The sequence below is a fragment of the Buchnera aphidicola str. APS (Acyrthosiphon pisum) genome (assembly GCF_000009605.1).
Taxonomy (GTDB): Bacteria; Pseudomonadota; Gammaproteobacteria; order Enterobacterales; family Enterobacteriaceae; genus Buchnera; species Buchnera aphidicola_I.
The window spans coordinates 346,028-403,698 of the sequence record NC_002528.1 but is presented as its reverse complement, the minus strand read 5'-3'; the positions used below and the strand labels follow the sequence as shown (position 1 = coordinate 403,698).

The 57,671-nt window shown below is 25.2% G+C and carries 52 protein-coding genes, 2 tRNA genes and 2 pseudogenes (2 of these 56 running past the window's edge); 19 read left to right on the top strand and 37 right to left on the bottom strand.

What is annotated here, in order from left to right:
* Both BU_RS01930 and BU_RS01925 read left to right on the top strand, forming a co-directional pair.
* A protein-coding gene (locus tag BU_RS01930; RefSeq protein ID WP_010896088.1) for a valine--tRNA ligase crosses the window boundary here: on the top strand, positions 1-2,098 show its 3' portion. It extends 770 nt beyond the left edge of the window; only the last 2,098 of its 2,868 coding nucleotides appear in the window; its start codon lies beyond the left edge, outside the window; the stop codon is at positions 2,096-2,098.
* Positions 2,099-2,154: 56 nt separating this feature from the next.
* Positions 2,155-3,129, top strand: a complete 975-nt coding sequence (locus tag BU_RS01925) for a rhodanese-related sulfurtransferase (RefSeq protein ID WP_010896087.1) — start codon at positions 2,155-2,157, stop codon at positions 3,127-3,129.
* A 3-nt stretch (positions 3,130-3,132) separates the two neighbouring features.
* Here the strand turns inward: BU_RS01925 and BU_RS01920 are convergent, their stop codons facing one another.
* From BU_RS01920 to pyrD, 3 genes and pseudogenes are all read right to left on the bottom strand, one after another.
* Positions 3,133-4,923, bottom strand: coding sequence for an ATP-binding cassette domain-containing protein (locus BU_RS01920; protein ID WP_010896086.1), 1,791 nt, complete (start codon positions 4,921-4,923; stop codon positions 3,133-3,135).
* 19 nt (positions 4,924-4,942) lie between these two features.
* Positions 4,943-7,048: a bifunctional 23S rRNA (guanine(2069)-N(7))-methyltransferase RlmK/23S rRNA (guanine(2445)-N(2))-methyltransferase RlmL gene (rlmKL, locus tag BU_RS01915; RefSeq protein ID WP_009874320.1), complete on the bottom strand. Its 2,106-nt coding sequence runs from the start codon at positions 7,046-7,048 to the stop codon at positions 4,943-4,945.
* Positions 7,049-7,223: 175 nt separating this feature from the next.
* Positions 7,224-8,236, bottom strand: a pseudogene (gene pyrD, locus BU_RS01910) (quinone-dependent dihydroorotate dehydrogenase).
* Between the two features lie 272 nt (positions 8,237-8,508).
* Between pyrD and pncB the strand changes: the two are divergent.
* The 3 genes from pncB to BU_RS01890 all read left to right on the top strand — a co-directional run bounded on the left by pncB (position 8,509) and on the right by BU_RS01890 (position 12,544).
* Entirely contained in the window at positions 8,509-9,708 is a 1,200-nt protein-coding gene (gene pncB / locus BU_RS01900; RefSeq protein ID WP_009874317.1) for a nicotinate phosphoribosyltransferase, read from the top strand.
* 147 nt (positions 9,709-9,855) lie between these two features.
* A complete protein-coding gene (gene asnS, locus BU_RS01895) occupies positions 9,856-11,256 on the top strand; it encodes an asparagine--tRNA ligase (RefSeq protein WP_010896085.1) in 1,401 nt (466 codons plus the stop codon).
* 139 nt (positions 11,257-11,395) lie between these two features.
* Positions 11,396-12,544 carry a porin gene (locus BU_RS01890; RefSeq protein ID WP_010896084.1) on the top strand — a complete coding sequence of 383 codons (1,149 nt, stop codon included), beginning with the start codon at positions 11,396-11,398 and terminating at the stop codon, positions 12,542-12,544.
* 248 nt (positions 12,545-12,792) lie between these two features.
* Here BU_RS01890 and BU_RS01885 read toward each other — a convergent pair whose 3' ends face one another.
* From BU_RS01885 to rluC, 12 genes are all read right to left on the bottom strand, one after another.
* Positions 12,793-13,320 (bottom strand): hypothetical protein, encoded by a 528-nt coding sequence (locus BU_RS01885; RefSeq protein WP_164927336.1) that lies wholly within the window; start codon positions 13,318-13,320, stop codon positions 12,793-12,795.
* A gap of 58 nt (positions 13,321-13,378) precedes the next feature.
* Complete coding sequence (locus tag BU_RS01880) at positions 13,379-13,723, bottom strand: histidine triad nucleotide-binding protein (protein WP_009874313.1); 345 nt, start codon at positions 13,721-13,723, stop codon at positions 13,379-13,381.
* A 19-nt stretch (positions 13,724-13,742) separates the two neighbouring features.
* The gene (gene ptsG / locus BU_RS01875) at positions 13,743-15,176 is read right to left on the bottom strand and encodes a PTS glucose transporter subunit IIBC (RefSeq protein WP_009874312.1); all 1,434 of its coding nucleotides are present in this window, start codon (positions 15,174-15,176) and stop codon (positions 13,743-13,745) included.
* A 96-nt stretch (positions 15,177-15,272) separates the two neighbouring features.
* Positions 15,273-16,067, bottom strand: a complete 795-nt coding sequence (locus BU_RS01870) for a TatD family hydrolase (protein WP_009874311.1) — start codon at positions 16,065-16,067, stop codon at positions 15,273-15,275.
* 33 nt (positions 16,068-16,100) lie between these two features.
* Positions 16,101-17,081 carry a DNA polymerase III subunit delta' C-terminal domain-containing protein gene (locus tag BU_RS01865; RefSeq protein WP_010896082.1) on the bottom strand — a complete coding sequence of 327 codons (981 nt, stop codon included), beginning with the start codon at positions 17,079-17,081 and terminating at the stop codon, positions 16,101-16,103.
* Positions 17,078-17,716 (bottom strand): dTMP kinase, encoded by a 639-nt coding sequence (gene tmk / locus BU_RS01860; RefSeq protein ID WP_010896081.1) that lies wholly within the window; start codon positions 17,714-17,716, stop codon positions 17,078-17,080. The genes BU_RS01865 and tmk overlap by 4 nt, the downstream gene beginning before the upstream one ends.
* Positions 17,717-17,786: 70 nt before the next feature.
* Positions 17,787-18,029, bottom strand: coding sequence for an acyl carrier protein (acpP, locus tag BU_RS01855; protein ID WP_010896080.1), 243 nt, complete (start codon positions 18,027-18,029; stop codon positions 17,787-17,789).
* 76 nt (positions 18,030-18,105) lie between these two features.
* Positions 18,106-18,840, bottom strand: coding sequence for a 3-oxoacyl-[acyl-carrier-protein] reductase (fabG, locus tag BU_RS01850; protein WP_009874307.1), 735 nt, complete (start codon positions 18,838-18,840; stop codon positions 18,106-18,108).
* Entirely contained in the window at positions 18,827-19,345 is a 519-nt protein-coding gene (locus tag BU_RS03240) for an ACP S-malonyltransferase (protein WP_264370732.1), read from the bottom strand. Before BU_RS03240 ends, fabG begins: the two co-directional genes overlap by 14 nt.
* On the bottom strand, positions 19,306-19,785 hold the full coding sequence (locus BU_RS03235) for an ACP S-malonyltransferase (protein WP_009874305.1): 480 nt from the start codon (positions 19,783-19,785) through the stop codon (positions 19,306-19,308). Before BU_RS03235 ends, BU_RS03240 begins: the two co-directional genes overlap by 40 nt.
* Before the next feature lie 420 nt (positions 19,786-20,205).
* Positions 20,206-20,370, bottom strand: coding sequence for a 50S ribosomal protein L32 (gene rpmF / locus BU_RS01835; RefSeq protein WP_009874304.1), 165 nt, complete (start codon positions 20,368-20,370; stop codon positions 20,206-20,208).
* A 45-nt stretch (positions 20,371-20,415) separates the two neighbouring features.
* The gene (gene rluC / locus BU_RS01830; protein WP_009874303.1) at positions 20,416-21,360 is read right to left on the bottom strand and encodes a 23S rRNA pseudouridine(955/2504/2580) synthase RluC; all 945 of its coding nucleotides are present in this window, start codon (positions 21,358-21,360) and stop codon (positions 20,416-20,418) included.
* Between the two features lie 334 nt (positions 21,361-21,694).
* Between rluC and rne the strand changes: the two genes are divergently transcribed.
* The gene (rne, locus tag BU_RS01825; RefSeq protein ID WP_010896079.1) at positions 21,695-24,403 is read left to right on the top strand and encodes a ribonuclease E; all 2,709 of its coding nucleotides are present in this window, start codon (positions 21,695-21,697) and stop codon (positions 24,401-24,403) included.
* Positions 24,404-24,567: 164 nt separating this feature from the next.
* Here rne and BU_RS01820 read toward each other — a convergent pair whose 3' ends face one another.
* The 10 genes and pseudogenes from BU_RS01820 to flgB form a co-directional block, all read right to left on the bottom strand.
* The gene (locus BU_RS01820; protein ID WP_010896078.1) at positions 24,568-26,199 is read right to left on the bottom strand and encodes a flagellar hook-associated protein FlgK; all 1,632 of its coding nucleotides are present in this window, start codon (positions 26,197-26,199) and stop codon (positions 24,568-24,570) included.
* A 101-nt stretch (positions 26,200-26,300) separates the two neighbouring features.
* Positions 26,301-26,600: a rod-binding protein gene (locus BU_RS01815; protein WP_009874300.1), complete on the bottom strand. Its 300-nt coding sequence runs from the start codon at positions 26,598-26,600 to the stop codon at positions 26,301-26,303.
* Entirely contained in the window at positions 26,600-27,757 is a 1,158-nt protein-coding gene (locus tag BU_RS01810) for a flagellar basal body P-ring protein FlgI (RefSeq protein WP_009874299.1), read from the bottom strand. Before BU_RS01810 ends, BU_RS01815 begins: the two co-directional genes overlap by 1 nt.
* Before the next feature lie 180 nt (positions 27,758-27,937).
* The gene (locus BU_RS01805; protein ID WP_009874298.1) at positions 27,938-28,654 is read right to left on the bottom strand and encodes a flagellar basal body L-ring protein FlgH; all 717 of its coding nucleotides are present in this window, start codon (positions 28,652-28,654) and stop codon (positions 27,938-27,940) included.
* An 83-nt stretch (positions 28,655-28,737) separates the two neighbouring features.
* Positions 28,738-29,520, bottom strand: a complete 783-nt coding sequence (flgG, locus tag BU_RS01800; protein ID WP_009874297.1) for a flagellar basal-body rod protein FlgG — start codon at positions 29,518-29,520, stop codon at positions 28,738-28,740.
* A gap of 17 nt (positions 29,521-29,537) precedes the next feature.
* Positions 29,538-30,296 (bottom strand): flagellar basal-body rod protein FlgF, encoded by a 759-nt coding sequence (flgF, locus tag BU_RS01795; RefSeq protein ID WP_009874296.1) that lies wholly within the window; start codon positions 30,294-30,296, stop codon positions 29,538-29,540.
* 26 nt (positions 30,297-30,322) lie between these two features.
* Complete coding sequence (locus BU_RS01790; RefSeq protein WP_009874295.1) at positions 30,323-31,549, bottom strand: flagellar hook protein FlgE; 1,227 nt, start codon at positions 31,547-31,549, stop codon at positions 30,323-30,325.
* 40 nt (positions 31,550-31,589) lie between these two features.
* On the bottom strand, positions 31,590-32,300 hold the full coding sequence (locus BU_RS01785) for a flagellar hook assembly protein FlgD (protein WP_009874294.1): 711 nt from the start codon (positions 32,298-32,300) through the stop codon (positions 31,590-31,592).
* 11 nt (positions 32,301-32,311) lie between these two features.
* A complete protein-coding gene (gene flgC, locus BU_RS01780) occupies positions 32,312-32,722 on the bottom strand; it encodes a flagellar basal body rod protein FlgC (RefSeq protein ID WP_010896077.1) in 411 nt (136 codons plus the stop codon).
* 8 nt (positions 32,723-32,730) lie between these two features.
* Positions 32,731-33,131 (bottom strand): annotated as a pseudogene (flgB, locus tag BU_RS01775) (flagellar basal body rod protein FlgB).
* Between the two features lie 283 nt (positions 33,132-33,414).
* Between flgB and flgA the strand changes: the two are divergent.
* Together flgA and BU_RS01765 are read left to right on the top strand one after the other, a co-directional pair.
* Entirely contained in the window at positions 33,415-34,095 is a 681-nt protein-coding gene (gene flgA, locus BU_RS01770) for a flagellar basal body P-ring formation chaperone FlgA (RefSeq protein ID WP_010896075.1), read from the top strand.
* Between the two features lie 51 nt (positions 34,096-34,146).
* A complete protein-coding gene (locus BU_RS01765; protein ID WP_164927335.1) occupies positions 34,147-34,575 on the top strand; it encodes a flagellar protein FlgN in 429 nt (142 codons plus the stop codon).
* Positions 34,576-34,594: 19 nt separating this feature from the next.
* On the opposite strand, the gene pyrC is transcribed toward BU_RS01765, so the two are convergent.
* Positions 34,595-35,647, bottom strand: a complete 1,053-nt coding sequence (pyrC, locus tag BU_RS01760) for a dihydroorotase (RefSeq protein WP_010896073.1) — start codon at positions 35,645-35,647, stop codon at positions 34,595-34,597.
* A 274-nt stretch (positions 35,648-35,921) separates the two neighbouring features.
* Between pyrC and murJ the strand changes: the two genes are divergently transcribed.
* Together murJ and BU_RS01750 are read left to right on the top strand one after the other, a co-directional pair.
* Positions 35,922-37,457: a murein biosynthesis integral membrane protein MurJ gene (gene murJ / locus BU_RS01755; protein WP_010896072.1), complete on the top strand. Its 1,536-nt coding sequence runs from the start codon at positions 35,922-35,924 to the stop codon at positions 37,455-37,457.
* 136 nt (positions 37,458-37,593) lie between these two features.
* Entirely contained in the window at positions 37,594-38,643 is a 1,050-nt protein-coding gene (locus BU_RS01750; RefSeq protein WP_010896071.1) for an OmpA family protein, read from the top strand.
* A gap of 105 nt (positions 38,644-38,748) precedes the next feature.
* Here BU_RS01750 and BU_RS01745 read toward each other — a convergent pair.
* Positions 38,749-38,833 (bottom strand) — tRNA-Ser (locus BU_RS01745).
* Positions 38,834-39,088: 255 nt separating this feature from the next.
* On the opposite strand from BU_RS01745, the gene BU_RS01740 reads away from it, so the two are divergent.
* A tRNA-Leu gene (locus BU_RS01740) sits at positions 39,089-39,172 on the top strand.
* A 21-nt stretch (positions 39,173-39,193) separates the two neighbouring features.
* Here the strand turns inward: BU_RS01740 and rsmC are convergent.
* A complete protein-coding gene (gene rsmC / locus BU_RS01735; protein WP_010896070.1) occupies positions 39,194-40,036 on the bottom strand; it encodes a 16S rRNA (guanine(1207)-N(2))-methyltransferase RsmC in 843 nt (280 codons plus the stop codon).
* Positions 40,033-40,209, bottom strand: coding sequence for a hypothetical protein (locus tag BU_RS03230; RefSeq protein WP_009874283.1), 177 nt, complete (start codon positions 40,207-40,209; stop codon positions 40,033-40,035). Before BU_RS03230 ends, rsmC begins: the two co-directional genes overlap by 4 nt.
* A gap of 227 nt (positions 40,210-40,436) precedes the next feature.
* On the opposite strand from BU_RS03230, the gene minC reads away from it, so the two are divergent.
* From minC to minE, 3 genes are read left to right on the top strand one after another with little or no spacing between them, the layout of a single operon-like run.
* Positions 40,437-41,150 (top strand): septum site-determining protein MinC, encoded by a 714-nt coding sequence (gene minC / locus BU_RS01730; RefSeq protein WP_009874282.1) that lies wholly within the window; start codon positions 40,437-40,439, stop codon positions 41,148-41,150.
* 26 nt (positions 41,151-41,176) lie between these two features.
* A complete protein-coding gene (gene minD, locus BU_RS01725) occupies positions 41,177-41,989 on the top strand; it encodes a septum site-determining protein MinD (protein ID WP_010896069.1) in 813 nt (270 codons plus the stop codon).
* A gap of 3 nt (positions 41,990-41,992) precedes the next feature.
* Positions 41,993-42,244, top strand: coding sequence for a cell division topological specificity factor MinE (gene minE / locus BU_RS01720; protein WP_010896068.1), 252 nt, complete (start codon positions 41,993-41,995; stop codon positions 42,242-42,244).
* A 145-nt stretch (positions 42,245-42,389) separates the two neighbouring features.
* Here minE and tsaB read toward each other — a convergent pair whose 3' ends face one another.
* The 5 genes from tsaB to zwf form a co-directional block, all read right to left on the bottom strand.
* Positions 42,390-43,055 carry a tRNA (adenosine(37)-N6)-threonylcarbamoyltransferase complex dimerization subunit type 1 TsaB gene (gene tsaB, locus BU_RS01715; RefSeq protein ID WP_010896067.1) on the bottom strand — a complete coding sequence of 222 codons (666 nt, stop codon included), beginning with the start codon at positions 43,053-43,055 and terminating at the stop codon, positions 42,390-42,392.
* Positions 43,056-43,084: 29 nt separating this feature from the next.
* Complete coding sequence (locus tag BU_RS01710; protein WP_010896066.1) at positions 43,085-44,650, bottom strand: TerC family protein; 1,566 nt, start codon at positions 44,648-44,650, stop codon at positions 43,085-43,087.
* 302 nt (positions 44,651-44,952) lie between these two features.
* Positions 44,953-45,162, bottom strand: coding sequence for a transcription antiterminator/RNA stability regulator CspE (gene cspC / locus BU_RS01705; RefSeq protein ID WP_009874276.1), 210 nt, complete (start codon positions 45,160-45,162; stop codon positions 44,953-44,955).
* Between the two features lie 348 nt (positions 45,163-45,510).
* Complete coding sequence (gene htpX, locus BU_RS01700; RefSeq protein WP_009874275.1) at positions 45,511-46,389, bottom strand: protease HtpX; 879 nt, start codon at positions 46,387-46,389, stop codon at positions 45,511-45,513.
* 184 nt (positions 46,390-46,573) lie between these two features.
* Positions 46,574-48,049 carry a glucose-6-phosphate dehydrogenase gene (gene zwf, locus BU_RS01695; RefSeq protein WP_010896065.1) on the bottom strand — a complete coding sequence of 492 codons (1,476 nt, stop codon included), beginning with the start codon at positions 48,047-48,049 and terminating at the stop codon, positions 46,574-46,576.
* Positions 48,050-48,331: 282 nt separating this feature from the next.
* Between zwf and pyk the strand changes: the two genes are divergently transcribed.
* The 3 genes from pyk to znuB all read left to right on the top strand — a co-directional run bounded on the left by pyk (position 48,332) and on the right by znuB (position 52,654).
* Positions 48,332-49,774 carry a pyruvate kinase gene (gene pyk / locus BU_RS01690; RefSeq protein WP_010896064.1) on the top strand — a complete coding sequence of 481 codons (1,443 nt, stop codon included), beginning with the start codon at positions 48,332-48,334 and terminating at the stop codon, positions 49,772-49,774.
* A gap of 1,317 nt (positions 49,775-51,091) precedes the next feature.
* Positions 51,092-51,808, top strand: coding sequence for a zinc ABC transporter ATP-binding protein ZnuC (gene znuC, locus BU_RS01685; protein ID WP_009874272.1), 717 nt, complete (start codon positions 51,092-51,094; stop codon positions 51,806-51,808).
* Positions 51,809-51,865: 57 nt separating this feature from the next.
* Positions 51,866-52,654: a zinc ABC transporter permease subunit ZnuB gene (gene znuB / locus BU_RS01680; RefSeq protein ID WP_010896063.1), complete on the top strand. Its 789-nt coding sequence runs from the start codon at positions 51,866-51,868 to the stop codon at positions 52,652-52,654.
* A 10-nt stretch (positions 52,655-52,664) separates the two neighbouring features.
* On the opposite strand, the gene aspS is transcribed toward znuB, so the two are convergent.
* The 3 genes from aspS to trxB form a co-directional block, all read right to left on the bottom strand.
* Positions 52,665-54,425 (bottom strand): aspartate--tRNA ligase, encoded by a 1,761-nt coding sequence (gene aspS / locus BU_RS01675; RefSeq protein WP_010896062.1) that lies wholly within the window; start codon positions 54,423-54,425, stop codon positions 52,665-52,667.
* Between the two features lie 168 nt (positions 54,426-54,593).
* Entirely contained in the window at positions 54,594-54,812 is a 219-nt protein-coding gene (infA, locus tag BU_RS01670) for a translation initiation factor IF-1 (protein ID WP_009874269.1), read from the bottom strand.
* 106 nt (positions 54,813-54,918) lie between these two features.
* Positions 54,919-55,878, bottom strand: coding sequence for a thioredoxin-disulfide reductase (gene trxB, locus BU_RS01665; protein ID WP_010896061.1), 960 nt, complete (start codon positions 55,876-55,878; stop codon positions 54,919-54,921).
* Between the two features lie 347 nt (positions 55,879-56,225).
* Between trxB and serS the strand changes: the two genes are divergently transcribed.
* Positions 56,226-57,509, top strand: a complete 1,284-nt coding sequence (gene serS / locus BU_RS01660; RefSeq protein ID WP_009874267.1) for a serine--tRNA ligase — start codon at positions 56,226-56,228, stop codon at positions 57,507-57,509.
* Positions 57,510-57,547: 38 nt separating this feature from the next.
* Positions 57,548-57,671 carry the 5' portion of a 3-phosphoserine/phosphohydroxythreonine transaminase gene (gene serC / locus BU_RS01655; RefSeq protein ID WP_009874266.1) on the top strand. 962 nt of this gene lie beyond the right edge of the window, so the window shows 124 of its 1,086 coding nt (coding positions 1-124); the start codon lies at positions 57,548-57,550; its stop codon lies beyond the right edge, outside the window.

Below are 57,671 nucleotides of genomic sequence, written 5' to 3'. Positions count from 1 at the left end.
AATTATTCCTATAATTAAAGATAGATATGCTGATTTAGAAAAAGGAACTGGTTGTGTAAAAATTACTCCTGCACATGATTTTAATGATTATAAAGTCGGATTACATCATAAATTACCAATGATTAATATTTTTACTTTTGATGGGCGTATCAAATCTACGGCCGAAGTTTATAACTATAAAGGTGAAAAATCTAATCAATATAGTACATGCATTCCAATGCAATTTCAACATTTAGATATTTTGTCTGCACGAATTGAAATTATTAAAGAAATTACAAAATTAGGATTTTTGGAAAAAATTGAAGAATGTAATGTTACTGTCCCTTATAGCGAGAGAAGCGGTGTTATTATAGAACCGATGCTTACAAATCAATGGTATTTAAAAACATCAACTTTAGCTAAAGTAGCTTTAAATGCCGTAAAAGATAAAAAAATTAAATTTATACCACAACAATATGAAAGTATGTATTCATCTTGGATGAATAATATTGAAGATTGGTGTATTTCTCGACAGTTATGGTGGGGTCACCGTATTCCAGTATGGTATGATGATCAGAAAAATATTTATATTGGTCAAAATGAAAAAGAAATACGTCAAGCTTATTCGATATCAGAGAATGTCTTATTAAAACAAGAAAATGATGTATTAGATACTTGGTTTTCTTCTGGATTATGGACTTTTTCTTCATTAGGATGGCCAAAGAAAACTACATTTTTAAAGACTTTTCATCCTACTAATGTTTTAGTAAGTGGTTTCGATATTATTTTCTTTTGGATTGCTAGAATGATTATGTTGACAATGTATTTTATGAAAGATAAACATAATAATCCTGAAGTTCCTTTTAAAAATATTTATATAACAGGATTAATTCGAGATGAATTTGGAAAAAAAATGTCCAAATCAAAAGGAAATGTAATTGACCCCTTAGATATGATAGATGGAATTTCTTTAAGTGAATTAATTAAAAAAAGAACGAATAATTTATTACAACCAAATTTGTCTGATAAAATAATTCAACGTACTATTAAACAATTTCCAGAAGGCATTAAATCTACTGGCACAGATGCATTACGGTTTACTTTCTCTGCATTGGCATCTAGTACACGCGATATACAATGGGATATGAATCGATTAAAAGGATATCGTAACTTTTGTAATAAACTTTGGAATGCTAGTCGATTTGTTTTAATTAATACACAAGATCATAATTTTTCAAAATTTGATGTTAAAAGAAAGATGTTATTAATAAATAAATGGATTTTAATAGAATTTAATAACACAGTAAAATTGTATCGTGAATCATTAGATACTTATCGTTTTGATATTGCTGCTAATATTTTATATGATTTTATTTGGAATATATTTTGTGATTGGTATTTAGAATTTGTTAAAATAGTCATTAAATTAGGCTCTTCTAAAGAAGTATATTGTACTAAAAATGTTTTAGTGTATGTTTTAGAGTTGCTCTTAAAATTAGCTCATCCTATCATGCCTTTTATAACTGAAACAATTTGGCAACGCATAAAATTAATTCAAAATATTTCAGAAAAGACTATTATGTTGCAAGATTTTCCAGAGTATAATCATAAATTATTTGATAAAAAAATATTAGTTCAAATGAATTGGATGAAAAAAATAATTGTATTTCTGAGAAATATTAGAACTAATATGAATGTTAGTTCAACAAAATTATTACCATTATTTTTATATAATATCAATTCTGAACAAGAAAAAGTTATCAAAGAAAATATTTCATTAATAAAAAATATATCGTTTTTAGATAAGATTACAATACTTTCTGAAAAATATGATAAAGACTTATGTATAAAAGAAATAATAGATGGTGCCGAAATTATAATACCTATATTAAAATTAGTAGATACTAAAGTGGAATTAAAAAGATTAGTAAAAGAGCAAAAAAAAACAGAACTTAACATATTTAAAATTAAAACTAAAATTTTAAATAAAGATTTTTTATCTTATGCTCCTACAAAAATAGTAACACAGGAAAAAAATAAATTATTAAAATTAAATGAAATAAATCTAAAATTATCTGAACAAATAAAAATATTTAGAAATATGTCTTATAAAAAGTAACTGTATGATATTTTTTCTATATTCTTCTGATAATATAATAATTATAGGATTTTTAAATGTCAATTTTACATAATATTGTTTCTAAAAAAGAACTAAAAAGACGTATGTTTTTTGAAACAGAACCTCGTTTAACACTATCTTTCTATAAATATTTTTTTATTAAAAACACTCAAGAATATCGTGATAGACTTTATAAAACTTTTTATAAATATAATGTTTTAGGCCGAATTTATGTAGCATCTGAAGGTATCAACGCTCAAATTAGTGTTCCTAAAAAATATTATTCTATTTTAAAAAAATTTTTATATAATTTCGATATAGAGCTAAATAATTTACGTATTAATAAATCATTAGATAATGAGAAATCTTTTTGGGTTCTTTGTGTTAAAATTAAAAAAAAAATTGTACAAGATGGAATTAAAGAACATTTTTTTAACCCTAATAATGTGGGTATTTACATTCAATCAGAACAAGTTAATTCGATGTTAAATGATAAAAAGACAATATTCATTGATATGCGAAATTCTTATGAATATGCTATTGGTCATTTTGAGAATGCGATAGAAATTAAAAGCATTACTTTTCGAGAACAATTAAAAAAAGTAATACAATTAATGGCATATGCTAAAAATAAAAAAATTGTTATGTATTGTACAGGTGGCATTCGTTGTGAAAAAGCAACTTCTTGGATGCTTTTTAATGGTTTTAAACATGTTTATCATTTAGAAGGAGGTATTATTGGTTATGTACACGATGCTCGAAAAAATGGGTTACCCGTTTTGTTTAAAGGGAAAAGTTTTGTTTTTGATAATCGAATGAGTGAGAAAATTTCAGATGAAGTAATATCATATTGTAAGCAATGTGGGAAATCCTCTGATGTTTATATTAACTGTAAGTACAGCTCGTGTCATCTTCTTTTTATTCAATGTGAAAACTGTTCTGTTAAATTTCACAGTTGCTGCTCTTTAGAATGTATGAAAAAATACAAATTTTATATGTTAAATAATGATCTTAAAAAAATTTCTTATTAAATTCTATATTTTAGTATTTATAATATTTTTTTCTAATTTTTCCCAAAAAAGTATTTTTTTTCCTAATTTTCTTTCTTTTTGAGCTAGCATTTTAAGTGTTGGTAATTTTTCTTCTAACGTTTTTTTGAAAAAATCAGGTTCATTTACTTTTTTTTGTAATGTCTTAATGTCAAGTTCAATTGTTTCTATTTCATATAAAATAGCATTGAGTTCTTTTTTGAAATTATTTTTTATTTTAATAGCAAGATTTATTTTAGATTTATTTTTTTGTATTTTTTCTTTATGAAAATTATTTTTTTCTTTTTTTAAAGAATCATATTGACTGAAATGAGTATTGATAAATCCATTTTTCTCAAAAAACCAACATTTTTTTGCGGTATTTTTAATGAATGTTTTATCATGGCTAACAATAATAACAGTACCTTTATAGGCAATAATAATTTTTTCTAGCAATTGCAGAGTGTCTAAGTCTAAATCGTTTGTAGGCTCATCAAGAATTAAAACATTACTTGGTTTTAAAAACAATTGAGCTAAAAGTAACCTATTACATTCACCACCTGATAATGTTTTTACTAAAGATTTTAATTGATTGGGTTTGAAAAGAAAATTTTTTAAGTATCTTATTATATGTTGTTCTCTGCTATTTAACAAAATTTTTTCTTTTCCATAATCTATATTTTCTATAATAGATTTATTTGGATTTAAAAAAGATCTATTTTGATCAAAATATGATATTTTTAATCCTTTACCTATATAAATTTTTCCTTTTTGAGGTTTATTTTCCCCTATAATGATTTTAATTAATGTACTTTTCCCACATCCATTATCACCAATTAATGCTAATTTATCACCATGTTGAATAATTGATGAAAAATTTTTAATAATAATTTTATTATTTACTAAAAAGTCTATATTATCTAACTTAAAAATTATTTTTCCTAAATAATTTTTTGATTGATTAATTTCGATATTATTTATTTTTTCTATTTTTTTGTAATCTTTTTGTTCTTTTTGCAATATTTTTAATTTTTTAACTCTGCCTTCGTTTCGAGTAGAACGTGCTTTGATACCTTTTCTAATCCATTGTTCTTCCTTTTCTAAATTTTTATCAAATAATTGTTTTTGTATTTTTTCAATACGATAACTTTCATTTTTTAATTTTATAAAATTTTCATAATCACCTGGCCAAGAAACTAATTTTCCACGATCAAGATCTATAATTCGTGTAGATACATTTTGAATAAAATTTCTATCGTGTGATACAAATAGTATACTACCAGAAAATTTTTTTAAAAATGTTTCAAGCCATTTAATTGTTTTCATATCCAAGTGATTTGTAGGTTCATCAAGTAGTAGTATATCAGGTTCCCTTACCAATACACGACCTAATGCGACTTTTCTTAATAAACCTCCAGATAGATGGGATAATAAAGTGTTTTTATTTAATTTAATCAATTCAATTATTTTTTCTATTTTTACAATTTCGTTTGTGTGTTTTTTTTTATTTTTTTCGTGTTCTTTCAATCCTAAAGCGATAAAATCATATATAGAAATATTAAGATTTTTAGGGTTATTCTGTTCTAAATAAGCTGTTGTTGTATTTTTTTTATAAATAATCTGACCTTCATCTAAATCTTGTTTTTTATTAATAATTTTTAATAAAGTAGATTTTCCAGCTCCATTTTTGCCAATTAAACAGACTCGTTCATTTTTGTTGATATGAAAGGTGCTTTTTTCTAATATTTGCAAATTACTAAATGATAAAGAGGCATTATGAATATTAATTAAAGACATAAAATTACTATCCTTGAATTTACTTTATATGTTTTATTAACCACGAATGGTAAATATTTGAATTTTTTAAATGATCTTTCGATTGTATTTTGTTAGTAATTTTTTTTGCATGTAATTGCATTTTTTTAATGCAATTAAAGTTAATTTCAAAATTTCGTGTAGAACTGGAAAAAATAATTGTGCCATCATGACGTAAAATTTTTTTTAAGTGTATCATTACGTCAAGATAGTCTCTTTTTAAATCAAAAGATTGTTGCATTTTTTTAGAATTTGAAAAAGTTGGCGGATTGATGAATATAAGATCAAATTTCTGATTAGTTTTTTTAATCCATTTTAAGCAATCATATTGAATAAAATTATGCTGAGAACTAGTTAGATTATTAAGAGACATATTACGTGCTGACCATTTTATATAAGTATTAGAAATATCTACGCTTGTTGTACTATTTGCGTGTCCTAATCCAGCATAAACAGTAGCGGTTCCAGTATATGAAAATAAATTAAGAAAATCTTTTCCTTTAGCTAATACTCCTAATAGCTTTCTTACCAGTCGTTTGTCTGAAAATAATCCAGTATCTACATAATCTGTTAAATTCACTAAAAATTTTGCATGATATTCTTTAATAGTGATAAAATCATTACTATTAAATAATTTTTTATACTGTGTTTTATTTTTGTTTTTTATTCTAGTTTTTAATACGATATTATTTATAGAAATAGATAATACCTCTTTTGTATAGTAAATAGCATCACACAATCTTTTAAATGCTTTATTATGATCTATTGATTTTGGAGCTTGATATTCTTGAATTACCACCCATTTATCATAAACATCTACTATTATATTATAATTCGGTAAATCTGCATGATAAACTCGAAAGGATTCTAGTTTTTCCGAATTAATCCATTTTTTTAATTTTTTAAAATTTTTGTTTAATCTATCTTTAAATTCATTTGTTGTAATACTAGAATTTTTAAAAAAAATTAAAAAATTTTTTTGGATACAATTTAACGGACCGTTTTTAAAAAAATATTTTTCATGTGATTGCATTTGCAAAAAATCCAATAAAAATGTTGATGCACTAAATATTGATAATTTCCAATTTTTAAAGTATTTTTTTGCTGTTATTCCTAATTGTACATATAAACCTACTAATTTATTTTCAGTTTGATATCTTTCTCCATATGGGGGGTTACTTAGTATTATTCCTTCTTGTTCTTTATGATAAACATTTTTTAAGTTATTCACATCTTTTGTTAAAAATTGAATTATTTTTAAAACACCTGCATTTGATGCATTTTTTTTAGCTTTTTTTATGATTTCAGGATCATAATCGTATCCTATAAAATAATTTTGAAAACATTTTTTTATTCCTATTTTAAATTTTTCTTCCGCTTCCTCTAAAACTTTTTTCCATAAATTTTTATTATATTTTTTCCAAAATTGAAACCCCCATTTTAATCTTTTTAATCCAGGTGCTCTATCAGAAGATATCATCGCTGCTTCGATGAGAAATGTTCCTGAACCACACATAGGATCTATCATAGGAGTATTCTCATTCCATCCTGAACTTAATACAATTGCAGTTGCTAGATTTTCTTTAATAGGAGTAGTGTTATAGAATTGACGATATCCTCTTTTATTTAAAGGTTCGCCACTCAAATCTAGCATAATATGCAAGATATTGTTATTTAACAGTACAAGTTTTATTCGGATATCGGGTTCAATAAGATTTACATTTGGACGAGAAGCGTATTTATTTTGGAATTGGTCAATAATTGCATCTTTGGTTACAAGAGCTCCAAATAAACTATTACGAATAAAATTATTAGTTCCTTTAAAATTAACTAAAAAAGTATTGTGGATATGAAAAATTTCAGTCCAATTAATACTGTACACGTGATCATAAAGATCATCGATGTTATTAATAGTAAAAATTTTTATGCATAAATAAATACGCGAAGCAATTCGACTCCACATTAAACTTTTATATAATAATAAGTCATTAGATTTATAATATATTCCTCCCTTGATTATTTTTATATCTGATACTCCTAAAGATAAGAGTTCTTTTTCTAGTAATTTTTCAGTACCAAAATTTGTACTTGCAAATAAATCATTCATTTTTTATTTTTTATCATTAGTATTTTAATAATTAAAAATTATTTTTATAATATATTGAGTATATTATATATATAATATAAATAGTTTAAATAATTATATTTATTTAAAATTTTTAATAATATTTAGTAAATATTCTGTACTAGAAAGTCAATGTGAAAATATGCAAATAAAAATATTATATATGATTAATAATTTTTTTAATTAATTTTGGCCCATGATATACCAATCCAGAATAAATTTGTATTAAAGTCGCTCCTGATTCTATTTTTTCTTTAGCTGAATTTATAGAATTAATTCCACCGACTCCAATAATAGGAATTTTTTTTTGTAAACTTTTTGATAAGATTGAGATAGTGTTGGTACTTTTCTTTTGTAAAGGTAATCCGCTTAAACCGCCTTGTTCTGAACTATTCTTTAATCCAAATAATGATGAGTGATCTAGCGTCGTATTAGTTGCAATTACCGCATCTATTTTATATCTAATTAATTGTTTTGAAATATCAACTAATTCCTTTATCGAAAGATCCGGTGAGATTTTAATTGCTATAGGAACGTATTTTAAATATTTTTTATGAAGTTCTTTTTGTTTTTTTTTTATTTTATATAATAGTTTCTTAAAAAGTATTCCATATTGTAAATTTCTTAAATTTGTAGTATTAGGTGATGAAATATTAATTGCAATATAGCCAGCATAACAATAAATTTTTTCTATACATATTAAATAATCGTCAACTGAATTTTCTAAACTAGTACTTTTATTTTTTCCAATATTAACACCTATTATGCCTTTAAAATTAGATTTTTTTATATTACGAATTAGATTGTCTATTCCTAAATTATTAAATCCCATTCTATTAATAATTCCTTCCATAGAAACTATTCGAAACATTCTAGGTTTTGGATTTCCAACTTGAGGTAAAGGAGTAACAGTACCTACTTCAATAAAACCAAATCCTAGTTTGGATAAAGCATCTATATATTCTCCGTTTTTATCTATTCCTGCTGCCGTTCCTAGTTTGTTATCGAAGATTAAACCCATACATTTAATTTTTTTTGATAATATGATAGTTTTATAAAAAAAAAATCAAAAAACTGGATATTTTTAATATTTAGATATTTTAAGGTTAGAAAATGAGCTTTTTCAGGCTCTAATAAAAATAATAGCTTACGAATGAAATAATAAAACATTGTTATTCCTTTTTGATATAGAATAAAATCATATACAATAATATTGTAAAAAACTCTATACATGTAAAATGAGAATAATTTTATTTTACGTGCTATCTTTTTTTAAAGATATTATTTTTTTTTGAAAAATTGATAACTTTTCTATTTATGTTATATTTTTATAAAAGATTTTATAATAGTATTATTATATTCTATAACGTCACTAGGATGATATAGTATGTTATATAGTTTTTTTATATTAAAAAAGTAGATTAAAAAAGATAAAGAATACTATGAAACGATATGATTATCCAATAGTAAAAACACTGCTTGATACTGATGCATATAAACTGCATATGCAACAAGCTGTTTTTTATCATTATAAAAATGTAAATGTAGTTGCTGAATTTCTTTGCAGAGGAGATAACTTTTTAGGTTGCTATGCAAATATTTTATTAGATCAGATTAGTATGATGAGATCTTTATCTTTAAGTCATGAAGAATATGTTTATATGACCTCTTTTCCCTTTTTTAAAAAAGAATATTTACATTGGTTAAAAAAATTTCGTTATAATGTTTCGCAAGTAAAGATCAATAGCTATCAAGGTCGATTACATATTCGTATAAGTGGATTATGGAAAGAAGTAATATTGTGGGAAGTACCTATTTTAGCTTTAATTAGCGAAGTTTTTCATGGAAATTTTTCTCCAGAAATTACTTCTCAATCTGCTTTGCAATATTTGGATATTAAATTAAAAAAATTCTTTAATCGTACTAAATATATAGATTTATCTCATTTAAAAATTGTAGATTTCGGAACAAGAAGAAGATTTTCTTATGATGTGCAATATTCTATTGTTAAAAGATTAAAAGAAAGTTTTCCCTTTTTAATTGGTTCTAGCAATTACCATATAGCTCGTATATTAAAAATAAAACCAGTAGGAACACAAGCTCATGAGTGGTTTCAAGCACATCAACAAATTGGATCAAATTTAAAAAATAGTCAGATTTTAGCATTACAAAAATGGTTATATCAATACAAGAATCATCTAGGTATTGCTCTTACAGATTCAATCACTATGGATGCATTTTTAGATGATTTTAATTTACATTTTGCTTCTTTTTACCAAGGTATTAGACATGATTCAGGAGATCCTGTGAAATGGGGTGAAAAAGCTCTTAAACATTATGAAAAATTAGGTATAGATCCATGCACAAAAACATTATTGTTTTCTGACAACTTAGATTTTAAAAAAATTATATCTTTATATAAAAAATTTCATAAAAAAATTAATGTTATTTTTGGAATAGGTACCAAATTAACTTGTGATATTCCTTATGTAAAACCGCTAAATATTGTCATTAAATTAGTAGAATGCAATGGTAAACCTGTTGCTAAAATATCTGATAGTCCAGGAAAAACCTTTTGTTTAGATCGAATTTTTTTAAAAAATTTATGTCAAGTATTTAATGTATCATTAAAAAATAGATAAACTAAAAATTTTTTATATTATTTTTAATAATTAAATAACCTTTTCAAGCTCAAATAATTTTTTTTAAAATAAAAAACTTTTACTTTTTTAAAAAAATTATTTTTATAACAATCTATTTTTTAAAATAAGTATAAAAGGAACGGTTTTATGAATAGAGTATCAATATCAGATATATATAAAGATGATATAATAGTAAATAGTTTAATTACTGTATGTGGATGGGTTCGGAACCGTAGAAGTTCAAAATCTGGTTTTTCTTTTATTACAATTTATGATGGTTCATGTTTTAATTCTATACAAGTGATTGCAAATAATACTTTGCCTAATTATTATAAAGAAATACTACACCTAACAACTGGGTGTTCTGTGATGCTTAGTGGAAAATTAATACTATCAATTGGAGATAAACAAAAATATGAAATTCAATTGAAAAAAATTAAAGTTTTGGGTTGGGTTGAAAACCCAGAGACTTATCCAATATCTTCTAAAAAACATAGCACAGAATATCTGAGAGAAGTAGCACATTTACGATCTCGAACAAATTTAATAGGCGCGATAGCTCGAATAAGAAATTATATATTACACTCATTACATCATTTTTTTTATAAAGAAAAATATTACTGGGTTCCAACTCCTATTATAACTAGTTTGAATACTGAAGGTGCTGGAGAAATGTTTCGTGTTTCAACATTAGATATGGAAAACATTCCTAAAAATTTAGATAGTTCCGTTGATTTTAAAAAAGATTTTTTTGGAAAAGAATCTTTTTTAACTGTTTCGGGACAGTTAAATTTAGAAACATATGCCTGTTCTTTATCTAAAGTATATACTTTTGGCCCTACATTTCGTGCTGAAAATTCTAATACGGGTCGTCATTTAGCGGAATTTTGGATGCTAGAAGTAGAATCAGCTTTTACAGACTTAAATGATATATCAGATTTTGCTGAGTGTATGTTAAAATATGTTTGCAAATCTCTTTTAAAAAAATGTATAACAGATATTAATTTTCTTGAAAACTATACTAATAGTAATATAGTTGATCGTTTAGAAAAATTTTTATTAGTAGATTTTGTACGTATAGATTATGTAGAAGTCATAAATATTTTGCTTGATTCCAAGATTAAATTTAATAACTCTGTTTTTTTAGGTATAGATCTATCTTCTGAACATGAACGTTTTCTTGTAGAAAATTATTTTAAAATTCCGGTAATAGTAAAAAACTATCCAAAAGAATTAAAAGCATTTTATATGAGACTGAATAACGATAAAAAAACTGTTGCAGCAATAGATATATTAGTGCCTAATGTCGGAGAACTAATTGGTGGTTCTCAGAGAGAGGAACGTATTGCAATTTTAGATGAACGTTTATTAGAATTAGGGCTAAAAAAAGAGGATTATTGGTGGTATCGCGATTTGCGTCGATACGGAACAGTTCCACACTCAGGTTTTGGAATGGGTTTTGAACGACTGATTTCTTATTTTACTGGTATAACAAATATACGAGATCTCATTCCATTTCCACGTACCGTTAATAACGCTTATTTTTAATGAAAAAATTTAACATTTACTAAATAATTATTTGTATTTTCGTATTTAGATATAAATACAAAATATAAAAAAATAATATTTATTTTAATAAACTGATATTAATTTAAATTATTTTTACTAAAAGGTAGTATAAAAAATTATGACAAATCGTAAATCTTTAGCAATGGTAATCCCAATGTTATTAGCTGCTAGTAATGGAGTTAATGCTTTAGAAGTTTTTCACAAACATGGTAATAAACTTGAGTTATATGGTAGCATTAATCCTAATCATAAATTAAATCATAGTTTTTTAGCAAATAAAATTACATCTCATAAAGACGATACAAATGCTATTTTAGGTTTATCGGGGGAGGTAAATATTGCTGATGAACTATTTAGTTATGCGACTATTGAATATGGAATTGATCTTTCTGTACCAGAACAATTGTTAGATAAACAGCAACCTAACAATTTACGTCTAGGATATGCTGGTTTCAAGTATGGCAATTGGGGATCAATAGATTATGGTCGTAATTATGGTGTTTTACATGACGTGCAAGCGTTGACTAATCGTTCTCCATATATTAATAAAGATAGTATATTTTCGTATAACGATAACTATATGACGGGTAGAAGCAATAGTTTACTTACTTATAAAAATGATGATATTTTTGGTTTAATTGACGGAATGAGTTTTATATTACAGTATCAAGATCAATCTGAAAATAGAGCGCAAAATCAGACAAATGGTCCTGGTTGGGGTATTTCTATAAAATATGAAACTGATGTGGGACTTACTGCCATTGGTTCTTGTTTTTCTTCTCAAAGATTTCAATCTGACAAAAGTAATCAAGACAACAAGCTAACTCCTTCTGTAGGTGCATATGGTTTAGGTTTTAAATATGATGCTAATGATATATATATAGCAGCATTTTATGGTGAAGGACGTAATTTAACACCATCATTAAATATTCTTAGCGATAATAATGCTTCTAAGGATCAACCATATATCAATAAAACTCAAAATATTGAAGCGATTGCAGAATATAATTTTCATTCTGGATTTCATCCTTCCTTGAGTTATTTAGATTCTAAGGGGCAAAATTTAAATATAAAAGATGCTACTACTGTTCCTAAAAATTTAGAATTAGCAAAACAAATTAATATTTCTACTCGTTATGAATTTAACAAAAATATTTCTACATATATGAATTATACAATTAATTTATTAAAGAGTGATAATGTTATTAAAGAGCAAAACATTCCTACAGATAACACCATTGGTGCTGGAATAGTTTATCATTTCTAATTTCATGAAAATATATATTTTTTAAAATTAATTTAGCTTTTTTTCTAAAACAACTAAGAGTTAGAACTTTCTACTGACATATAATAGAGAAATCTATTTATTATATTTCAGAATAATTAATTATTTAATTATACGAACGTCGGTAGAAAGAACTACTCTTAGACACATCAAAAAGTCTTTTTTTATTTTCAAAATTAGTCTTAATATTTTTTATATATAAAATATAATTTTTTTACATACCGTTTTTATCAATAGCATCTCTCTTCTTTCATAAATACTATTTCTCCTGTTTTAACAAGTATCAATTCAATTTTTAATAAAAAAGGTTCATTTTTACCAGAAATACAGCTGTGTATATAATATTCTACATTGTTATTGCGAGAGAAAAAAATTGCAGTACTGGTATCTAGTGATTTTTTTATTTCTAAAATACCTATTTTTTTTTTATTTTTTTTAATCATATTTTTTTCAAGAAAATGAATGTCATTATTTTTTATGGAAATTTTGTGTTTTATTAAATCTGTAATTTTTTCCCTGTCTATAAAAATATTAGTTTGATTTTCTAGTAAATCAATAAAAAATAATTTTTTATTAAAGATTAATATATGATTAGGTTTTAACATTTCCGAAATGATCTTTTCTATAGCAGAATCAAATTTTAAAAGAATAAAATTTGTTTTTTTTACCTTCGAAAAAGTATTCTCTATATTTTTAGAATAAGAACAACTATTTATAAAAAATATAATAAATAATATCAATAACAAATTTCTTCTCAAATCTTATCCTTATAATGTAAAAAAAGAAATTTTCATAAAAATTTTTTCTATAAAAAAATTAGGAGAAAGATTTTAATTTTTTGCCGCCTAATAAATGCATGTGTAGATAATTGATTTCCTGACCTCCATATTCATTACAATTAATAATAATTCTATATCCTTCTTGATTTATTTTTTTTTGTTTTGCAATTTTCACGGCAATATAAAACATATGTGACATAATCCATTTGTTTTTTTTATTGATATCATTTGATGATGAAATAAAAAAATTAGGTATAATTAATATATGTACAGGTGCTTTTGGTTTTATATCTTCAAAAGCAGTGATTTTTTTATCTTGATAAACAATATTTGCTGGTATTTTTCTTTGAATAATATTTTTAAAAATTGAATTATCTTGCATAATTTAAATTCCTGTTTTTTCATATATTTTTTATACACTCATCCATTGCGGTTTTAATATTTTCAGATCGTGTTCCAAAAACTACTTGTATTCCTGATCCTGAAATTATTATTCCTGCAGCCCCGATATTTTTTAAATCCTTTTGTTTAACTTTTGAAATATCTGAAACTGTAATACGCAATCTAGTAATACATGCATCTAGATTCTTAATATTATTTTTTCCACCTAATGCTGTAATAATATATGGTGCGATTTCATTATTATCTTTTTCCAATATATTGTTTTTTATATTTTCTCGTCCTGGTGTATCTAAATTAAAATTAATAATGAATAAATAAAATAAAATATAATATAATAATCCATAAAGTATACCAATAATTGGAAAAAGCAATATATGATGACTGTTTCCACTTAATACTATAAAATCTATAAAACCATGAGAAAAACTAGTTCCTGCGCGCATATCCAAAAAAATACATAATGGGAAAGATAATCCTGCTAAAATAGCATGAATAACATATAATACTGGTGCAACAATGATAAATGAAAACTCGATTGGCTCTGTTATTCCTGTTAAAAAAGCTGTTAATGCCGCTGAAATCATAATACTACCTATTTTAGTTTTATTTTCTTTTTTAGACGTATGCCAAATTGCTAGCGCAGCACCCGGAAGACCATACATTTTAAAAATAAAACCTCCTGATAGATTCCCAGCAGTAGAATCACCTGCCATATATCTTGCAATATCTCCATGAAATACTTGTCCTATAGAGTTAGTATATTCTCCAATTTGCATTTGAAATGGAACATTCCATATATGATGTAATCCAAATGGAACCAGTGCTCTTTCGACTAGTCCATATAGAGCAAAAGCAAGAATAGGATTTTGATAAGCAGCCCATTTTGAAAAAATTTGAATTCCATGACCAATTGGAGGCCAAATTAAAGATAATATCACACCTATTAATATTGCAGATAATCCTGAAATAATAGGTACAAATCTTTTCCCAGCAAAAAAACCTAGGTATTCAGGTAATTGAATACGATAAAATTTATTAAACATATACGCTGAAATTGCGCCGGCAATAATTCCTCCTAATATACCGGTATCAGAAAGATGTTTATTTTTTATGACTTCAATAGTTGTATGTAAAACAATCGGTTCTACTGCAGTTAATGTTTGAATTAAAATCCCATAAGATACAACTGCTGCTAATGCGGCCACTCCATCATTATTAGTAAAGCCAAGAGCTACACCAATTGCAAAAATTAATGGCATATTACTAAAAACAGAACCTCCTGTTTGAGCCATAATTTGAGAAAGAATATCTGGTAAAAAATTAAAATGAGCAGATCCTATTCCTAACAGTATACCTGCAATAGGTAATACTGAAACGGGCAACATGAGTGATTTACCAACTTTTTGAAGGTTTGCAAATACGTTTTTAAACATACAAAAAACACTCCTAAGTATATATAAAAATTTTAAATGAATGGTATGTAATATATATTATTTTTTCATTTGATATAGGATGAAAGACTAAATGAGCTAAATATTAAATAATGTACGAAAATTACTTGTTGTAATGTGCCCAAGTGCATGTATATCTATTTCTTTTAATATCGAAAGATATTCTGCTATATAAAATAAATATGCAGGTTGATTTCCTTTTCCTCGGTAGGGAGCTGGTGATAAATATGGTGAATCTGTTTCTATTAATAAACGGTTTAGTGGTATTTTTCTTATGGTTTTGCAAAGTTCTAAAGAATTCTTAAAAGTAATAATTCCAGAACAGGAAATATAAAAACCTAGATCTAATAATTTACATGCAGTATTATAATCACCAGTAAAAGAATGTAGTACTCCTTTGCATTTTTCCGCATTTTCTTCTTGCAGTATTTTAATAGTATCCTCTGAAGCATTGCGTGAATGTACGATAATTGGTTTTTTTAACTTAATGGCGACTCTGATATGTTCTCTGAAAAAATCTTGTTGTATTTTTTTAGTATCAGATGAATAATAATAATCTAAACCAGTTTCACCTAATGCTATTACATCTTTAATACAAGATAATTTTTTTATTTCATTAGATAAATTTTCTATTGTATGAAAAAGATTAAGCTCTTTTTTGCAATTTAAGGGATGTACACCACAAGAATAAAAAATTGTATTATATTTTTTAAACAATTTTTTTATATTGTAAAAATTGCTGATACAGGTTGAAACTGTTAAAAAGTTTTTTACATGATTCTGATAAGATTTTTTTAGTACATCTTCTATATTTTCTAGCGGTAAATTATAATTTAATCTATCAAGATGACAATGTGAATCAATTAAAAACATAATTTTATCTCTTTTTTTATAAATATTAAATTTTTATGAAAAATTTAATATTTTTTCCCATATAAGCAATTGTTCTGATAATAGTAATTCACAATTGATACCAGATATGTTAGACAATCTATATTTACAATGTAACCAAGTACGAATACTTGTATCTAAAATAGTGTTCTTATAATTATAAGAAAAAAATTGGATGAGTTCTATTTGATCAGAATTAGTTAAATTGTCATTTTCATTAAAATAAAATTTAATAGAATCAAATAGTAAAAAACATATCCAATCGATTTTTACTTGGCTATCTTTTTCTGTTATTAACGGTAATATTTTTAATAAATTATTTTTTTTGAAAGAATCATGCAAACATTCATAAAAATTTATCCTATCTATCCATAAGTTGCTATTAATAAATTTTTTTGCATATAGAGGAGAGCCTTGATTAATACGCAGTGCTGTTAAGCATGATCTATTTTTTTTAACAGTTTCTTTTTTTAACCAGTACAAACTTTTTTTTTCTTCTGGGATAAATAATTTATATATAAGGCAGCGACTATTGAGTGTAGAGTGTGAATTTAAATTTTTGTAATTTACAAGAAAAAACCAAGTTTTTCTAGGTGGTTCTTCTAATGTTTTTAAAAAAGCATTAATTGCAGATTCTGTTAATTTTCCAGTATCTGATAAAAAAATAATTTTGGATCCGCCCTGTCGAGAGCATGTAAATATTTTTTCATTAATTATTCGTACGCTTTCAATACTAAATAGGTTGTTTTTTTCCGGCGTAAAATTGTGCCAATCTGGATGATTATTTGCTGACATTAATTTGCATCCATGACATTTATCACAAGAATTTAATCCTATAGGTTTTAAGCACAAAAGCCACTTACTAATAAACCAAATTAATAATGATACCCCTATGCCTCTTGGAGTTTTTATTAATATCGCATGATGAGCTTTCTTTTTTTGATATTGTTGTACAATATTATTGTATGGTTTTATTAACCAAGGATATAGTTTCATATAACTTGTTTATTTAGCCAATTTAACATTTTTTTTGTAATATTTTGAGTTACTTTTTTAATATTTAAATTAGCATTGATTATTATAGTTTTTTTATCTAATTTTGACTTTTCTAGATAACATCGTCTAGTTTTTTTAAAAAAAAACAAAGATCTACTTTCAATTAAATCCAATGGATTTCTTTTTAATGCTCTTGCCAAACCAATTTCTGGAGACACGTCTAAATAAATAGTTAAATCTGGAATGAAGTTATTTAAAAATAAAGATTGCAATTGATAGATTATTTTTTTTGGAATACCTAAACCTCCACCTTGATAAGCTAAAGAAGATAAATCATGACGATCTGAAATAACCCATATTCCATTTTTTAATGCAGGTTTTATTTTTTTTTCAACTAATTGTATTCTTGCTGCATACATTAATAATAACTCAGTTTCTTTGATAAGATTATCATCATTAAATTTTTTTTTTATTAATCTTCTTATATCTTCAGCAATAGGTGTGCTACCAGGTTGACGAACTAATAGTACATTTTTAATACTATTTTTTTTTAATAGATTTTTAATACATATACATGCGTTTGTTTTACCCGCACCCTCTAAACCTTCAATTACAATAAATTTACTTTTTATCATTATTTTTTTAATTACATGCAATTTATATTAAATTTCTGTTTATAAAAAATTAAAAAATTTTGATAATTATTTATTTTTTTAAATTTTTCTTTTGTATAAAATCAATAGATTTTTGTACTGTATTAATTTTTTCTGCTTCTTCATCCGATATTTCAATATCAAATTCTTCTTCTAAAGCCATAATAAGTTCCACGGTATCAAGAGAATCTGCGCCAAGATCATCTATGAAAGATGCATCATTAAAAATCTTTTCTTGTTTTATATCTAGTTTTTCAAAAATTATTTTTTTTATACGTTCTTCAATATTTTTCATATTGTCATTTCCATTAAGTGTTTAAAATTTATTTTTATTTTAAAAGTATATTTTAATATTAACATAATTTTTTGGATTATATCATATACATGCCGCCATTTACATGTAATGTATGTCCGGTAATATATGATGCTTTTTTTGAAGCTAAAAAAATAACAGCATCTGCTACTTCTTCTTTTTGTCCGAATCTTTTCATTGGAATATTAGATAAATATTTTTGATATTGTATTGAATTTAATTTTTCAGTGAAATTTGTTTTAATCAAACCGGGTGAGACAATATTAACAGTAATACCTTTTGATGCTACTTCTAGTGCTAATGATTTATGAAATCCAATTAGTCCTGATTTTGAAGCACTATAATTGACTTGTCCTTTGTTACCTGTATAAGCTATAACTGAACCAATGGTAATAATTCTGCCTTGCCTTTTTTTGATCATTGATCGAATAACAGATTTTACAAGATGAAATACTGATGATAAATTAGTTTTGATTACATCATCCCATTCAGTGCTTTTCATATTAACTAATAAATTATCTTCTTTTATTCCAGCATTATTAATTAGTATATCAATAGAGTGTTTTTTTTTATAAATTTCTTGAATTTTTTCTGTAATAGAATCTATGTTTTTTAAATTTAAAACAAAACCAAATCCATTCCCCTCCAAATAGTCATTAATTCTTTTTACTCCATCTTCAGTAGTAGACGTGCCAATTACTTGAATTCCTTTTTTTATTAATTTTTTTGCAATTGCTTTTCCTATACCTTGATTGGCCCCTGTTATAAATGCGGTTTGTCTATTGATATTCATTTTTTCCCTTGTTAATTTTTTTGAATGCTATTAAAAAATTTTTAAAATTATTGGTGCTAAATGAAATAAGATTTTTATCTTTTTTATTTAAATTAGTTAGTATTTTATTAGGTCCAATTTCTAACATTACGTATTTTTTTTTAGTTTTTATAAATTCTATAATATCTTTCCACATTACAGTACTATAAATTTGTCTAATTAATGCATTTTTAATATTTTTACTAGTATTTTCAGATTTTACATCAACATTATTTATAATTGGAATTTTTGGTGGATTTATAGTGATTGTTTTTAATATTTTTCTTAGTTTTTGAGATATTGGTTTCATTAATATAGAATGTGCAGGTATGTTGACATTGAGTTTAAATGTATATTTAGCACCTAATTTTTTACATTTTAAACTAGCTTTATATACAGCGGATGCGTCTCCTGAAATCACAATTTGATTATGAGAATTTATACTAGCTAAAGAAACAATTTTTTTTTTGATTTTAATAAACAACACACACTTTGTACTTTTTTTTCATCGATACCAATAATTGCCTGCATTAAAGTCGGTCTGTTTATAGTTATTTTTTCCATGAGTTGACCACGCAAAAAAACAATTTTTAATGCATCAGAAAATTGGATTGCATCAGAACATACTAGAGCAGAATACTCACCAAGGCTATGTCCTGACATAAATGATGGATTTTTTCCATTTTTATTATTCCATAAACGATAGATTGAAACAGATGAAGTCAATATTGCTACCTGTGCATATTTGCTTTGATTCAATTTTAATAAAGGTCCTTCTTGTATTAATTTAAATAAATCAAGGTGGATATGTTCTGACGCTTCTTCAAAAGTATTGAAAAAAATCTTGTTATTTTTGTAAAAAAATGAAGATAGCATACCTATATATTGACAACCTTGTCCTGGAAATAACATTGAAAATAAAGTCATTATAATTACCTCCTTTAACACTAAAAAGAATAACAATATAATTATTCAATAATTTTTAATTTTTTCTTAATTGTATTTTATATAAATAATGTTTTTTATCATATAAATTTGTTAAGATGAAACATGTATAAAATTTAAAATAGTTTGAAAATATTTATAATAATATTTATAATAATATTTATTATTTATATATTTTATATAAAATTTTACTTTTTAATTTTATTTAAATATATTTTTTTTATTAAAAAATATATAAAAATAAATTTTTAAAAAATAATTACGTTACTCTAATAAAATATTTAATAAAATAAATTTTTATTTTTTATAAAACACCTCCTAAATCAGTGTGATTCATTTAATATTTATATATTTTATAAATGGTACTTTTTTCAAGTACCATTTCTTATTAAATATATTTTTTTAAATAACTTTTTTACCTTTATAATAACCATTATTAGTAATATGGTGTCGGATATGTGTTTCTCCAGAAAATTTATCTATAGATAAATGAGGGGCTGTCAAAGAGTCATGAGATCGTCTCATTCCTCTTTTAGAACGAGTAGGTTTATTTTTTTGAACTGCCATATTATATTTCTCTGTTTAGTATGTTAAAAAAAATAGTTTAATAAACTATATTATAGTATTTAAATAATTCTGAAAATCTATATCTAACGGTGCTTTTATATAAATTTTATTGCCATTTTTTGGATGTATAAAATGAACTCCAGAAGAATGAAGTAAAAGCCTATTAATTTTATGATTATTTTTTATATCAGCATCTAGATCGTTTTTACCATAACGTTTATCAAAAAATATTGGATGACCGGCATGTAAAGCATGCACGCGAATTTGATGTGTTCGACCAGTTTTTGGAATAATTGATAGTAACGTAGAAGAAGAAAATTTTTTTTTAATTTGAAAATAAGTTTCTGATGGTTTACCCTTTTTATCGATTAAAACCATTTTTTGTTTGTTTTTAAATTGAATTTTTAATAGAGGTTCTGAAATTTTTTTTATATGATCAGGCCATAATCCATGAACTAATGCTATATATTCTTTTTTAATTTTTTTTTCTCTTAACTGTTCGTGCAATGATACTAAAGATGTACGTTTCTTTGCTAATATTAAAACACCTGATGTATCACGATCAATACGATGAACAAGTTCAAGAAATTTATTTAGCGGACGTAATTTTCGGAAATATTCTATAACGCCAAAATTTAATCCGCTTCCACCATGAACTGCTATTCCTGAAGGTTTGTTAATAATTAATAAATGACTATCTTCATATAAAATTCTATTAAGTAAATTTGTAGAATGATTCAAGGGAAAGAATGTATTTTTTATATCGCATAAAATTTTTATTGGTGGAATTTTCAGTATATCTCCAATTTTTAATTTATAATGCGGTTTGATTCTTTTTTTATTAATTCGAATTTTTCCTGTTCTTATAATACGATAAATCATACTTTTAGGTACACTTTTAAACTTACTACGCATGAAATTATCGATGCGTTGATTCAGCATTTCTTTATTAATGTATATAATAGATATAGGTAGTATTTTATGTGTCATTAAAAAAATCTCTATTTTTAATTAATTTTTTTAATTTTTATTTATTATAATATAATTATTTATATAAATATATTAAATAAATTTTTTGTTAATATAAATCATACTAAAATTTTATATTTTTTTTATATAAAAAATTAAAATTTTTTCATGTATTAATACATAATAATTTATTATATATTTATATTTTTTAAATTTATTTAAATGTAAAAAAATTTATTTTTATAGGTATTTTAAATAAAAATCATAATATGATCATAAAAAATTAATTTTTTATAGTTTATATTTCCTGTTTATATGTTTACTTATTTATAAAAATAAGCGAGAAAAAGCTATAATGAAAAGAATGTTAATTAATGCAACTCAGCAGGAAGAGTTGCGCGTAGCTCTTGTTGATGGTCAGCGTTTATATGATCTTGATATAGAGCATTCTGGATCAGAACAAAAAAAATCAAATATATATAAGGGAAAGATTACTCGTATAGAACCTAGTTTAGAAGCTGCTTTTGTAGATTATGGTGAAGAAAAAAATGGTTTTTTGCCGTTAAAAGAAATTTCTAAAAATTATTTTCCAGAAAATCATATTGAAACTTTAGGTTTTAATATCAAAAATGTTTTACAAGAAGGTCAAGAAGTTATTGTTCAAATTAGTAAAGAAGAACGAGGAACCAAAGGTGCAGCTTTAACAACTTTTATTAGTTTAGCTGGAAGTTATTTAGTTCTGATGCCGAATAGTCCTAAATCTGGTGGTATATCAAGAAGAATTGAAGGAAATGATAGGATAGCATTAAAAGAGTTATTGACGTTATTAGAACTACCTGAAGAAATGAGTTTAATTATTCGAACTGCAGGAGCCGGAAAATCTATCGAATCATTAAGATGGGATCTGTCTCTGAGATTACAACATTGGAAGACTATTCAAATAATAGCAAAAAGTCGGACTGCTCCATTTTTGATTCATCAAGAAAGTAATATTATTGTTCGTGCTTTTAGAGATTATTTACGTCAAGATATTGGAGAAATTTTAATCGATAATCCTAAAATATTAGATTTAGCCCGAAAACATATTACTTTTTTAGGTCGTCCAGATTTTGTAAATAAAATAAAGCTATATAGCGGAGAAGTTCCTTTGTTCAGTTATTTTCAAATTGAAACCCAAATCAATTCTGCTTTTCAAAGAAAAGTCAGATTACCTTCTGGTGGTTCAATTATGGTAGATAGCACTGAAGCTTTAACAGCTATTGACATCAATTCTTCTCGTTCTACAAGTGGAACTGATATTGCATCTACAGCATTTAATACTAATCTCGAGGCGGTAGATGAAATTTCCCGTCAATTACGACTACGAGATTTAGGCGGTTTAATAGTAATTGATTTCATAGATATGTCCGCTATTAGTCATCAGCGAGCCATTGAAAATAGATTACGTGAAATTGCACGGGACGATAGAGCGCGCATTCAAATTGGTCAAATTTCTCGTTTTGGTTTGTTGGAAATGTCTAGACAAAGATTGAGTTCGTCTCTAGGAGAATCTAGTCATCATATTTGTCCGAGATGTACAGGAACAGGGACTATCAGAGATAATGAATCTTTATCTTTGTCTATTTTACGTTTAATTGAAGAAGAAGCACTAAAAGAAAATACATATGAAGTACGTGCTATTGTACCAGTAGAAATAGCGTGTTATTTACTAAATGAAAAAAGAGATGCTGTTCATGCAATTGAGAAACGTCAGGCTGGTGGAAAAACTATAATTGTTCCTAGTAAAAAGATGAAAACTCCTCATTATTCTGTTTCTAGGATCAGAAAAAGTGAAAGTAAAAATTATACAAGATATGGGCTTTCTAATATTCGTCAGAGTAAAATTACAAGTTTCTTAAAAAAAAATCTCTTGAAAAAAAAACAGAAAGAAATTTTAGATGTTGCTAATTTTAATTTTTATGATAATTGTTATAATAAAATACAAGAAGCACAAGAAAATATTTTAAAAAAGAATAATTATAATAATATATTGTTAAAAGTTTTATCAAATAACAGAAATTTTATATTTAAAATGATCACTTGGTTTAAAAATTCTTTTTTTATTAAGAATATGTTGATTACAAGCGATATTTTTAAAAAGAATACTTTAAAAAATACGAATAATATTTTTTTTAAAAAAAAATATAGTTCTTTAAACAAAAAAAATAATAATCAAAAAAAAAGAGTGATTTTATCTAAACTGTTTGAAGCAAATATAGAAAATATACCTTTAAAAAACAAAAAATTAGATACATCTAGTGCAAATTATTTGTATGATAATATAGAAAGAAAAAAAAATATAACAAAAAAAAATGATTTGATACAGAAAAATATACATGAAAATTCTTACCTGAAGCATGTTTTAATGAATAGATATAATGTAATTAATATCATTAATAATAATTATATATTTTATAAAATATTTAACAGAACTAAAATTTTTAAAAATCAAAATACTAATAATAGCTTTTTAAAATTTTCTTCTGTTACATCTCCAATATTCATATTTTCTTCAGTATTTTCATTAGAATTAGCATTAGGAAAAGTTTGGATTAAATATCCAATTGCTATATTAGATGAAACAAAAAAACAAAAAAAATTAAATAGAAAACAAATATTGCATATATCTTCTATTTCCGAAACAAATACAATAGTTAATAAAAATAATTATTCTGGAATAAAAAAAATAAAACATGAAACATATTCATTTAAAAAATATGTAAAAAATAATATTCAAAATCAAGAAGTTACGCAATCTCAATTAATAAAGAGAACTAAAAAAAGAAATGTATTTATTTTAGATAAAAAAAATTTTCTTTATAAAAGAACATGTAATAGAAAAAATAAAATACATCAATCTAGTGCGCCAATAACAAAAATTTCTAAACAATCAGATTTAAATAAAAAAGAAAAAGAATTTCATTATAATTTATCAATGATGAAATCAAGTCTTAGAGGGAAAAATTCTGCAGGAGTACACTCTGCAACAAATTTTTCTAATTCACCTGTCTCAAAACTTAAATAAAATATTTCTTTTACATATTAAACATATTTTTTAATAAAAGAATTAAACCATTAAATCCGTTTAATAAAAATAATTTTTATTGATAAAATAAATTACTTAGACAAAAAATAAAAACTTACTTTAAAAGTAAGTTTTTATTTTTTATAAGTATGTTAAAAAGTCTTTTAGCTATAACGTTCTATTATTTCATTTAAAATATTTTCTGCCGTTTGAAGTACTTTAACGTTTGCAAGATAGCACTCTTGTTCATAGTTTAATTCTGCATATTCTTGTTCCATGTCATTAGATATAGACATCTTTTTATTTTCAAGTATTCCAATCATATTTCTTTTAAAGGGTACTTCTTCTTCTAATGCATTACATTTATGAGATATGGACTGAGAAAATTTCTGATAAGCTTGATCAAGTGTTTCTTTATGATCAACAAGAACATTATTATAAAATTTGTTTATTATTATAGCATTATTTCTATTTGGATTATTGAGATCATCTGTGGAAGAATATGCAAACGGTTCATTTGGCTTAATTAATAATTCTAATTCTTCTAAAGTTTTAGAATAGGGTTTGATCATATAAATATCATTATCAGCATTTTCACCTTCTATAGAACATTCAATTCCATCAAAGGTAAATAACGTTTTATTATTTTCTACATGTACTTTAGGTTGAATCGTACTATGATCTGATAATCTTGTTACTATAAAATTTTTATCTTTAAAATATATAACATAATTCGTATTTTTAGCATCGCTAATAACAAGCCATTTTGCAGATACTTTAGAAGATGAACGATTACTTGAACTAGCTATTACTTCTGGTTGACTAATGTTAAAAATTTGTCTACCTAGGTGTCCGAACATATCATATCCTATTGCATGATAGGAGTTAATACTATCAGCAAAATTAATTATTAACTGTCCGATTTTATTTCTTGTATTTGTTAGCTCTTCTCTACGAAATTTAAGAAGAGCTCCTAAGGTGGCAGTCGGAATCATATCTTCTATTTTTTTTGCTACTTTGTCGTTAGTATCAACATATCCTACACTTATATATCTTTCATCTGATGTAGATGTTAATGCAATTAAATTTTGTTTTTTATTATTGTCTATAATAGATATACCATTATTTAGATTAAGTTTATAATTATCATGATCTTTAATAACTTTAATTCCAATTAAACCATTTAATTCGTCTACCAGACGATCTCGTTGTTCGATAAGACCATCAACTCTATTAGGAAATTTTAAAACAGGAAAACATCTAATATCTATAGTTAAATCATGAATTTCATCAATTAAAGAATTAACTTTTTTTAAATTATTGATAACTGAATCTTTTATGTCTTTTTCTAAAAATTTTAATTTCTTATCAAAATCTTTTATGGCAAAAACTATGTTGCTTAATTTCTTCTGTATGTTTTCATTAAAAACATTTTTTTTAGCTAAAACAATATCTTCTTCTATTTGTGCATAGTAGTCATTAAGTAGTTGACTGAAAATATTAGATTTTTCACATAATAAATCTTCTAGTTTTAATAGCTGTTCGATTTTAGTTTGTTCATCTTGAACTTCTGCGTTAGTTTTTCTTTTTTCTTCTAAAATAAAATCATTATAATTATCATATATTTCTTTTACTTTTACTGTACTGTTTTTATTTTCATTTTGTACAGTATTTTCTATAACAACACGTTTTCCTAATGTTTTATTATTAGGATGATTAATTTTATCTATGGTATTATCAATCATAATCTTCATTGCATTCATACCAGAAATAGCGGAATTTAATATATCACTCATTTTTTATCCTTTTTTAATAAGATTTTTTTATTTTAAAATATATTTTCTTGTAAAATAATATATTTAATAATACGTTAGAATTACTTGTATTATAATATGTTTTATTTTTCAATTTGTTTTAAAATAATATCAGTTAATCCTATTCCTTTTTTACTTATTTCTTGAGATAATTGTTGGTCATAAATATCAGTATAGAGACGACTTTGATTATTATCTAATAAGTTATCTTTCAACAAAGAACTTCTCATACTTTTAAGTAATACTTGAATAAATACTCCTTCTACTTCTTTTGCAGTTTGCAATGCATGTTTTTTTGGATTAATACGAACTTGGTATTTAAGTTCATTAATAAATTGTACGTTATAATCTGATATATTAGATAACAATAAATTATCATTCATTAAACAATTTCCAGTTTTGCGTTAAGACAACCAGCACTTTTCATTAATTGTAAAATAGACATTAATTCATCAGGTTTAGTACCTAATTTATTTAAAGCTCTAACTATATTATGCAAATTTTCTTTATTAGTAGCAATATCATTCATATAATTCTTATCAGCCATATCTTCTATAGATTGATCTTTTTTTATATTTTTATTAAATGATTTCAAAAAATATAAATCTCTTTTTTTATTTTTTATTTGATGTACTATTATAGACATGTTTCCATTTGAAACTACACATGAACCTAATCTGACTGATTGATTAATAACAATAGAACCAGTACGAGAATTAACTACAACTTTAGCTTCTTGTGATGGAAGTGAAATATCTATATCTTGAATATTGGAAAGCATGTGTACTTGTACATCATTATTAGCTGAAGTATTTAATTGTACTGTTTTAGAATTAATAGGAGTAGCTGTATCTGGATATTTTGTATTAATCATATCGCTAATACGCTGCGCTGTACTAAAGTTTTCTTGATTTAACTGTAAGTTGATTGTTTTTTGTTTTCCAAAATTATTATCTATTTCTCGTTCAATTGTTGCACCGTGATGAATTTTCCCAGAATTTACTTGATTTGAATAAAAATTATGAATTTTACTTTTTTTGTTATTTTTTTCAGATACTAATATATTACCTTGAGCAATAGCATAAATTTGATTATTAGCGCCTTTTAGAGGAGTCATTAAAAGTGTACCTCCTTTAAGACTTCTAGCATTTCCCATAGATGATACTACTACATCTATTTTTTCTCCTGCATGACTGAATGGCGGAAGATTTGCCGTTACAATTACTGCTGCTACATTTTTTGTGTTCATATTAGTGTTTGAAGGAATACTTACACCTAATTGTGATAACATATTCTTTAATGATTGATTAGTAAATGGAGCTTGCGTTGATTGGTCGCCTGTGCCATCCAATCCAACAATTAAACCATAACCGATAAGTGGATTATCTCTAATCCCTTGAATACTAGTTAAATCACGTATTTTTTCAGCATACAAAGGTAACGAAAAGGTTGTGAAAATAAAAACAATTACTTTTATCAAAAATAATATTTTTTTGGACATAAAAAAACCTTTATTAATCTGTCTTTTTAAAAGTGTCATAGTACATATAAAACATTTTATTTCCTATAAATATTGTGATTATAAAAAATTTTATTCTTTTTTAATATATTTAATTTTTCTCATAAAGAATAAATAACGTTCTTTATGAGTTTGAATTAAATTTATAAGAAATACTATTTTAAATAGTTTTTTAAAACGATTTCATTTTTAAAAAAATGTCTATATAGGAGAAATTTTTAATAATAATTTTTGCAACCAACCCATTTTTTGAACATCGTCAAGACCACCATGACTTAAATATTCAATACGTGCATCAGCTATTTGAGTGGATGAAATAAAATTATTTTTGTTAATATTAGTAGGGTTTATTACACCAGAAAAACGAATAAATTCTGTACCCTTGTTAATAGAAACTTGTTTTTCTCCGATAACTTTTAAATTTCCATTTGGAAGTACTCTTTTTACAGTAACAGTGATAAGACCAGTAAATTTATTGTTAGCTGAATTACTACCCTTTCCAGAAAAATTATTTCTTCCAAAACTATCTAAACTAGTTGTATTGTCTTGAAAATTAACACCTAATATATTATTTAATTGTCCAGGTGCGATTTTTAAGCCGAAGTTAGCGCTTCCATCTCTACTCATATTTGAAATAGAACTATTACTTGCACTGATATTTTCTTGTAATACAACAGTGATCGTATCACCAATATTATGTGGACGATGATCTTCAAATAATGGTTGATAACCATAATTGATGGGTATTTTTTCCTGAAACAAAGAACCATTAACGACTTTAGGCCATATATTAGGTGCTATAGCAGTTGTAGCGCCTGTTACTAAAGGTTTATATTCAACGCTGGCGCAACTCTGAATTGTTAATAAAAAAATAGCAGTTAAATAGTATTTTTTTTGACAAATAAATAACTTTATCACGAAAAACTTACCTTTAATGATATACATTTAATGTACAAGATTATTCCAAACATATTTTTATAAGTATATTTAAAAATAAATTATTATAATTGCGATAGTTTTTGTAACATTTGGTCTGATGTGCTAATAGATTTACTATTTATTTCATATGCTCTTTGAGTTTGAATCATATTCACTAATTCTTCAGCTACATTGACATTTGAAGTTTCAACATATCCTTGATAAAGCACTCCTGTTCCATTTAAACCCGGAGTAGTTTCAATTGGAGAGCCAGATGCTTGAGTTTCTTGATATAAATTCTCACCTAAACTTTCTAATCCAGAATTGTTAACAAAATTAATTAAATTTAACTGGCCGAGTAAAACAGGTTGTGTTTGTCCTTGAACGACAACACTAATAACACCATCTCTTGCTATATTAATATTTGTAGAATTAGAAGGAATATTAATTTCAGGTATAATAGGAAAACCACTATTAGTCACTAATTGACCATTTTGATCTAATTGAAAAGAGCCATCTCTTGTATATGCTATATTTCCATCTGGCAATTGTACTTGAAAAAATCCTGATCCATTAATAGCAACATCTTTTGAAGCATCTGTTTTTGAAAGATTACCCTGAGTATGAATTCTTTCGGTAGATACCGGTCTTACTCCAGTACCTAATTGCAATCCTGACGGTAAAGTTGTTTCAAGTGAGGAATTTGTTCCTGCTTCTCGTATCGTTTGATACATTAAATCTTCAAAAACCGCTCTAGATCGTTTAAATCCATTAGTACTAACATTTGCTAAATTATTAGAAATAATATTCATATTAATTTGTTGAGCATCAAGACCAGTTTTAGAAATCCATAAAGAAGGAATCATATTTTTATCCTGTTTTATCAATTGTTAATGTTAATGAGTTGATTTGCGTATTCTGCGTTTTGATCGCACATAGATATCATTTTCATTTGCATTTCAAACTGTCTAGCATTTGATATCATTTCTATCATATTTTTAGAAGCATTTACATTACTTTCTTCTAACATTCCTGATTGTACGCGTATTTTTTTGCTATGTTTGATAGTATTAGTATGTTTTTTGTTAATTTCATTATTTTTTTTCAGATAAAATAATCCATTTTCGTTTTGAATTAGATCTTGTGAAGGGAGCTGTACTAATTTTAATGATCCTATTTTAGTTTCAACAATATGTTTGTGCTTGTTTTTTACTGAAGTAATTACTCCATTAGATAAAATTTTTAAAATGATATTTTTTGGTATAATTATATTGCAATTATTTCCTATTACTTCATTGTCTTGAATTGTCAGTTTTCTTTTTGAGTTTATTTTTAAGTGGCCATTTTTTGTATATGCTTCTTGACCGTTTGTGTCTTTAACTGTTAACCAACCATCATCTTTAATAAATAAATCTAAATTTCTTCCTGTATAGCGTAATATTCCTGGAGAAAGATTATAATATTCTTTTGTAATTTTTTTATCACTATTATATAAATTTTTTACATTATGATTTTGTATTGCAAAAATAAATTTTTCTTTAAAACCAGTGGTTGAAATATTAGCTAAATTATTAGAAATAATACTTTGTTTCTCTAATAATTGATTTGCTGCAATCATAGATTTATATATTGAATTCTCCATTATATTGTTGGATCCTATTTGATAGACTACTGTAAATTTATTAATGTATTAATTATTTTATCTTCTGTTTTAAAAGATTGAGCGTTAGATTGATAATTACGTTGTGCTATAATCATATTGATTAATTCTTTATTCAAATCAACATTTGATACTTCTAGCGTTTTATTGCTTAACACTCCTGATTCTTGAATACCCGCTTTCATTGCTGTTTTTGCTTCACCTGATTCTGCAGTAGCAGACCATAAATTACCACTTTCAGGTTGTAATTTTTCTGGATTGATAAATTTTGATAATAATATTTGACCTATTGTTTGTTGTTTTTGATTGCAATATGTTCCAATAATTTCACCATTAGTAACAATATCAAATGTTTTTAAATTACCTTGAGGGTATCCGTTTTGAGAATGTTCTTCCCAAGAAACATCAGAATTTGATTGTTCTATAGTACCTGTTAAATTTAAAGTGATATTTTCATACTTTTTAGAATCTTTAGATGTAATATTAAAAACATTATCAGAAGTTAATTCGCCATCATCATTAAACGTTAAATCGAAACTATTTTTTATAGTCTCTTTATCATCAGAATCATTTGATTCCACATTTACTGTCCATTTATTTGTTTCCTTTTTATTAAAAGAAACAGTAATATCTTCTTTTTTCCCTTCTTTATTATATATGCTAATATAAGTCATGTAATCTTCTGGTTTAGATAGTTTGTTGTCAGAATTATCCACACTGCTTTTTGATTCAGTATTACGATTCAAAAACGCTTTTAACATGATTTCAGAAGTAGGTTTGTTTTTTAAAATATTAGAATTTTTTAAATTAATAGGTTCTAAGTTGGATCTATTATTAAAATCACTTTTTGAACAAGATGTATTAAGTCCAGTTAGATACATACCTTGAATATTGATAATATTTTGATCTTTATCGAGGAAGAATTGCCCATCTCTTGTATAATAGACATGACCTTGACTGTCTACAAGACGGAAAAAGCCGTCTTTTATAATTCCTAAATCCAAATCTCGTCCAGTTTCAACTAACATGCCATTATTAAAGTTTTGTATAATACTTGAAATACCCACTCCGTATCCATTAGTAGTATTTGAATAAAATGAATGAGAAAACATATCAAAAAAAAGAGGTTTACGAGATTTATATCCTATAGTTGATGCGTTAGCAATATTATTGGATATAATTTCCATGTAATCATTATTTGCTAGTAAGCCACTTATAGCTATCATATTTGACATAAATTTGTTCCTTTGATTTGTGCTAAATAAAATATATTTTTTATTTTAGAATTTCACGAATACTTAAAGGTGTGATTTGTCCAGATTCTCCTAAATCGATAATAGCATTACCAGAAGACATAATAATACTATTGACTACTCCTACACTTAAACTATTAACCGGAATATTTTGATTGTTCTTTTTAGCTATAACTGAGATGTTATATTGTCCACTCATTACACTGTTTTTATTTAAATCTTGACCATCCCAAAAGAAATTATGTCTACCAGCTTCTGTTTCTTTCAATTGTTTCAGATATAAAGTTTTGTTGTTGTCATCTGTAATTTTTATTTCAACTGAAGTAGCTTTTTCAAATAATTCGATACCAAATTGTGTTTTCGTATCTTTAGTATGTATTATTTTTTTATTAGGCACCATCACATGACGTCCAATTAATGTAGATAATTGGATATTTTGATTTTTGCTGATTTGATTTGAGAATTGATCCACGGTATTGTTTAGTTTTTGCATTCCACTTGCTGTATTAATTTGAGCTAATTGTGATGTCAAATCAGAGTTTTTAATAGGATCAGTAGGATCTTGATTTTTAATTTGTGCAATTAATAGACTTAAAAAATTTTTTTGTAAATCTGGTGGGTTGATGTCATTTGGTAAATTATTATCATTTTTTTTGACAGCTTCATTATTTATAATAGGTGGTTGAATATTGGGTAAATTGATATCGGACGAATTAATATTAATAGTACTCATTTTGTCTCCTTTTACTCACTAATTGTTAATGTTTTCATTATCATACTTTTCGCTGTTTTTAATACTTCTATATTAGCCTGGTAGCTTCTTGCTGCTGCGATATTATTTACCATTTCTGTAATAGGATTGACGTTTGAAGCCAAAATGTAACCTTTATTATTGGCCATAGGATTATTTGGATCATATATTAGCTTCATTGGACTAGGATCATCTATTATAGCAGATATTTTTACGCCTCCTATTTTTGAATTTTTTGCAGTGTCTAATGAAAATACGACTTGTTTCGCGATATAGGGATAAAATTTTCCATTTTTATATATTGTACTATCCATGTTAGCTAAATTACTAGCAATTACATTTAATTTTTGCGATTGTGCAATCATAGCTGAACCTGCAATATTAAAGATATTTAATAAAGACATAATTTATATTATCCTTTTAAAACGTACATCATATTTTTAATTTCATTTTTTATAAATACTAAACTTGATTGGTATTTTATACTGTTATTTAGAAATTCAATTCTTTCTCTATCCATATTTACGGTGTTTCCGTCTTGTTTTATTTGATTAGTGAGTACAGGTATAGTTTTTAATAAAAATAAATTTTTATGTTTTTCATTTAAATGATTAGGAGAAGTTTTTTTTAAAAAAATAGTTTTTTTATTTTTATATAGAGTTTTATTAAGTTCATTTTTAAAATTAAAATCTATTGATTTATATCCAGGGGTGTCGGCATTAGCAATATTAGCAGATAATATTTCTTGTCTTGAGAACAAAGATTTAATGCTTGTTGATGAAAATTAAAAATTTGATTTATTTTATTAAACATATTGTTATCCTGCAATTACATTTCAAAAAAAATTATTTGAAAATCATATTAAATACAAATAAAGGTGATATTTTATTTTTTAGAATATCTATTTTTTGATAAAAAATTTCAATAAACATTCGAGATAAAATATAAAAAATCAAAATTGTATTTTCATTATACCTTTATTACATATTTTCTATCAAGAAAATGTTCTTAAAAAAATATATTTATAAAATATTTAATTAACATAAAATTAATATAAACATAAAATTAACATAAATTAAGGAAAAGAATGATAGTTATGAAAATAACGATTTATTTTTTTTTATTATTACTATCTTTTACAATCAATTCGGTCAGTGCAACTGTTCAAAAATTTAATTTTTTTGATTTAAACAAACAATTAAACATTTTTTTAAAAAAGGAATATCCTTTAAATGAAGATAGTATCAAGATCATAATACATACTCCATTAAAAAAAAATATATATTGTAGAAAACCTGATTTTTCTATTTTAAGTAATACTCACAATCTAGGTTTAATTAATATTCTTTTAACTTGTAGCAAACAACATTACTATCTAACAGTAGAAGTTCAATCTGAAGGAGAATATATTGTAGCGAATAGAAAAATTCCCCGAGGAACAAGAATAAAAGAATCAGACTTAAAAATTTTAATAGGACGTTTAGATGTACTGCCGAACAATACTTATCGTAAAAAGAAAGATGTGGTCAATAGAATAAGTTTACGTGAGTTTTTTCCATTGCAACCAATAACATCTTTTATGACACGTCCATTTTGGTTAGTTAAAGTCAATCAACAGGTTACTGTTATTATTAATGGTAATAATTTTAAAATGTCTTCTAAAGCGAAATCATTAAGTAATGGTGCTCAAAATCAAAATATACGTGTTAAAACAAACAGTGGTAAAATTATCAACGGGATTATTAATGAAAATGGTGAGGTAATAGTTTCTCCGTAAAATTATCATTTTTTTGTTGATGTAATATTATCTTTGTGTAAATATATTAGTATGTATTTTTTTTATATAAATATGAATAATTTAATAGATACAATAAAAAAAATAGAAAATATTTTATATTCTTTAGAACGAATATTAAAACAAGAATGTCATAATTTATTAAAGTCTAAGACTTCTAATGAAGAAATTTTAGAATTAATCAAGAGAAAAAAAATATTGTTTAAGAAATTGATAATTTTAAGTCAAGATAGATTATGTTTAGAAAAAGAATATAATATATTTCCACCTTATGAAAGTAATAATAAATTAAATAATTACTGGAAAAAAATTATTAATACGTGTCTTATATTAAGAAAACTCAACCTTAAGAATAAAATTATTATGAATAAGAAATTTTATTTAAATCAGCGTTTTTTAGAATTGTCTTCATCATATAAAAAATCTGTCACCTATAACTTAGATGGAAATTTAGAAATTTAATTTAAAATACTCTTGATTTTTAATCACTTTCAATTGACCAGTTTAAAATTTCACCTGATAAAAATGGAATAATCACATTTCTTCCAACATTTATTTTTTTAATAATTTTACACGGTTTTTTGATTATTGTTATGGTTTCTTTGTTAATTGGCATGTTATAAAATTTAGGACCATTTTCAGAACAAAAAGATTGTAAATATTTTAACGCTCTCATTTCCTCAAATACTTTAACATAAGATAATAGAGATGATGGAGCATTAAATATACCCGCACATCCAAGCATATTAATTTTATTTTTATGAAGATGTGGAGCTGTATCGCTTCCTAAAAAAAAATGTTTATCTCCATTAGAGATGGCTTTTCTTAGTGCCATTCGATGTTTGTTTTTTTTTAAAATCGGTAAACAGTAAAGATATGGTTGAATCCCACCATAAAACATATCATTTCGATTTAGCATTAAATGATGTGGTGTAATAGTTGCAGATAAGTAATTAACATCGTTATTTTTGATATATTCTACAGATTCTTTGGTTGTAATATGTTCTAATACTATCTTTAACTTTGGAAATTTTTTTCTTAAAGGATCTAACGTTTTTTCAATAAATTTTGCTTCTCTATCATAGATATCAATATTTTGGTTAATCTCTTCACCATGAATTAGTAATGGCATTCCTATTTTTTCCATACATTCTAAAACAGGAGTAATATCACTAATTTTTTTTATACCAGTTTTTGAATTGGTCGTGCAACCATTTGGATAGAATTTAGCTGCTACAAATATTTTTTTAGAAAAACCAAATTCTAGTTCTTTAGGGCTTGTGGAATTAGTTAAATAACAAGTCATTAACGGTTTGAATTTATAATTCAAGTGCATTGATTTTAAAATTCTATTACGATACGCAATGCTTTTCAAACAACTCGTAATCGGACTATTAAGATTTGGCATAATAACAGCTCTTTTATAAAATTTACCAGTATACTTTATAACTTGATTTAAAATCTCATTGTCTCTTAAATGAACATGCCAATCATCAGGTTTAATGATTTTTATTTTTTTGACAAATTTAGACATTTTTTTATCTTTTTTATATAATTATTACAATATTTTAAATATATTAATATTTTTTATAATTTTTTTAAACTGTATTATTTTGATAATAACCTATTTTTTAAATATTTTTTAAAAAATATTTAACGTAAAATTATTATTTACAATTAATTAATTTAATTTCAATTAATCATATGTTAAAAACTTATTTTTTATTAATTTAAAAAATTAAATCTAATTTTTAGTTTTTACTTGTATTAAACATTAAAATTTCTTTATGGTTATAGGTTAGTTTTGAATGAATCTTCTAAAACCTTTAATATCAGTAAGTTTGATGACTTTAATATCTCGAATATTAGGTTTTGTTCGAGATATTTTAATTGCTAGCATTTTCGGTGCTTCCATGTTTACGGATGCTTTTTTTATATCTTTTAAAATTCCTAATTTATTACGTCGTATTTTTTCTGATGGTACATTTTCTCAAGCTTTTATTCCTGTACTAATGGAATATAAATCCGATAAAAATGAAAAAAATATAAAAAATTTTCTTTCTTCCATACTGGGTTTTATGAGCTTTTTTTTATTATTACTTACCATTTTAGGAGGGTTTTTTTCTCAATCTATAATTTTAATTAGGGCGCCAGGTTTTTTAAATCCACCCGAAAAACTCATATTATCTACAAATTTATTAAGAATCATGTTTCCTTATATTTTATTAATTTCTTTATCTTCATTATGTTCATCTATTTTAAATAGTTGGAATTATTTTTCTATTCCCGCTTTTTCTCCGATATTTTTAAATATAAGTATTATTTTTTTTTCTGTATTTTTTAGTTCTTTTTTTTGTCCTTCTATTATTGTTTTAGCGTGGTCAGTTATTATAGGTGGTTTAGTTCAATTACTTTACCAGCTACCATTTTTATATAAAATTAATATGTTAGTTTTACCAAATTTTCATTGGAATAATATCGGTCTTTTGAGAATTTTAAAAAAAATGGGACCAGCCATTTTAGGAGCTTCAGCTAATCAAATTTCTTTGATTATTAATACTATTTTTAGTTCATTACTTAATTCTGGATCAATATCATGGATATACTATGCCGATCGATTAATAGAATTTCCAGTAGGAATATTGGGTGTATCATTAAGTACTGTTTTATTTACATCTCTTGCTAAAAATTATAAAAATGGCATAAAATTAGAATATAAAAAATTGCTTGATTGGGGGTTGCGTATTAGTTTAATTGTATCTTTACCAGGATCAGTAATACTTTTTTTTCTTGCTAAACCAGTAATTATAGTTCTTTTTCAATATGGTAAATTCACAGATTTTGATGTTTTAATGACCGCGCGAGTCTTGAAATTATATTCTTGTGGTTTAATCTCTTTTATTTTTGTTAAGATTTTATCATCTGCTTTTTATGCCTGCGAAGAAATAAAGATTCCCATGAAGGCTTCATTGTTCACACTTCTTTTAAATCAATTAATGAATCCATTTTTAATTTTCTATTTTCAGCATGCAGGTATTGCTTTATCTCTAAGTATAACTAGTTGGGTAAATTTTTTACTGCTATCTCGGAAATTGTATCAAAGAAAAATTGTATCTTTACAACGTAGTGAATTCATCTTTATTATTTATATAATATTAGCAACATTAGTTATGATTGTAATTTTGTTTGTTGTATTACACATGATGTCAGTCTGGAATATAGGGACATTCATTAATAAAATTATACGCTTATTTTTTGGGAAATATGTTTCCGGAATTACATATCTATTTATGATGAACATTTTAGGAATACGTTTGTTAAATTTTTTTTATAAAAATTCTTAAATATAGTAGTAAGTATTATAAAGTATGTATTATATATATTATATATAATATTTATTATATAATATTTATTATATAATATTTATTCTATACAGTTTTATTTTTCTTAATAATTCACCTAAAAACAATGGAGTTTCAAATGAAAAAACGAGCTCTCGCTATTGCATTTTTATTGGCAAGCTTAATCCCCTCAGCTGCTCAAGCTGAAGAAGAAAATGGATGGTATTTAGGCGCAAAGTTTGGATGGTCTCATTTTAATCCTTTAAAATATGATATGAATAATTCTCAAGTCAATAATAACGATTCTTCAATAGAAAACTTAAGCGCTCCAATTGTTGGTCTATTTTTAGGATACGAATTTAATCCCTATTTTAGCTTAGAAATAGAAAATGATACAAATGGTTTTTTCCCTCATTTAATATTTCAAAAAAATAACGAACATATACAATCTAATAGTGTTCAATTAGCAACTAAGTTATCTTATCCAATAACAGACGAATTTCATCTTTATACTAAATTAGGTGGAATAGTTTCATGGAATGATCTTTCTTCTAAAAATACTTTAAAAAATTTATTTAGTAAAGAAAGCGCATTGCTTCCAAGTCTGTCTTTAGGTGCTGAATATATTTTTAACGAAACATTTATTACTAGATTAGACTATACTTGGAAAAATAGTGTAAAAAATATAGCAAATGCATCTATTAAACCTGCTTTAGGAGATGCAGTTTTATCTATTGGATGGAAGTTTGGGAAATCTGATATAAGTGATATGTTTTCATCTGATGATTCTGAACCATTAAACGAACAATATAGCGTATTAAATGAAAATATAAATTTTCCCTTTAATAGTACGGAATTAAAACCTAGTTCTTATGATAAACTTAATAAATTAGACGATGATATCAAAGATATGCAGTTAAAAAACGTTTCTATTGTTCTTTTAGGACATGCGGATAAAATAGGAAGCGATGAGTACAATCAAAAATTATCTGAAGATCGAGCCTATAGTATAAAAAATTACTTAGCCTCTCGAGGTTTTTCTAGAGATAAAATAACCGTAAAAGGTATGGGAAAATTATATCCGTTAACTAATCAAGTATGTAGAGATGTGGTGAATAAACCATTATTAATTAGTTGTTTAGCTCCAGATCGTCGTGTAGAAATTGAAGTATTATCTGATGTTCAATAAATTTTATTCTATCTATATTAATTTTTTAATAATTTTTTATACACAAGATCAAAGACATTGAATATTTTTTATATTTTACTATATTTTTTTTAATGTATTAATTTTCGGAGAGAGAGAGATTCGAACTCTCGGACGATTTCTCGTCGGCGGTTTTCAAGACCGCTGCCTTAAACCGCTCGGCCACCTCTCCGATATAAAAATTTTAAAAACAACTTAAATAAAAAAATGTTAATCGTATAATAAAGCATTATATTATTTATTGCAAAGGGAATTTTATTTTATTTTATACAAAAAAATTTTTTTAAAATAATTCATTTTTTGTTTGTATTTTTTTTTTTTTTTTTCTATAATATTGTTACAGGCGTGTTGACAGATTGGATATGTAGCGGACTGCAAATCCGTGCAACCCGGTTCGATTCCGGGATACGCCTCTATAAATTATTATGCCCGGATGGTGAAATTGGTAGACACAAGGGACTTAAAATCCCTCGGCCTTATGGCTTTGCGGGTTCAAGTCCCGCTCCGGGTATTAAATAAAAACAATAAAAATTCATTTATAAAAAGCTTGATATACTTTGTACTGACTCGTTTCTTTTATTACATAATATTTTTGGAAAAATTTATTTAATAAAAAATGACAGTTAATAAATCTGCTTGTTACAAATCTTAATTCCCCTGTTTTCGTTAAATATTTTTTAGCACCACATATCATTTTTTCTATTATATTGAAATTAATTTGTAAGTCATTATGAAAAGGCGGATTAGAGATAATCAGATCAAATTTCTTAAAGACATTTGAATATAAATTACTGTATACTATTTTCCCATTAAATTTATTAGAATTAAGTGTATATTGACTGCACTTTAATGCGTACATATTATTATCAACTAATGTTAAAATTGCATCAGGTGAAAAATATAATAGAGATGCTGATAAAAATCCTGTTCCGCAACCAATATCTAAAACTTTTCCAGTTATTCTGTTAGAAAAAGTAGAGGCGAGTAATTTACTACCTGAATCTATCTTTTTGTGACCAAAAACTCCTGGTAGTGATTTTATAATTAAGTTCTTCCATAAATGTGTTTTAAAAAAATCTTCTAATACAAAAATTGCTTTTTTTTTAATTAATCCTGAAATTAAAATAGAATGTTTAGCACTATCGATCTTCTCTAATTCAATCCATTTTTTTAACATCAAAGGAGCACTTTTTACCCCACTAGAATTGTTTCCTACGATAAATATTTCAGTGTTAATAGGAGAACATGAAATAATGTTCATTAGTTGAAATTTTGCTTCAGACTTATCTTTAGGCCAATAATAGATTATTACATCACAATTTTGAATCATTTCTTGAGAAATTAATAAATTGTTATGAACAATATTATTGTTCATATTTTTTTTTTAAAATCAATACAGTCATTGTATTTATGAAAGTTTATTTTTGTTCTCATAGTAGATAAAGATAGAGGAAAATCATCTTGTATATTTCCTGAAAAAAAAACTTTTTTTGTTTTAAATTTTTTTCTATGACGCAGTATGAGTTGACTATTTTTAGATAATAACAAAATAATACTATTCCTTATCAAATTTGATCGATATGTTTTAATTGTCGTAAAAATATTTTTTTATATATATTTTGTTTCTAATACAAAAATAGAAATTGTTATAATATAGTATTTATACTATAATTTAATTGCATAAAATTTTATTATTTTTTATTTTTTAAAAAATAATAGCGATACTCATATATAAATTTTATGTGCATATAAGTCAATATTATTGAGCAATAAATATGCAAAAAAAGTCAATTGAACTTAAAAGCAACAATTTTACACTATTAGTACTGTATTTAAATAATCAAAATATAGATTTAATCAACCAATCATTATATAAAAAAATTCAAGAATGTCCAAAATTTTTTAAGAATGCCCCTATTATTGTGAACGTTTCAAAATTATGTAATACGGTAGATTGGAAAAAAATAAAAAAAATTATTATTTCTCATGGTTTTTTCGTTGTAGGAGTCAGTGGTTGCCAAGATGGCATATTGAAGAAAAATATTATTGATTCTGGATTGCCAATTTTATCTGAAAGAAAAAATAATAAATCTAATATTATTACTAATTTTTTTATCAATTCTTACAAGAATAAAAAAAAAGAAACAATCAATAAAGTAGAAAAAACGCATATTATAGATATACCCGTGCGATCAGGGCAAAAAATTTATGCCAAACATGCTGATTTAATAGTTATTAATAATGTTAGTGCTGGAGCTGAGTTAGTAGCAGACGGAAATATTCACGTTTATGGCATAGTTCGTGGTAGAGTTCTCGCAGGTGCGAATGGAGATACATCAAGAAAAATATTCTGTACAGGATTATTTGCTGAATTAGTTTCTATATCTGGAGAATATTGGTTATCAGACCAGATACCATCAGAGTTTATTGGAAAATCAGCTCAAATTTACTTAAAAAATAAATTTTTAACTATTAATTCTCTCAGTTAAGTGTGTATTTTTAAGGACATTTTTATATGACACGGATTATTGTAGTGACTTCAGGGAAAGGAGGTGTAGGTAAAACTACTTCAAGTGCAGCTATCGGGACAGGTTTAGCACAAAAAGGAAAAAAAACGATTGTTATAGACTTTGATATAGGATTGAGAAATTTAGATTTAATTATGGGATGTGAACGTAGAGTAGTCTATGACTTTATTAATGTTATTCAAGGTGATGCGACACTTAATCAAGCAATTATAAAAGATAAAAAAACAAATAATTTGTTTATACTACCTGCATCACAAACTCGTGATAAAGACGCTTTAACACGAATAGGAGTTGAAAAAGTTTTAACAGAACTTATAAAAATGAATTTTGATTTTATTATTTGTGATTCACCAGCAGGGATTGAAACGGGTGCTATTTTAGCAATATATTTTGCAGATGAAGCTATTATTACTACTAACCCCGAAGTTTCTTCAGTACGAGATTCCGATCGAATTTTAGGAATAATTTCATCTAAATCAAAAAGAGCTGAGAAAAACATCACTCCCATAAAAGAATATCTTTTATTAACACGTTATAATCCTAGACGTGTTAAAAAAGGAGAAATGTTAAGCATGACAGATGTTTTAGATATTCTTCAAATACCTATAATAGGTGTAATTCCAGAAGATCAATCCGTTCTTCGTGCGTCCAATCAAGGGGAATCTATAATATTAGATATTAATTCAAATGCAGGATGCGCTTACAGTGATACCGTAAATCGATTGTTGGGTGAAGAGCGTCATTTTCGTTTTATTGAAGAAGAAAAAAAAAGTTTTTTACGACGTTTATTCGGGAGATAGAGTATGGCTTTATTGGATTTTTTTTTATCCCGGAACAAAAACACTGCTAATGTTGCAAAAGAAAGATTACAAATAATTGTTGCAGAACAAAGAAAATACAACAACGAACCAGATTATTTTCCACAATTAAAACGTGAAATACTATCTGTTATTTGTAAATACGTAAATATAGAACCGAATATGGTAACTGTTCAATTAGATCAAAAAAACGAAGATATTTCTATATTAGAGTTAAATATTATTTTACCTGATTAAATTTTTAAATAAATGTATATTTTAAAACAAAAAAATATTTTAATTTGAATTTCATTATTTACTGTAAATTTAGTTCAATCAATACTGAAGTATATTTAATATTTCAGCATTGATTGTTTTTTATTATATAAATAATAAGGTTTTTCTAAAACTGATTATATAAATAATTTATATTATTTTCTATAGAAAATGACTTGTTTTTATTTTTTATTTTTAATAAGACAAATGGTATTATATCTTTTGCATTAGGAAGGAAAACATAATTTTTTTTTACATTTAATATGTTTTGAAATTCAATTAGTTCAGATTGATCACTAACTAAAGTCCATCTTTTTTTTAAATTTTCAATTTTTTCTTGAATTATTTTTTTTTCTAATAAAGATTCAGTGTATTCTCCTATCCAAATAGAGTTTTTATTTCTTGTATATTTTGCCCAATATACTTGTTTTTTTTTTGCATGTATTGCAACTATTACATCTTTTTGTTTATATTTCCGAAATGTTTTCTCAGCCATAATTGCTAAAGTAGAAACACTGATTATAGGAATTTTTAAACTGATAGATAGACTTTGTGCAATACTTGCTGCAATTCGTATACTTGTAAAATTTCCGGGTCCTTTAGAAAAGGAAACATAATTCAACTCTTTAAATTCTGTTTTAGTTTGCGATAATATTTCTTTAATCATAGGTAATATGTGTGTAGTATGTTTTTTTTTGCATTTCTCTGATAAAGAATGAATATACTCGTTTTTGTATATAGCAACTGAGCAACAGTCTAATGAGCTTTCAATTGATAAAATTATATTGGACATACTTTTCTCAAAAAATTATTTTAAATTTTTTAATTGTCATCTTGATTTTTAATAATTCTAACTAAATCAATACGATATTCTGTTGCTTTAACAATATGAAAATAAAAAGGATGAATATGAATTATTTCTCCTGGAATAGGTAATTGACCTTTTTGAGCAATTAATAATCCTCCTAAAGAGGCATAATTATCTTCTTTAATCAATTCTTCAGTATTAAGTAATTGCTGTAATGAATGTAAATCTGTTTCGCCTTTTACTAGCCAGCTGTTATTTTCTTGTATAATATCTGGTGTTTCATCAGCATCTGGAAATTCTCCTGCTATAGCTTCTAAAACATCTAATGGAGTAATTAATCCTTGTACTACTCCAAATTCATTACTAACAATTACAAAACTACCTTGTGCACGACGAAGTACGCCCAGAAGTTTAATAGGATCAAGTGTGTCTGGTATAATAATTGGTAGTATTTTACTAGAAAAAGTAGATGCGTCTATTTTTTTTTCAATAGCTACTAATAATTCTTTAGCACGTACGATCCCTATTATTTCATCTAACTCTCCTTTACATACTGGAAATAAACTATGTGGTGTATCTAACAATTGCATGCGAATTTCATCAGTATTTTTTTCTGTATTTACCCAAGAGATATTACTACGTGGAGTCATAATACTTCTAATAGATCGTCCGGCTAACGTAAGAACACCATTAATCATATATCTCTCTTCATCTTTAAACGTTTCCATTTCTTTTGACGATTGAATAGAATCAGTCTTTTGACTATTTATTTCTATTTTTTTTATTTGTTGTTTTTTGTTTTGTTCTCCTACCATTAATCTCAGAATTGCTTCTGCCGCCCTTTGTCTCATCGGTCTTCTAGATTGATTCTTCATAAAATTATGACGTGCTATTTGATTGAAAATTTCAATTAAAATAGAAAATCCTATCGCGGCATATAAGTATCCTTTTGGAATACAAAATCTTAACGCTTCTGTGACTAAACTAAAACCAATCATTAATAAAAAACTAAGACATAGTACGACTACTGTTTGATGGAGGTTGATAAAGTTAGTTAATGCTTTGGATGCTAATAACATAAGAAATGTTGCCAATATAACTGCTATCATCATAATTAATAACTGATTAACCATTCCAACAGCTGTTATTATTGCATCCAAAGAAAATACTGCATCTAAAACAACGATTTGAATAACTACCGCCCAAAACCCTGCATAATTTTTGTTTTCTGAATTTTCATGATGATTATTTTCTAATCTTTCATGTAATTCCATTGTAGTTTTGAATAGTAAAAAAAACCCACCAAATAAAAGAATGATATCACGTATTGATAAAGAGAAAAATTTATTATGAACAATAGGAGAATTAAGTGTTACAATCCAAGATATTAATGATAGCAATGCCAAACGCATTACCAGAGCTAATCCTAAACCGATTAAACGTGCTTTATCTCTTTGATTAGGAGGTAGTTTTTCTGATAAAATTGCTACAAATATCAAATTATCTATTCCCAATACCACTTCTAGTATAACTAGTGTTAATAAGCCGGCCCAAGTTGACGGGTCTAAAAAAAACTCCATCAGAAAAACTCCATAAAAAATAGGATGTATCGATTTATTATATCTAGAAGATTAAAGATATTTTTGATAAAAAAAGGTCATGTGAATGAATATATTTTTGAAGAATTAATTTATGAAGTTAGTATTTATTTTAAAATTATTATTAATAATAAATGTATTTAGAGGTTACAATATAAGTATTTTAATATCAAAACAGATTATCTTGTTTATATATAAAATATGTTATTTTAAAAATTTAAAAAACAAAGTCCTCTGATTGTTTAACAGAGGGCTTTTAAAAATTTTTTATTAAGTAATATTTTTTATAGAGAAAAAACATTTACTGCGGCAGGTCCTTTTTGTCCATCTTGAATTTCAAATTCAACATTTTGGCCTTCAGTTAATGTTTTAAATCCATTCCCCTGAATTGAAGAAAAGTGAACAAAAACGTCTTTACTTCCGTCTGATGGTGTAATAAAACCAAAACCTTTAGATTCGTTGAACCACTTAACTTGACCTTTAATCTTAGCCATTTTGTAATTTCCTTAAGAATATTTATCAGTCTTATTGCTAATTTTACGGAGAAAACAGAAACATTACTGTATAGGGCATGAATTTAAGATTTGGCAAGAGAAGCTGTATCAACGTCTTTACTCTAAACTTTTTTAAATTTAATATTCTATGCATAACAGAATTGTAACTTATTTTTACCTAGAAAAATTTATTTAATAATAAAAAGCGTAATGTTTTTATATTATAACATTTTTGTTTAAAAAAGCAAATTTAAATTTCTTTTAAAAAATAGTTTTATATGTTTCAATTTTTTAATTTTCTTAATAGAAATATATTTCTATACTTCTATTAAGAGAGATAGATTTATACTACATATATTCTTGATTATATAATGCCTCTATCCTGTTTTCTAAAGAAGGATGAGATGCAAATAATTTTAAAAAAGATTTGGATTTTCCGTTGATACAAAATGCAATCATACTATCAGATTCTTGGGGTTCATGACTTGTTTTTAAACGATTCAAAGCAGCAATCATTTTTTCGCGACCTACCATTTTCGCAGAACTAGCATCAGCATAAAATTCACGATGTCTGGAGAACCACATAGTAATAATACTGGCTAAAATTCCAAAAATTAATTCTAGAAATGTAGAAACTAAAAAATATACGAAAGAGTTTTTTTCTTCTGTATTATTCTCATTTCGATTGCTTGACATGACATTGCTTATGATTTGTGAAAGAAAACGAGATATAAAAATCACAAAAGTGTTAACAACACCTTGTACTAAGGTCATAGTAATCATGTCACCATTTGCGATATGACTAATTTCATGAGCAATTACTGCTTCTGCTTCATGATGAGTCATATTTTCTAATAATCCTGTAGAAACAGCAATTAGAGCAGAATTACGACGTGCACCTGTTGCAAATGCATTAATATCAGTCGCATGATATACTGCAATTTGGGGCATAATAATACCTTTTTGAATTGATTGTTGACGTACAGTATTAATAAGCCAACTTTCTACTTCATTTCGTGGATGAGTGATGATTTCCCCATTTACAGAACGCAACGCAATCCACTTTGATAAAATTAACGATAAAATAGAACCACTAAAACCAAATAAACCTGACATAATTAATAAACCATAAATAGTATTAGATTGAATACCTGTCAGGAAAAGAATTAGACTAAATATTAACATAACTGCTAAATTAGTTAATAAGAAAAGAACAATACGAGTCATAAGATATTATCTTCCTCGATTAGCAAGATGGGTGTTTTCATGTATTTTAAACTAAATATTTTTAATATGAAAACCTGTATTTTTTTTATGTTATTTTAATTTATAAAAAATATTAAAAAATTAATTTTTAAGCTATCATAGTTATCTTAATTAAGTCAAGATGGATAAATTTTTTAAGATTTTTTTAATGAAATTCATACCAAACACGACCATCATGAGCAAGTAGCAAATCAGAATTTTTAGGCCCCCAAGTACCAGACATATATAATTGAGGGGCATTATTTTTAGAATTTTTCCATGCATGTATGATGGGATCTATCCATTTCCACGCAGCTTCTATTTCATCTCGGCATACGAATAAAGATTGTACACCTCTCATAATTTCAAATAACAATCTTTCGTAAGCATCAATTGAATTTTTAGAATATTTCTTACTAAATTGACTGGATTTTAGCTGGGAATTTTCTATTTTATATTCTTGTTCTAATCCTGGTGCTTTTACTGAAAAATCAAATATAATATTTGGATTAGGTTCTAAGCGTATAATTAATTTATTTTGTAATAATTCTGAATTTAAATTTTTAAACAAATTTGTAGGTTTTTTCTTAAAAAAAACGACTATTTCAGAATATTTATGTGCTAAACGTTTTCCAGTTCTAAGGTAAAATGGGACACCGGACCATTGCTTATTATTTAGATCAACTTTTATAGCAACAAAGGTTTCAGTTAAACTATTTTTATTTGCACCATTTTCTTCTAAATAAGAAGGTACTTTTTTCTCGTTGATAACTCCTGAACAATATTGTCCTCGAACAGTTTTTTTATTTATGTTATGAATATTAATGGGGTTTAAAGAACGTAGTATTTTTACTTTTTCATGTTGAATACTTTCAGAACTAATATTTTTTGGTTGATCCATCGTAAGAATAGTTAATATTTGTAAAAGATGATTTTGCACCATATCTTTCATTTGTCCCATCATATTAAAATAATTCCATCTATCTTCAATTCCAACTTCCTCAGATACAGTAATTTGAATATGATCAATTGTTTTATTATTCCAATTATAAAAAAGACATGTATTAGAAAATCGTAAAGCAAAAAGATTAAGTATTGATTCTTTTCCTAAATAGTGATCAATACGAAAAATTTGCGATTCTAGAAAATATTTAGAAATTTGATCATTGATTTTTTTTGATGTTTTCAAACAAACTCCTAATGGTTTTTCTAATACTATACGCGATGGAACAGAATTTAAATGTGCATTTCCTAAACCGATAAAAATAGAATTCAACGTATTAGAAGGAACAGCGCAATAGTAAACTATGATATTTTTTTTTTGTTTAAGTATCGTTTTTAGTCTAAAAAAATGCAATGGTTCATGTACATCAATATTACAAAAAAATATACGAGAACTCAAATTTTTCCAAATAAGATCATTTATTTCTTCATTTAAAAAATTTTTTACTTCTGTTTTTATTTTTTCTATATAGTCTTCTGTGCTCCAATCAGCACGACCAGAAGCGATAATGCGTGTATATTTATGTATTTTTTTAGATTTTTCTAATTTATATAAAGCTGGTAATAATTTTCTTTTTGTTAGATCTCCTTTAGCGCCAAAAATTACTAAATCGCAAGCGTGATTTGTTTCTATTATCATAATTTTCTCTTTTTTAAAAATTTACATATAAAATTTAAAATTTTAATGCAATAATTTAAATTGCGGTTTTTGAGGAATGATTTTATAAAACTGTTAAAATATATACACATTTTTTTAAAATATATTATTTAATGTTTTTTCTATAATTTTACCTATAAAAAAAATTATTATAATTAATTTTACTAAAGAACTTAATAAATAAAAATAAATATTTTATATTACTAGTATTTATATAAAAGTGTAAAAATGTTTTTTTGGAAACTTTCAATAAAGGCGTATTTTATGTTAAATCGATTAAGAAGAACAAAAATCGTAGCTACTTTAGGACCTTCTACAGACATTAATAATAATTTAGAAAAAATAATTCGTTCTGGAGTAAATGTTCTTCGATTTAATTTCTCTCATGGTTCAAAAGATGAACATAAATCCAGAGCAAATCAAGCTCGAGAAATAATGACTCGTTTAAATTTTCACATTGCATTGCTTGGCGATTTACAAGGTCCTAAAATTCGCATTTCTAAATTTATAAAAAATAATATTTTTTTGAATGTTGGTGATTTTTTTATATTAGATGCGAATTTAGATCAAAATAATGGAAATCAAGAACGGGTAGGAATTGATTATAAACAGTTACCATATGATCTAAAAGTAGGTGATGTATTATTATTAGATGATGGAAGAATACAATTAAAGGTTATAAAATCAACTGGTCATGAAATATTAACAAAAGTTGTTATCGGCGGAATACTTTCTAACAATAAAGGCATTAATAAACTAGGTGGTGGTTTATCTGCAGATGCGTTAACTGAAAAAGACAAGAAGGATATAATCCTAGCAACTGAAATTAATGTAGACTATTTAGCAATATCTTTCCCACGATGCAGTAATGACTTGAAACAAGCAAGAAAATTAGCTAAAGAATTTGGTAGCAATGCTAAAATTATCGCTAAAATAGAACGTGCTGAAGCTGTATTAAATCAAAATACTATCGAAGATATAATTTTAGCATCAGATGCAATTATGATAGCTAGAGGCGATTTAGGTGTGGAAATTGGAGATTCTGAATTAGCAGGTATTCAAAAAAAATTAATACGAACTGCTAGGCAATTAAATAGAATAGTAATTACTGCTACACAGATGATGGAATCTATGATTACTAACCCATTACCTACTCGTGCAGAAGTTATGGATGTAGCTAATGCTGTTTTAGATGGCAGTGATGCAGTTATGCTTTCGGCTGAAACAGCATCAGGCGAATATCCAGCTGAAACTGTTATAAAAATGGCAAAAATTTGCAAAGGTGCAGAAAAAGTTCCTAGTATTAATGTATCTAGACATCGTATTCATGCAAAATTTGATGATATTGAAGAAGCAATTGCTATGTCCGCAATGTATGTTGCTAATCATTTGAAAGGTATTACAGCAATTATAACGATGACAGAATCAGGTAAGACTGCACTAATGACATCGAGGATTACATCTGGATTGCCTATTTTTGCTTTATCAAAAAATAAAGAAACTTTAAATTTAGCAAGTCTTTATAGAGGTGTGACTCCTATATATTTTAATAGTAAAAATAATAATTTTAAAGCTGCGAATGAAGCAATTGTTCTTTTACGTAAACGAGGTTTTTTATGTCGTGGCGAGTTAGTTATTATAACTCAAGGTGATATTATGGGAAAAATCGGAAAAACTAATACTAGTAGAATTTTAAAAGTAGTATGATTTTTTATTATTAAAAATTTTATTTTTTAACACTTGTTTCCGTGATTACATGTATTTTGTTCTTATTTTTACATTTAAACTAAAAAATTTTTTGAATATTATATATATTAATTTTTATTATTAATATAAGATAAATGTCATTTTTCATGTGAAAAATGTGATTCTTTTAAATCTTTCTATAATTTTCAATGAAAAAAAGAATATTTAATATAAAATAAAGGAGATTTACCATTTAATAATATTATTTCAAAATATTTTTTTAAAAATTGTATTTTTTCTTTTGATATATTTTTATTTAAAATCAGAAAAAATTTATGTTGAATTTTAATTAAATATCAAAATGTATTCAATACTTAATGTTAATTCTAATAAAAATAAAAAATTATTTTAAGTAATATCAATTTTAAGTAATATTTAAAAAATTATATGTATTTCTAAAAATAGATAAATTTTTTTTATAAAATCTTTTTATTTTTTTAAAAACTAACAAATAGGTATGAATAAAGAAATCAATTACGTAATGAATGCATTATATTTTAATAAATTAAATATATAAAAAAATTAAAAGAAATATTTTTCGTATGTATCATATTTTTTAAAGGTATTCTATTTAAAAAATATATGATAAAGAATTTAAATAAAACTATTTTATTTATATTTTTATATTAATTATTTTAAAATTATCTTTTCTGGTATTTATTCTAAATGATAAACAAAAACGCTAATATTTATATTAGATAATTATAGAAAAATATGATAATTCTGTTTTATAAGATTAATTCTTTATTTTTTTATATTTATAAATTTTTATTCAGATTTAAGGTATTGTTTAAAAAATATGGATAAATAATATTTTTAAAAATTATTTATAAATATACTTCACAAGAAAATTAATAAGAAAGTATCTTTTTTAACATAAATCAATCTTAATTGAACTAAGTATCACTTATAGTGCATATTAAACAGTTTTAACATATTTACTACTATATTTTTAAAAAATGTTTTTAATTTTCTTGAAAATTTAGTATTATTTATTTTTTTTATGAATAGGCACTATTTTTTTATATATATAAAGTATGTATTAAGAATAACTATTGAGTATAGATTTTTATAATATAATTAAGTCTATAAAATTCTGTTAATTGATAATTTTTTATAACATATCCCAGTATTTTCAAATATTTTGTTGTTAACTAACGTGGAACAAAGAATAATAAATTGAAAATCAATACTATTGTTTTTTCATATAATATTAATTTTTATTTTTTAAAATATATCCTATAATATTAGAATTTAAAAAAAATAATTTATAAAACTATGTTTGAATTCGTAAAATTAAAAAATGTTTGTGTGAATTTATCTCATCGTTCTATTCTTACTGATATATCGTTATCATTAATTTCTAATCGTGTTCTTACTTTAATTGGACCTAATGGAGCTGGAAAATCTACTTTAGTACGTATTATTTTAGGATTAATAAAACCTAATTCAGGTACAATTATTCGTTCAAACAATTTATCTGTTGGTTATGTACCTCAAAAACTACATCTTAATACTCTTCTTCCTATTACGGTAGAACGATTTATGAAATTATCACGAAAAACAAATAACATAAAAATAGAAGAGATGTTAAAACGTGTAAAAGCAGAATCTTTAAAATTTTGTCAATTACAAAAATTATCTGGTGGAGAAATGCAACGAATACTTTTTGCTAAAGCTTTGTTAAACAATCCTAATCTACTGGTGTTAGATGAACCAACACAAGGAGTAGATGTAATGGGACAATTAGCTTTATATAAATTAATTAATGAAATTCGACATGAATTACAATGTGCTATTTTAATTGTTTCTCATGATTTAAATTTTGTTATGGCGAAAACTGATGATGTTATTTGTCTAAATAATCATATTTGTTGTTCTGGAACCCCAGAAACTGTTTGCAATAATCTAGAATTTATTTCTATATTTGGATTAAAACGTGTTCAAGAATTAGCAATTTATCATCATAATCATAATCATATTCATAATTTTTAAATATATAACATTGTGTTTTTTTTAAAAAAATAACATAGTAATTATAGAGTGGTTTTTATGTTTGAACTTATTTTTCCGGGATGGTTAGCAGGTGTTTTGCTATCTTTAACAACTGGTCCATTAGGATCATTTATCGTGTGGCGTCGTATGTCATCTTTTGGTGATACTTTATCACACTCTTCTTTACTTGGTATAGCATTATCTATTGCATTCAATATTAATTCATTTTATGCTATTCTAATTCTTATGAGTTTCATTGCGATTATTTTGGCATGGTTAGAAGAGCTATTACCCGTTTCATTAGACACTGTATTAAATATAATCTCACATAGTTCATTATCTTTAGGAATGGTCTTTATTAGTTTGATATCTTCTAAAAAAGAAATAAATATTACAAATTATTTATTTGGTGATTTACTATCTGTAACAAAAAATGATTTAATCACTATTTCAATAAGCAGTATATTAATACTAAGTATTCTGCTGTTTCGTTGGCATTCTATCTTATCATCAACTATTAATGAGGAATTATCTCAAATAGACGGTATAAACGTGCTTTATGCCCGTTTAACTATAATGTTAATGACAGCTTTTACTATTGCTATAGCAATTAAATTTGTAGGTGCGTTATTAATTACTTCTTTATTAATTATTCCACCTGCAACTGCTCAACATTTTTCAGGTTCTCCGGAAAAAATGGTTATAATTGCCATTATAGTAAGTATTTTATCTGTTACAGGAGGAATATCTTTATCTGTTTTTTATAATACACCAGCTAGTCCATCTATTGTTTTATGTTCTTCTTTTTTATGTTTAATAAGTAACATAAAAAAACATTTTTATTAAAAATAAAAGCTTATTTTTTTAAATGTTTTATTGCTAATTCTTGTAACAATAAATTATCTACTGTACTAGGAGAATTGGTCATTAAACAGGTTGCTGATGTTGTTTTTGGAAAAGCTATAACATCTCTAATATTTTTACTGTTAGTTAAAAGCATGACTATTCTATCTAATCCTAAAGCTATACCTGCATGTGGAGGAGCACCATATTTTAATGCTTCTATTAAAAATCCGAATTTTTCATTTTGCATAGATTTTTTTATACCAATAATATCAAAAACTTGTTTTTGCATGTTAACATCATGAATACGTACTGAACCTCCACCAATTTCATAACCATTTATTATAAGATCATAGCTATCTGAAATAGCAAGATCAGGTGAATTTTTTAATATTTCTCTATCCATATTTTTCACAGCAGTAAATGGATGATGAACAGAAGATAAATTTCCTTGTATATCTTTATCGAACATAGGAAAATTAACTATCCAAAGGGGTTCCCATCTATTTTTTTTAGTAATATTTAGATCAATTCCTATTTTTAAACGTAACATACCAAGTGACTTATTGACAATATGCTCCTGATCAGCAATTAAAAATAATATATCTCCGTTTTTAGATTGGCTTTTTTCTATAATTTCTTTTAAAATAATTTCATCTAAAATATTTTTTATAGAACTATGAATACCTAAACATCCAAGTTTGCATTCTTTTATTTTCATATAAAATAATTTTTTTGCATCAAATCTTTGTACGTATTTAGTATAATCATCAATTTTTTTTCTACTTAAATGTGCACCTTTAGAAATACATAATAATGCTATTCTATTATTTTTTTGAGGATTTAAATTAAAAAATGATATAAATTTTTTATCTTTAAATATATTAGACACATCAATAATTTCGATTGGATTACGTAAATCAGGTTTATCTGATCCATATTTTTTCATAGCTTCATGAAAAGATATTTGAGGAAATTTTTTTAAATTAATATTTCTTATTTCTAACCAAAGTTTTTTTATAAGATTTTCTACTAAATTACGTATTTTTTTAGCACTCATAAAAGAGACTTCAATATCAATTTGCGTGAATTCTGGTTGTCGATCTGAACGTAAATCCTCATCACGAAAACATTTTACTATCTGATAGTATCTATCTATTCCAGAAATCATTAATATTTGCTTGAATAGTTGAGGAGATTGGGGTAGTGCATAAAATTTTCCGTAATGATTTCGACTAGGTACTAAATAATCTCTTGCACCTTCCGGTGTAGATTTAGTAAGAATAGGAGTCTCAATATCTAAAAAATTTTTTTTTGTCATAAAATTTCTTATTAAATAAGTTATTTTATTTCTTATTTTAAGATTTTCTAAAATATCAAAAGAACGCAGATCTAAATATCGATATTTCAATCTTGAGTCATCATTATTTTCTTGCGTAAAATTTAATGGTAACGATTTAGAAGTATTTAAAATGTTTAATACATTTGCTAATATTTCTATTTCTCCAGTTCTAATTTTTATATTTTGATTTTTTTTTTCTCTTTTTTGTACTGTACCAAAAACTTGAATACAAAATTCATTTCTTAAATTTAAAGCTTTTTTAAAAATTTTATAATTTTTTAATTCAAATATAACTTGAACGAGTCCAGTATAATCTCTCATATCAACAAAAATAAATTGACCAAGGTTTCTTACCTTATGTACCCAACCACATAATTTTACTTTTTTATTTACATGACTGATTCGAATATTTCCACAATATTTAGTACGCATAAATTCTCTTTAAAATTTTTTTTATTTTTTAAAATAAGAAAAAATTTATTTTATTTAGTTTTTTTAAAAGATTTTTTAAATATAGATAAGTTTGGGGAAGTGAATTTTATTTATCAGAGAATAATTGATTTTTTATGTTTTTAATATTATTTTTTCTTCGAGCTTCTATTAACGACTTCTAAAAATAATTCTTCCCTTGGTTAAATCATATGGTGTTAGTTCTACGGTAACCTTATCTCCTGTTAATATTCTGATATAATTTTTTCTCATTTTTCCTGATATATGTGCCGTAACAATATGTTTGTTTTCTAGTTCAACACGAAACATTGTATTTGGTAACGTATCTATTACCACTCCCTGCATTTCAATATTTTCTTCTTTAGACATTTTTTTCTCATAATTATTATAGTTAAAAAACTTTATTAATTATATCAGATACTAGTCATTTTGACTAGTATTTAAATGATATAATATTCTCAATATGCAGTTTTTTTTATACTAAAGAATTAATATAACGTTCACTATCTAAAGCCGCCATACAGCCACTAGCAGAGGATGTGATTGCTTGCCTGTATACGTGATCTATTACATCCCCTGCAGCAAATATACCAGGAATACTTGTTTGAGTGTAATTTCCATGTTCCTGTCGTGTTACTTGAATATAACCATCTTTCATTTTTAACTTATTAACAAATATATTGGTGTTGGGGGTGTATCCGATTGCAACAAATAATCCGGAAACTTGAATTTTTGATTCTGTTTTTTCTTTTGAGTTCTTTTGTTCAATTAATAACGCTGTCACTCCAGAAGAGTTTCCTAATATATTTTTGACAATAGAATTTAAATAAATTATTATTTTTTGTGATTTTATTTTTTTTTCCAATCTGTCAAGTAAAATTTTTTCAGCTCTAAAATTAATTCCACGGTGTATTAAATGAACTTTTTTAACGAAATTAGATAAATATAATGTTTCTTCTATAGCTGTATTACCCCCTCCTACAACTGCAACTTCTTTGTTTTTATAAAAAAAACCGTCGCATACAGCACATGTTGAAACACCTTTTCCTTTAAATAAACTTTCTGATTGTAGTCCTAAATAACGAGGATTTGCTCCGGTAGCAATAATAACTGAATCAGCAGTATATTTATTATTTTCCCCTATTAAAAAAAAAGGGTTTTTTTTAAAATTTACTGAAATTACAGTATCGCAGATTACTTTAGTCTTGAGTTCAATAGCATGTTTATACATACGATTCATTAATTCTGACCCGCTTATTTTATTATAATCTCCCGGCCAATTCTCAATTTCATTAGTATTCATTAATTGCCCTCCTTTATTTGTCCCAGTAATCAAAAAGGGATCTAAATTAGCTCTTGCAGCATATATAGCTGCAGTATAACCTGCTGGTCCAGATCCTAAAATAATAATTTTACTATGCTTAACTTTATCCACTTTAATTTCCTTAAAAAATATCTCTGTAATGTAGTTGCTTGAGAATATAATAAATATTATAGTTTTTATACGATATTAAAAATTAATTCTTTTTTTGTACAATATTGGAATATAAAATAATCAGCGTTATTTTTAATTAAATTGTTTAATAACAGCACTATTATATTTTTTTAAATAATATAAAATAGATTTTAATCTATTAAGATTATTATTTTAGATTTAAAGAATATTCTTTGTTTTTATAAATAAAACTTAATATTTTTTTGTATATATGATTCACTTATAAAAAAATTTAACATTTTTTAAAAAAACAATTTCATTGATAATCAAAAAGAGCAAAACACTCTATGTTAAATCCTTATTTATTACGAAATGAATTACATTTAACAGCCAAAAAACTATTAAAAAAAGGTTATAAATTAAATATTTCTAAAATTTCTTCTATGGAAGAAAAAAGAAAAACTTTACAGATTCAAACTGAAAATTTGCAATTTAAGCATAATGCTTTATCAAATTTATTTAAAGAAAACAAAAATATTAAGAATAAAAATGAATTGTTAAGACATCAAGTTATACAGTCAAGTAAAGATTTAAACGCTTCTAAAATTGAACTTAATTCTTTAAAAGAAAAAATACATCATTTTTCTATGTGCATACCTAATATTCCTTCTGACGATGTTCCAGAGGGAAATACATCGATTAATAATAAAGAAATTAAATACTGGGGTCAAAAAAAGAAGTATGATTTTGAAATCCAAGATCATATAGAGCTAGGAAAAAAATTTAACGAATTAGATTGGAAATCTTCTGCACAAATGTCAGGATCACGATTTGTTATAATGAAGGGAAAAATTGCTCTTTTACACCGTGCACTTAGTCAATTTATGTTAGACTTGCATACTTTAAAACATGGTTATATAGAATCTTATGTTCCTTATTTAGTTCATTCTGAAGCTCTATATGGAACAGGACAATTACCAAAATTCAGTGATGATTTATTCCATATAAATTTGACAGATAAAAAAAAGTACATATTAATTCCTACTGGAGAAGTTCCATTAACTAATTTAGTCTATGATCAAATCATAGACGAAAAAGATTTACCTATCATGTTAACTGCACATACTCCTTGTTTCCGATCAGAAGCATCTTCTTATGGACGTGATACTAAAGGATTAATTCGATTGCATCAATTTGATAAAGTAGAATTAGTACAGATTGTTAAACCAGAGAAATCTTATGAAGCATTAGAAAAACTAACTAATCATGCGGAAAAAGTTTTACAACTTCTAAATTTACCATATAGAAAAATGCTTTTATGCACAGGGGATACAGGTTTTGCAGCAGTAAAAACTTACGATTTAGAAGTTTGGTTTCCTTCTGAAAAAAAATATAGAGAAGTTTCATCATGTTCTAATATGAGCGATTTTCAAGCTCGTCGTATAAAAGCTCGTTATAGAAAAAAATCTGAACAAAAAAATTTTTTTGTACACACATTAAATGGTTCTGGTTTGGCAATAGGCAGAACATTAGCTGCTATTTTAGAAAATTATCAACATTCTAATGGTCGCATAGAGATTCCCAAAGTTTTACAAAAGAAATATATGCAGGGATTAGAATTTATAAACTAGTTGATTAATAAAATAGAAAAAATTTCATTGGTGGAATCATGAATTTAATTTATAATTTTAGTGCCGGTCCAGCTATGATTCCAAGAGATGTTCTTAATCAGGCTAAAAAAGAATTGCATAATTGGAAGAATTTAGGTTCTTCTATAATGGAAATCAGTCATC

Coding starts and splice junctions, on each gene's coding strand:
- asnS (WP_010896085.1), top strand. CDS start 9,856: ATGAATAGAGTATCAATATCAGATATATATAAAGATGATATAATAGTA.
- pyk (WP_010896064.1), top strand. CDS start 48,332: ATGTTAAATCGATTAAGAAGAACAAAAATCGTAGCTACTTTAGGACCT.
- pncB (WP_009874317.1), top strand. CDS start 8,509: ATGAAACGATATGATTATCCAATAGTAAAAACACTGCTTGATACTGAT.
- znuB (WP_010896063.1), top strand. CDS start 51,866: ATGTTTGAACTTATTTTTCCGGGATGGTTAGCAGGTGTTTTGCTATCT.
- cspC (WP_009874276.1), bottom strand. CDS start 45,162: ATGGCTAAGATTAAAGGTCAAGTTAAGTGGTTCAACGAATCTAAAGGT.
- flgF (WP_009874296.1), bottom strand. CDS start 30,296: ATGGAGAATTCAATATATAAATCTATGATTGCAGCAAATCAATTATTA.
- rne (WP_010896079.1), top strand. CDS start 21,695: ATGAAAAGAATGTTAATTAATGCAACTCAGCAGGAAGAGTTGCGCGTA.
- rpmF (WP_009874304.1), bottom strand. CDS start 20,370: ATGGCAGTTCAAAAAAATAAACCTACTCGTTCTAAAAGAGGAATGAGA.
- BU_RS01790 (WP_009874295.1), bottom strand. CDS start 31,549: ATGTCAAATATGATAGCTATAAGTGGCTTACTAGCAAATAATGATTAC.
- tsaB (WP_010896067.1), bottom strand. CDS start 43,055: ATGTCCAATATAATTTTATCAATTGAAAGCTCATTAGACTGTTGCTCA.
- BU_RS01925 (WP_010896087.1), top strand. CDS start 2,155: ATGTCAATTTTACATAATATTGTTTCTAAAAAAGAACTAAAAAGACGT.
- rluC (WP_009874303.1), bottom strand. CDS start 21,360: ATGACACATAAAATACTACCTATATCTATTATATACATTAATAAAGAA.
- rsmC (WP_010896070.1), bottom strand. CDS start 40,036: ATGAACAATAATATTGTTCATAACAATTTATTAATTTCTCAAGAAATG.
- serS (WP_009874267.1), top strand. CDS start 56,226: ATGTTAAATCCTTATTTATTACGAAATGAATTACATTTAACAGCCAAA.
- ptsG (WP_009874312.1), bottom strand. CDS start 15,176: ATGTTTAAAAACGTATTTGCAAACCTTCAAAAAGTTGGTAAATCACTC.
- fabG (WP_009874307.1), bottom strand. CDS start 18,840: ATGAATATCAATAGACAAACCGCATTTATAACAGGGGCCAATCAAGGT.
- zwf (WP_010896065.1), bottom strand. CDS start 48,049: ATGATAATAGAAACAAATCACGCTTGCGATTTAGTAATTTTTGGCGCT.
- flgC (WP_010896077.1), bottom strand. CDS start 32,722: ATGTCTTTATTAAATATCTTTAATATTGCAGGTTCAGCTATGATTGCA.
- BU_RS03235 (WP_009874305.1), bottom strand. CDS start 19,785: ATGACTTTATTTTCAATGTTATTTCCAGGACAAGGTTGTCAATATATA.
- BU_RS01920 (WP_010896086.1), bottom strand. CDS start 4,923: ATGTCTTTAATTAATATTCATAATGCCTCTTTATCATTTAGTAATTTG.
- murJ (WP_010896072.1), top strand. CDS start 35,922: ATGAATCTTCTAAAACCTTTAATATCAGTAAGTTTGATGACTTTAATA.
- htpX (WP_009874275.1), bottom strand. CDS start 46,389: ATGACTCGTATTGTTCTTTTCTTATTAACTAATTTAGCAGTTATGTTA.
- BU_RS01815 (WP_009874300.1), bottom strand. CDS start 26,600: ATGAATGATAATTTATTGTTATCTAATATATCAGATTATAACGTACAA.
- minC (WP_009874282.1), top strand. CDS start 40,437: ATGCAAAAAAAGTCAATTGAACTTAAAAGCAACAATTTTACACTATTA.
- minE (WP_010896068.1), top strand. CDS start 41,993: ATGGCTTTATTGGATTTTTTTTTATCCCGGAACAAAAACACTGCTAAT.
- acpP (WP_010896080.1), bottom strand. CDS start 18,029: ATGAAAAATATTGAAGAACGTATAAAAAAAATAATTTTTGAAAAACTA.
- aspS (WP_010896062.1), bottom strand. CDS start 54,425: ATGCGTACTAAATATTGTGGAAATATTCGAATCAGTCATGTAAATAAA.
- BU_RS01870 (WP_009874311.1), bottom strand. CDS start 16,067: ATGTTTTTAATTGATTCACATTGTCATCTTGATAGATTAAATTATAAT.
- BU_RS01880 (WP_009874313.1), bottom strand. CDS start 13,723: ATGCAAGATAATTCAATTTTTAAAAATATTATTCAAAGAAAAATACCA.
- BU_RS01785 (WP_009874294.1), bottom strand. CDS start 32,300: ATGAGTACTATTAATATTAATTCGTCCGATATCAATTTACCCAATATT.
- BU_RS01890 (WP_010896084.1), top strand. CDS start 11,396: ATGACAAATCGTAAATCTTTAGCAATGGTAATCCCAATGTTATTAGCT.
- BU_RS01820 (WP_010896078.1), bottom strand. CDS start 26,199: ATGAGTGATATATTAAATTCCGCTATTTCTGGTATGAATGCAATGAAG.
- BU_RS01765 (WP_164927335.1), top strand. CDS start 34,147: ATGTATTTTTTTTATATAAATATGAATAATTTAATAGATACAATAAAA.
- BU_RS01865 (WP_010896082.1), bottom strand. CDS start 17,081: ATGAAACTATATCCTTGGTTAATAAAACCATACAATAATATTGTACAA.
- minD (WP_010896069.1), top strand. CDS start 41,177: ATGACACGGATTATTGTAGTGACTTCAGGGAAAGGAGGTGTAGGTAAA.
- znuC (WP_009874272.1), top strand. CDS start 51,092: ATGTTTGAATTCGTAAAATTAAAAAATGTTTGTGTGAATTTATCTCAT.
- flgA (WP_010896075.1), top strand. CDS start 33,415: ATGAAAATAACGATTTATTTTTTTTTATTATTACTATCTTTTACAATC.
- BU_RS01750 (WP_010896071.1), top strand. CDS start 37,594: ATGAAAAAACGAGCTCTCGCTATTGCATTTTTATTGGCAAGCTTAATC.
- rlmKL (WP_009874320.1), bottom strand. CDS start 7,048: ATGAATGATTTATTTGCAAGTACAAATTTTGGTACTGAAAAATTACTA.
- pyrC (WP_010896073.1), bottom strand. CDS start 35,647: ATGTCTAAATTTGTCAAAAAAATAAAAATCATTAAACCTGATGATTGG.
- tmk (WP_010896081.1), bottom strand. CDS start 17,716: ATGATAAAAAGTAAATTTATTGTAATTGAAGGTTTAGAGGGTGCGGGT.
- BU_RS01710 (WP_010896066.1), bottom strand. CDS start 44,650: ATGGAGTTTTTTTTAGACCCGTCAACTTGGGCCGGCTTATTAACACTA.
- infA (WP_009874269.1), bottom strand. CDS start 54,812: ATGTCTAAAGAAGAAAATATTGAAATGCAGGGAGTGGTAATAGATACG.
- BU_RS01810 (WP_009874299.1), bottom strand. CDS start 27,757: ATGACACTTTTAAAAAGACAGATTAATAAAGGTTTTTTTATGTCCAAA.
- flgG (WP_009874297.1), bottom strand. CDS start 29,520: ATGATTCCTTCTTTATGGATTTCTAAAACTGGTCTTGATGCTCAACAA.